This window comes from Delftia sp. DLF01, from assembly GCF_014852125.1.
Lineage (GTDB): Bacteria > Pseudomonadota > Gammaproteobacteria > Burkholderiales > Burkholderiaceae_C > Comamonas > Comamonas acidovorans.
Genome location: NZ_JACVAZ010000002.1, coordinates 1359940 through 1414634 on the forward strand (window position 1 = coordinate 1359940; position 54695 = coordinate 1414634).

Genomic DNA, 54695 nt, shown 5'->3' on the forward strand with positions numbered 1-54695 from the left:
CTCCAGATGTTCTGCGCGCCACCGCAGGCCGCCAGCAGGCGCCGCGCCGTGGTGCGGCCCACGCCGGGCGTCAGCAGCAGCCGAAGCCAGGCGGACAGCTCCTCGGGAGCGAGCCGGTCGGTGGACTGCAAGGCGGCCGCCATGGCGTTGCCGGCAGGCCGCTGGGGCTCAGGGAGCCGGCGAGGTCAGGCTGTCGCCCACCTCGACGCCGCGCCGTGCCTCCAGGATCAGCGCGTAGGAGACGCGGTCGAAGGTGCGGAACACCATGGCGTGGCCATTGCGTTCATCGGGCAGCTGCACCTGCTCCTTCTTGTCGCCCGTCTTGTCCACAATGCGCGCGCCACGGCGGATCAACTCCAGCACCGTGCCCACGTCCATGCCGTCCTGCGTGCCCTTGTTGATGGCAATGACCTGGTTGTTGGCCGCCCAGCGCACGGCCTGGTCGCCGTACAGCGACACCACATGGGCCTTCACGGCAGCCTGCGGCGCATGCGGCGCATAGTTCATGTAGGTTCGTTCCGGTGCGGGCAGCAGGCGGTCGCCAGCACGCATCTCTGTCTTGGCGCGCGACAGGTCCACCGTGGCGGGAGAGGCCTGCTCGTGCTTTTCGCCCTTGCTGTCCACGATCTCCAGCGAGGTCTCGCCCTCGATGAGATCGGCCAGGCCCAGGTACTTGGCCTCGTAGCCCAGCACCTCGCCGGAGATGGGGTCCTTGAGCGCCACCGCATCGCGGAAGACACGGTACTGGCGCGGCAGGCCGTCGCCCTTGCGCAGCGGCGCCTCGGCCGTGCCGCGTGCATAGGCACGGTCACCGCTGGCCATGAGCACGCGCTCGTCCGTGGTGGCGATGAGGCGGGGTGCGCGCAGCAGCGTTTCGGCATCCACCACCAGCGGCTCGGCCAGGAAGGGCTCGATCAGATGGGGCTGCAGCGTGGGCAGGGCCGCCTGCGCCAGCGACTCGCTGCGTGTGCTCGGAGACACGCGCACCACACCGGGCTCGCCGCCGTCGCCCATGGGACGCGCCGTGCTCAGGCGGGCATAGCCATCACGCTTGTCCAGGTACAGCACCTGGCCCGGATAGATGAGGTGGGGATTGGCGATGGCCTGCATGTTCATGCCCCACAGCTCGGGCCAGCGCCAGGGACGGCGCAGGTACATGCCGGAGATGCCCCACAGCGTGTCGCCGCGCTTGACGGTGTAGCTGTCGGGCGCATCGGGCGCCAGCTCGCCCACGGGAACGCCCTGCTGGGCCACCTGCTGGGCGGCCGAGCGCTGCGATGCCGTCACCGGAAGCTGCTGCGCGTGGGCCGCTGCGAACGCAGCGATCAGGGCCGTTGCGACAGTCCAGGTACGAGCTGTGGCGAATGCAGTCATGGAATTCCTCTTCTTGTGGCTGACGCAGCGTCCCTCCTAGGCACTGCGGCACGGCCGATCTTGTCATGAACGGCCATACAGGTCTTACAAATCAGCAAAGATTCTGCGTGCAAGGCCATGAGAGGGCAACGCTTATTGCGTCGTCCCGCTGCGCCCAGGCAGAAAAGTGGCGAAAATAACGACATTCACCGACCACGCCATGTCCATTCTGCCCATTCTTTGCTATCCCGACCCCCGTCTGCACACCGTCGCCAAGCCGGTTGCCAAGGTCGATGACCGCATTCGCCAGCTGGTCCAGGATATGTACGCCACCATGTATGACGCCCAGGGCGTGGGCCTGGCAGCCACCCAGGTGAACGTGCACGAGCGCGTGGTCGTGGTCGATGTCTCCGAAGGCCGTGACGAGCCCTTTGCGCTGATCAACCCGGAGCTGCTCTGGGCCAGCGAGGAAACGCAGCTGGGCGAAGAAGGCTGCCTGTCGGTGCCCGGCATCTATGACGGCGTCGAGCGCTCCACCGCCATCAAGGTCAAGGCCCTGGACGAGAACGGCAACGAACGCATCATCGAGGCCGAAGGCTTCAAGGCCATCTGCATCCAGCATGAGATGGACCACCTGATGGGCAAGGTCTTCGTCGAATACCTGTCGCCGCTCAAGCGCAACCGCATCAAGACCAAGCTGCTCAAGCAGCAGAAACAGGCAGAACGCGCATGACCCACCTGCCAGCGCTTCGCTTCATGCCGCGCTGGAAGATGGACGGCGCGGGCCTCGTTGCCTGGGCGCTGCTTGCCCTGGCCTTGTCCCTGCTGCTTGCCGGCTGCGCCGTGCCCGAGTGGCAAAAGCCCGGCACGCCGCGCTCCGAGATCGAGCGCTCCATGGGCCGCCCGACCCTGAGCCTGCCGCTGGACTGTGGCGGCACGCGCCTGGTCTACAGCCGGCAGCCTGCGGGCCAGCAGGTCTACCACATGGATTTCGACGCCAACCAGCGCCTGGTGCGCGTGGAGCAGGCGCTCACCATCGAACGCTTCCACGCCCTGCGCAATGGCGAGGACACCCGGGAAAGCGTGCGTCAGCTGTTCGGCCCGCCTGCGCTGATCGAGAGGGTCTACAGTTTCAACGGCGACATCTGGACCTACCGTATTCTGGAAAATGGCATTCGCCGCCAGGCCCATGTGCATATCGACCCCGCCGGCGTGGTGCGCCGCGTGATGTTCACCGACGAAGTGTTCAACGACGACGACCGTCGTTGAGCCGGCACACCGTCCCACTGTCCCTACTGGATTGCATGAGAGTCATTTTTGCCGGCACGCCCGAGTTCGCGCGCGTTGCCCTTGAACGCCTGCTCGCCGCGGGCTTTACCGTCCCCCTGGTGCTGACCCAGCCCGACCGTCCCGCCGGGCGCGGCATGAAGCTGCAGGCCTCTCCCGTCAAGCAGTGCGCTCTGGAGCATGGCATTGCCGTGGCCCAGCCGCGCAGCCTGCGCCTGGACGGCAAATACCCCGAAGAGGCCGCCGCCGCCCGCGCCGCCATCGAAGCGGCCCAGGCCGATGTCATGGTCGTGGCCGCCTACGGGCTGATCCTGCCGCAGTGGGTGCTCGATACGCCCCCGCGCGGCTGCCTGAACATCCACGCCAGCCTGCTGCCGCGCTGGCGCGGCGCCGCCCCCATCCACCGCGCCATCGAGGCCGGCGATGCCGAGACCGGCGTCACCATCATGCAAATGGATGCAGGCCTGGACACGGGCGACATGTGCCTCATCGAGCGCCTGCCCATCACCGCCGACGACACCACGGCCAGCCTGCACGACAAGCTGGCCGACCTGGGCGGGCGCCTCATCGTCGAGGCGCTGGAGATGAGCGCCTGCGGCGGCCTGCCGCGCACGCCCCAGCCCGCCGAGGGCGTGAACTACGCGCACAAGATCGAAAAGGCCGAAAGCCAGATCGACTGGCACCAGGATGCCGAGGCCATTGCCCGGCGCCTGCGCGCCTTCAACCCCTTCCCGGGCGGCGCCACGCAGTACGGCGATGAAGCCATCAAGGTCTGGGAGGCTCACGCAGACCCCGCCGACCCCGCCGTCGCCGTGGCGGCGGCAGCGCCCGGCACCGTGCTGTCCGCAGGCGCCGACGGCGTGCGCGTGGCCTGCGGCCATGGCGTGCTGTGCATGACGCTGCTGCAGCGCGCGGGCGGCAAGCGGCTGGCGGCGGGCGATTTCCTGCGCGGCTTCGATCTGCCTGAAGGAGCCGTTCTGGACGGTGCTGCCAGCGGCGGCACGCCATGAACCTGCAGCCCCTGGTGGAGCGCGCACGCGGCATTGCGCGCGATCCCGCCTTCATGACCGGCGTGCGCGACATGTCGGGCACAGCGCTGGGCATAGGTGCCTGGGGCCTGGTCACGGGCGTGGCCATGATCAAGAGCGGCATGTCCCTGCCCCTGGCGCTGTTCATGGGCCTGCTGGTCTATGCCGGCAGTGCCCAGCTGGCCGTGCTGCCGCTGATGGCCGTGGGCGCGCCCATGTGGGTGGTCTGGTTCACGGCCATCTGCGTGAACCTGCGCTTCGTCATCCTCAGCAGCATGTGGCGCAGCTACTTTGCCCACCTGCGCCTGCGCCACCGCCTGGCCATCGCCTATTTCAGCGGCGACGTGATCTTCGTGGGCTTCATGAAGCGCTACCCCGATGCCCGGCCCCAGCCCGAGCAGTTGCCCTATTTCTGGGGTGCCGCCTCGACCAACTGGCTGGCCTGGCAGATCCCGTCCACGCTGGGCATCCTGCTGGCCGACCAGGTGCCCCTGTCCTGGGGCCTGGGCTTTGCGGGCGTGCTGGCCCTGATGGGCGTGCTGCTGTCCATGCTCAACGACCGTGCCACCTGGGTGGCAGGCGTGGTTGCGGCCAGCGCGGCCGTGGCGGCCTTTGCGCTGCCGCTCAAGCTCAATATCCTCGTGGCCATCGCGGCAGCCGTGGCCGCAGGCCTGCTGGCGGAAACGCTGCAGCAGCGTCTGCGCGCACTGCAGGCGCCTGAAAAAGGGGAGTCGAGCCCGGTGATTCTCCCGCCCGATACAGCCCATGGCGAGCGCCATGCCCGGCTGCCGCTGGACGAAGACGTCCGACCCGTGCAAACCAAGGAAAAGGAAACGCTCTGATGGATCTGTCCTGGCTGTGGCCCTGGCTGGCCTGCGTGGGCCTGGCGGCCATCACGCTGTTCACACGCGCCTTCTTCCTGATCCCAGAGCGCGAGGTGCCCCTGCCGCAATGGCTCAAGCGCGGCCTCAAGTACGCGCCGCTGGCGGCCCTGGCGGCCGTGATTGCGCCCGAGATCGTGATGACCAACGGCCGGCTGATCTCCACCGTGGTCGATGCGCGCCTGCCGGCCCTGGCTTGCGCGGTCATGTATTTTTTTTACAAGCGCAGCATCATGGGAACGATCGCGCTTGGCATGGCGGTCTATCTGCCACTGCATATCGGCCTGGGCTGGTAGGCGCAGCGCGGCCGAGAGCGCCCGGCTCCCCGGCTGAAACCGGATTACAGGCGCTCCCGATGCCCCGGATCGCCGGTGCGCACGCCCGCTGCCAGGCCGGGCACGCCGCCTACAATGGCCGCGCTTTACCTCTTTTTCGTTTCAATTCCATGGCGATCGCCACCGATCGCAACGCCGCCGTCATGAACATTCTCCGTTTCTCCGATCTGTGCGCCCAGGGCAAGGCCCAGGGCCAGCGCGTCTTCATCCGCGCCGACCTCAACGTGCCCCTGAACGATGCCGGCGAGATCACCGAGGACACGCGCGTGCGCGCCTCCGTGCCCGCCATCGAGATGGCACTGAAGGCCGGCGCCGCCGTGATGGTGACCAGCCACCTGGGCCGCCCCACCGAAGGCGAGTTCAAGCCCGCCGATTCGCTGGCGCCCGTCGCCCGCCGCCTGGGCGAGCTGCTGGGCCGCGAAGTGCCGCTGGTCGCCGACTGGGTGGACGGCGTGCAGGTGGCGCCCGGCCAGGTCGTGCTGCTGGAGAACTGCCGCGTGAACGTGGGCGAGAAGAAGAACAAGGAAGAACTGGCCCGCAAGCTGGCCGCGCTGTGCGACATCTTCGTGCACGACGCCTTCGGCACCGCCCACCGTGCCGAGGGAACCACCTACGGCATCGCCCAGTTCGCGCCCATTGCCTGCGCGGGCCCCCTGCTGTCGGCCGAGATCGACGCCATCACCAAGGCCCTGGCCAACCCGCGCCGCCCGCTGGCCGCCATCGTGGCCGGCTCCAAGGTGTCGACCAAGCTGACCATCCTGCAGTCGCTGGCCAAGAACGTGGACCAGCTCATCGTGGGCGGCGGCATTGCCAACACCTTCATGCTGGCGGCGGGCCTGAACATCGGCAAGAGCCTGGCCGAGGCCGATCTGGTCGGCGAGGCCCGCGCCGTGATCGACGCCATGGCCGCACGCGGCGCCGAGGTGCCGATTCCCACCGACGTGGTGGTCTCCAAGACCTTTGCGGCCGACGCGCCCGCCACCGTCAAGAAGGCCACCGAAGTGGCTGACGACGACATGATCCTGGACATCGGCCCCGAGACCGCCGCCCGCCTGGCCGAGCAACTGCGCAAGGCCGGCACCATCGTCTGGAACGGCCCCATGGGCGTGTTCGAGTTCGACCAGTTCGCCAACGGCACCAAGGTCGTGGCCCAGGCGATTGCCGAGTCCGACGCCTTCAGCATCGCCGGTGGCGGCGACACCCTGGCCGCCATCGCCAAGTACGGCATCGAGGACAAGGTCGGCTACATCTCCACGGGCGGCGGCGCCTTCCTGGAGGTGCTGGAAGGCAAGACCCTGCCCGCCTTCGAAATCCTGCAAAAGCGCGCCAACGGCTGAGCACGGCAACATCCGGATACGGGGCACTTTCTTGTCAGTGCCTCGCGGCGAAGCCACAATCGACACTTTGCGCAGCTGCAGCAATCCGCCGCAGCGCGCCCCCGCACCGAGGAGAAATCCATGCGATCGTTCAAATCCGCTGGCGGCCTGGCCCTGGCGGGCCTCTGCCTGGCCCTGGCGGGCTGCGTCAATGCACCGATGACCAGCTACTTCGAAGCCACGGCCCAGCCCAAGATCGGCGCTGCCGGCCACTGGGACTCCGTGGCCAACGATGTCGTCGCCAAGACGCTGGAGACACTGCAAAAGACCGGCATCGAGCGCACCACGCCGGTCCACGTGGCCCTGCCGGCCGAGCCCAGCCAGTTCGACAAGGGCTTTCGTGAGCTGATCATCACCAAGCTCGTGCAAAGCGGCGTGACCGTCATGCAGCAGCCGGCCCAGGCCCAGCTGCAGGTGAGCTATGGCGCCCAGGTCGTGCGCCACGGCAAGCGCCTGCCCAACCCCGAACTCGTGCTGACGACGACGGTGGTGCGCAACAACCAGTACCTGGCGCGCAAGACCGACGTCTACTACCTCGAAAAGAGCGACGCCGTGCTGTTCACGGCCGAGGACGAGCGCCCCGAATTCCCCGCCAAGAACCTGAAGGTGGTGGGCCAATGACACTGCGCACGCCCCTCCTGCCTGCCGCACTGGCTGCGGCGGCCCTGCTGTCCGCCTGCGCCGTGCCCGCTCCCGCGACCACGCCCGAATCGTCGGCCGCGCGCCGCGGCGAGCCCACCTACCAGTCGGCCGCAGCCAACCCCTTCATCGCCAGCAGCCGCGCTGCCGTGGACGAGCTGGTCAAGGGCCTGAACACCGAGGAACTGGGCGAGGCGCCCGTGCTCGTGGCCACCGTGGTCAACGTCAACGACCTGACGCGCTCGGCCCCCCTGGGCCGCACGCTCAGCGAGCTGTACGCTTCCCAGCTGTCCGCCAAGGGCTACAACGTCAAGGAGCTGAAGCTGCGCGGCGATGTGTACGTCAAGGAAGGCACGGGCGAGCTGCTGCTGTCGCGCGAGATCAAGGACATCGCCCGCAACCACAATGCGGCCCTGGTCCTGGTGGGCACGTACTCGGCGGCTGCCAAGTACACCTATGTGAGCCTGAAGCTGGTTCGCACCGACGACAGCCGCATCGTGCGCAGCCACGACTACGCGCTGCCCAACAACATCGACATCCAGCGCCTGCTGGGCGCCCCGGCCACGGCGCAACGCTGAGGCCCTGCGGCCTGACTGCGCCCGTGTGCGCAGTCAGGCTGCGTCTTCTTCTCCCGACCTTCCCCTGCTTGCCCTCAGCGGCCGCGCGCCGGCCACAGCACCGAGGCGATGGCCACCACCATCAGCGCCACGGCCGTCCAGTCCTGCCAGTGCAGCACCTCGCCCAGCCACCAGGCGCCGCTGAACACGCCCAGCACGGGGATCATCATCACGCTCAGCGTGGACGCCACGGGCGGCAGGCTGCGCGCCAGGAAGAACCAGACCGTCTGGCCAAAGCCCAGCACCAGCACGCCGTTGAAGACGATGGCACCCGTGGCCTGGGCGTCGGGCCAGTGCCACAGGTGGCGCTCGAAGACGAAGGCCAGCACCGTGAGCGTCAGCGCGGTCAGCGCCACCATCCACAGCGTCATCGTCAGCAGGGGCACGGGCACCTCGGCGCGGCGCAGCTTCTGCGTGCCGAAGGCCCAGCTCAGCGCGGCGGCCAGCATCAGGCCCACGCCGATGGGGCGGCTGCCCAGGGCGCCGACCTCGTGCCACAGCAGCAGGAGCACGCCCGCCAAGGCCGCCGCCACACCCGCCCAGGCACGCGGCGCCAGCCGGTCATGGAAGAACAGGCTGCCCAGCACGGCCGAGAAGATGGGCATGGTGTAGCCCAGGATGGCCGCCCGCCCGCTGGACAGCATGGGGATGGCAATGATGATCAGGCTGTTCCACAGCACCATGTTGAACAGCGTCAGCTGCGCCAGCCGGGGCCAATAGGCACGCGGCACGGCCAGCGGCAGGCGGCGCCAGACCACGAAGGCCGCCAGGATGGGCAGTCCCACCCACATCGAGGCCATGCGGAAACTCAGCGGCGGGAAATGCTGCACGCCCAGCTTCATCACCGGCCAGTTGATGCCCCAGATCAGGGTCAGCGCGATCAGCAAAAGGATTTGTCGGGCGGTGAAGGCAGGCATAGGCCGCCGATTGTGCCCGCGGGCCGCCAGGCCCGCTGGATGCCCGGCGACAGGCCCCGGGAAGGGCCGATCGCTAAAATCGCGCCCCATGACCTTTCTCGACATGCTGCGCAATGCCACCGCCCAGAACCAATCCATGCTGTGCGTGGGCCTGGACCCCGAACCCAGCCGCTTTCCTGCGGCCATGCGCGGCGATGCAAGCAAAATCTACGACTTCTGCGCCGCCATCGTCGACGCCACGGCCGACCTGGTGAACTCCTTCAAGCCCCAGATCGCCTACTTCGCGGCCCACCGCGCCGAAGACCAGCTGGAAAAGCTCATGGCCCACATGCGCGCCGTCGCCCCCCATGTGCCCATCATCCTGGACGCCAAGCGCGGCGACATCGGCTCCACGGCCGAGCAATACGCCAAGGAAGCCTTCGAGCGCTACGGCGCCGATGCCGTGACCCTGTCGCCCTTCATGGGCTTCGACTCCATCACGCCCTACCTGCAGTACGAGGGCAAGGGCGCCTTCCTGCTGTGCCGCACCTCCAACCCCGGCGGCGACGACCTGCAGGCGCAGCGCCTGGCCGACCTGCCGGGCCAGCCCCACCTGTTCGAGCATGTGGCGCGCCTGGCCCAGGGGCCCTGGAACACCAACGGCCAGCTCGGCCTGGTGGTGGGCGCCACGCGCCCGCAGGAAATCGAGCGCGTGCGTGAATTCGCGCCCTCGCTGCCGCTGCTGATTCCCGGCGTGGGCGCCCAGGGGGGCGATGCCGTGGCCACGGTCAAGGCGGCGCGCATCGGCGGCGGCCCCATCATCATCAATTCCTCGCGTGCGGTGCTCTATGCATCGCAAGGCGACGACTTCGCTGCCGCCGCGCGCACCGCCGCCCAGGCCACGCGCCAGACGCTGCAAGACGCAGCCGCTGCCTGAGACGGCAGGGAAGCCCGGCCATGCAAGGCAAATGGCTGGAAGACTTCCTGCTGCTGGCCCAGGAGCGCAGCTTCACGCGCGCGGCCGAGCTGCGCCATGTCACCCATCCGGCCTTCGGGCGGCGCATCCGCGCGCTGGAGGCCTGGGCCGGCACGCCCCTGGTCGAGCCCGGTGGCGGCCCCGTGCGGCTGACGCCGGCCGGCGAAGCCTTCCGCGATACGGCCGAGCAACTGGTGCGCACGCTGGCCCAGTCGCACGATGAACTGCAGGCCGTGGCCGGGCGCCAGGCCCGCGTGATCACCCTGGCCACGGGGCGCACGCTGGCGCGCACCATCGTGGCCGACTGGCTGACGCGCCACGGCAGCGTGCTGCAGACGGCCGAGCTGCGCGTGGTCACACGCACGCTGGACGAGACCGTGGCCATGCTGCAGCGCGGCGAAGTCAGCTTCACGCTGGTCTACCACCACGCCGCCATTGGCGTGCGCCTGGACGGTCGCCAGTTCAGCTACCTGACGGTGATGCAGGACAGGCTGGTGCCCGTGGCCCGCGCCGATGCCCAGGGCCGTCCGCTGTACGAGCTGTCGGCCAGCCACCAGCCCGTCGCTCCCGTGCCCTACCTGGCCTTCTCGCACAGCATGGCCCTGGGCCGCCTGGTGGAAGACCACCTGGCCCGGCATCCGCTGGCGCCGCGCCTGCGCCGCTGCGTGGACTGCGACTCGGCCGACGCCCACTACGAATACGTGCTGCGCGGCCTGGGCCTGGCTTGGATGCCGTGGTCCATGGTGCGCGGCGACTGCCAGGCCGGCCGCCTGGCCGTGGCCGGCGACCCGGGCCTGGAAGTGCACTTCGACGTGCGCCTGTACCGTCCCAAGCGCCACCTGGGCCCCGCGGCCGAGCAGTTCTGGAGCGACATCACGGGCGCCTGATGGGTGCATGCGTGCGCCCTCCTGGTGCAAACCCGCACCGCGCTGTGGAACAAGCGGGTTTTGGTGCTGCAATGGCTCCGCCTCGTGCCGAATCAGCACCAAATGCCTGGGTAGTCCTTCGCACAATCAATCTCATACATTTCAGGAATAACCCCATGCCCAGCAACTCCCTCCTGCGCCGCACCGCCCTGGCCTGCGGCCTGCTGATCGCCGCCACCGGCAGCGCCTTCGCCGACGACGCCGCCAGCTACCCCAACCGCGCCATCACCATGATCGTGGGCTACCCCGCCGGCGGCAGCACCGACCTGGTGGGCCGCTTCGTGGCCGATGGCCTGGCCTTGCGCCTGGGCCAGCCCGTGGTGGTGGAGAACCTGGGAGGCGCCGGCGGCGCCATCGGCGCGCAAAAGGCCGTCAAGGCCACGCCCGACGGCTACACGCTGTTCGTGGGCGCCAACAACGAGCTGGCCATCGCACGGCTGATCAACAAGAGCATCAAGTACTCCATCGGCGACTTCACGCCCATCGGCATGATCGGCTCCCAGCCCATGGTGCTGGTGGCCTCGCAGAAGGCCGGCGTCAAGACAGCCGCCGAGTTCAGCGCCCTGGTGGCCAAGAACCCGGGCAAGTTCAGCTACGGCAGCTCGGGCGTGGGCACGGCACTGCACCTGGCCGGTGAAATGATCAAGGAGCAGGGCAAGCTGCACATGACCCACATCCCCTACCGCGGCGTGGCGCCCCTGACCACGGACCTGGTGGGCAACAACATCGAGTTCGGCATGTTCGTGCTGTCCTCGGGCCTGCCCCAGATCCGCGCGGGCAAGGTCATCGCCCTGGGCACGACGGAGGCCAAGCGCTCGGCCATCACGCCCGACATCCCGGCCCTGTCCGAGCTGCCCCAGTACAAGAACGTGGACATCAACGTCTGGTTCGCGCTGATGGCGCCCAAGGGCCTGCCCGCACCCGTGGCCGCCAAGGTCAAGAAGGCGCTGGACGAGACCATGGCCTCGCCCGAGTTCCGCAAGAAGATGGAAGAGGCAGGCTCGGTGGTGGCCGATCCCAAGACGGATGCCGGCAAGTACATCAACGCCGAGATCGCCAAGTACACAAAAATCGTCCAGTTTGCCCACATCGAGAACTGAGCCAGCCATGGACGCTTTGCAATTTGACCTCCCCCTGCCCGACCTGAGCGCCTGGCGCGCGGGCAATACCGGTACCGAGGGCGTGTGGCAATTCGACTCGGGACGCCCGGGCCGCCACGTGATGATTTCCGCGCTGGTGCACGGCAACGAGATCTGCGGCGCCTGGGCCGTGTCCGGGCTGCTTCAGGCCCTGAACAACGGCCTGGCGCTGGACAACGGCCGCCTGACCCTGGTGCTGGCCAACCTCGATGCCTTCGACCGCTTCGACGCGGCCAGCCACGATGCCTCGCGCTTCGTGGACGAGGACATGAACCGCCAGTGGATAGACGCACGCATCGACGAGGGCAGCACCCGCGAGCGCCGCCGCGCCGCCGCGCTGCGCCCCTTCGTGCAGCAGGCCGACTGGCTGCTGGACCTGCATTCCATGCACGAGCCCTCGGCCCCGCTGCTGCTGACCGGCATGCAGCCGCGCAACCGCGATCTGGCACGCCAGATGGGCGCGCCGGCGAACATCGTCGTGGATGCCGGCCACAAGGACGGCACGCGGCTGCGCGACTACGGGCGCTTCGGCCTGCCCGACGCCGAGGCCGGCGACTCGCGCTCGCTGCTGATCGAATGCGGCTTCCACGGCGATCTGGCCAGCCGCGACGTGGCGCACGACCAGTGCCTGCGTTTCCTCGAAGTGGCCGCCATCTTCGACAACAGCGCGCTGCAAGCCGCCCTGCCCGGCTGGAAGCAGGCCGACGCACCGGCCCAGTGGGCGCTGGAAGTCACGGCGCCCGTGGTGGCCAAGAGCAGCGGCTTTCGCTTCACGGCGCCGTTCACGGGGCTGGAGCGCTTCGAGAAGGCCGGCACGGTGATCGGCGACAACGATGGCGAGCCGGTGATCACGCCCTATGGCGACTGCGTGCTGGTCATGCCCTCGGTGCGCCAGGCGCGCGCGGGCGTGACCGTGGTGCGCTTTGCGCGGCGCTCGCCGCTCTGAGCCTCAGGGGCGCTGACAGCGCGCGGGCGACAGCCGTTCAGGCTGCACGCCCTGCGCGGCCAGGCGCACATCCAGCGGCTCGCCGCACAGCAGGTTGCGCGCCAGCAGGCTGTAGCCGAAGGCGCTCTGTATGCCGTAGCCGCCCTGGGCGGCCACCCAGAAAAAGCCCGGCAGCGGCGCAGGCGAGGCATCCCAGCCCACGGCCATCTCGCCGTCGGCCACAAAGCTGCGCAGCCCGGCCCAGGTGTGGGAGGGGCGGCGGATCTGCAGCGTGGTCACTTCCTCGATGCGCCAGATGCCCGTGGCCACGTCCAGCTCCTCGGGCGCCACGTCCTGCGGCGCCACGGGGTCGGCGTTGGCGGGCGAGCCCAGCAGCTGGCCTGCATCGGGCTTGAAGTAAAAGCCCTCGTCGGCGCTGATCACGGCGGGCCAGTGCGCGGCGTCCATGCCTTCGGGCACGGCAAAGGTGAAGGCACTGCGCCGCTTGGGCACCAGGCCGATGGGCGCTGCGCCCGCCAGCGCGCCCAGCGCATCGGCCCAGGCGCCGGCCGCGTTGACCACGCAGCGCGCACGCACCCGGCTGCCGTCGGCCAGGTCCACGGTCCAGACACCTGCGTCATGCGCCAGCGCACGGACCTCGGCGCTGCAGCGCAGCTCGCCGCCGCACTGGCGCAGGCCGCGCAGGAAGCCCTGGTGCAGGCCATGCACGTCGATGTCGCGCGCGCCGTCGTCCGCAAAGCCATCGACCAGCAGCGTGGTGTTCAGGCAGGGCACCAGGGCCTTGAGTTCATCGGGGCCCAGGCGCCGCGCCTGGGGCGAGTGCAGGAGCGCCTCGGCATGGGCGGCATCGAGCAGGTCCTTCTGCGCGGCCGTGCCCACATAGAGCACGCCGCGCGGCGCCAGGATGGGCGCTTGCACAAAGCCCTGCGGCGGCTGCTCGTAGAAGGCGCGGCTGGCCCGCGTCAGCGCCTGGACCTGCAGCGGGCCATAGTGCTCCTCATACAGCGCGGCCGAGCGGCCCGTGCTGTGGTAGCCAGGCTGGGATTCGCGCTCCAGCACCAGCACCGAGGCGCCGCCATCGCGCGCCAGCTGCCAGGCGACCGAGGCACCGGCCATGCCCGCGCCCACCACCACGAAATCACGGATGCTGCTGTCCATGGCCGGCCTCACTTTGCGTTCTTGCGGCCTGGCTTGGCCTGCGCGGGAGCCGACGCTGCCTCCAGGTAGGGCCGCAGATAGCGCCCCGTGTGGCTGGCCAGGTTGGCCGCCACGTCCTCGGGCGTGCCCGTGGCCACCACCTGGCCGCCGCCCGAGCCGCCTTCGGGGCCCATGTCGATGATCCAGTCGGCCGTCTTGATCACGTCCAGGTTGTGCTCGATGACCACGATGGTGTTGCCCGCATCGCGCAGCTGCTGCAGCACCTTGAGCAGCAGGGCGATGTCGGCGAAGTGCAGGCCCGTCGTGGGTTCGTCCAGGATGTAGAGCGTGCGCCCCGTGTCGCGCTTGGACAGTTCCTGGGCCAGCTTGACGCGCTGCGCCTCGCCGCCCGACAGCGTGGTCGCGCTCTGGCCCAGCCGGATATAGGACAGGCCCACGTCCAGCAGGGTCTGCAGCTTGCGGGCGATGGTGGGCACGTCCTTGAAGAAGGCATGGGCGTCCTCCACCGTCATCTCCAGGATCTGGGAGATGTTGCGGCCCTTCCACTGCACCTCCAGCGTCTCGCGGTTGTAGCGCTGGCCGTTGCAGATGTCGCAGGGCACATAGACATCGGGCAGGAAGTGCATCTCCACCTTGACCACGCCGTCGCCCTGGCAGGCCTCGCAGCGGCCGCCGGCCACGTTGAACGAGAAGCGCCCGGGGCCGTAGCCGCGCTCCTTGGCGGTGTTGGTCTCGGCCATCAGGTCGCGGATGGGCGTGAACAGGCCCGTGTAGGTGGCCGGGTTGCTGCGCGGCGTGCGGCCTATGGGCGACTGGTCCACATTGATGACCTTGTCGAAATGGCCCATGCCGATGATGTCGTCGTGCGGCGCAGCCTCGCCGCCGGCACGGTGGATCTGGCGCGCGGCCTCGGTATAGAGCGTGTCGTTGACCAGCGTGCTCTTGCCCGAGCCCGAGACGCCGGTCACGCAGGTCAGCAGGCCCACGGGAAAGTCCGCCGTCACGCCCTTGAGATTGTGGCCGCGTGCGCCCACCACGCGCAGGGCCTGCAGTTGCGGCGCGCCGGGGGCGGTTGCGTTGTCGGGATTGGCGGGGGGCTGCTGGGTGCGGGCAGGGAAGCCCTTGGCCGCTGGCCGGGCCTCGCCCTCGGCCGTTGCCTCCAGCACGGGTTGCCAGGGCGTGCGCCGCGCAGGCACTTCGATGCGCTGGGTGCCCGCCAGGTAGCGGCCCGTGGGTGAATCGGGGTTGGCGCGCACCTCTTCGTAGCTGCCCTGGGCCATGACGCGGCCGCCATGCACGCCCGCGCCGGGCCCCAGGTCGATGATCTGGTCGGCCGCGCGCATCATGTCCTCGTCGTGCTCGACCACGATGACGCTGTTGCCGATGTCGCGCAGGTGCTGCAGCGTGCCGATGAGCTTGTCGTTGTCGCGCTGGTGCAATCCGATGCTGGGCTCGTCCAGCACATACATCACGCCCGTCAGGCCGCTGCCGATCTGGCTGGCCAGGCGGATGCGCTGGGCCTCGCCGCCGGACAGGGTGTCCGCGCCGCGCTCCAGGCTCAGGTAGCTCAGGCCCACGTCGTTGAGGAACAGCAGGCGCGAGGCGATCTCGCGCACCACCTTGCCCGCGATCTCAGCCTTGGCGCCCGACAGCTGCAGGGACGCGCACCAGGCATGGGCCTCGGCCAGCGTGGCGTGGCCCACCTCGTAGATGGCGCGTGCCTGCTCGCCCTCGCCAATGCGCACGAAGCGCGCCTCGCGGCGCAGCCGCGTGCCGCCGCAGTCGGGGCAGACGGCGACGCTGCGCAGCCGCGCCAGATCGTCGCGCACCACGCTGGATTCGGTCTCGCGCCAGCGCCGCGTGATGTTGGGAATGATGCCCTCGAAGGGATGGCTCTTGACCATGGACTCGCCCTTGCGCGCGCCGCTGTCGAAGACGTAGCTGAAGGGCATTTCCTCCTCGCCCGAGCCCCAGAGCACCACATGGCGCACCTTCTCGGGCAGCTCCTCGAAGGGCAGCTCCACATCGGTGCCATAGTGGCGCGCCACGCTCTCCAGCATGGAGAAGTAGTAGCCGTTGCGCCGGTCCCAGCCCTTGACGGCGCCGCTGGCCAGGCTCAGCGTGGGGAAGGCGACCACGCGCTCGGGGTCGAAGGACTCCGTGCAGCCCAGGCCGTCGCAGCCCGGGCAGGCGCCCATGGGCGAGTTGAACGAGAACAGGCGCGGCTCCAGCTCGGGCAGCGAATAGCTGCACAGCGGGCAGGCGAACTTGGCGCTGAAGAGGTGCTCTTTGCCGCTGTCCATCTCCAGGGCGATCACGCGGCCGCCGGCGTCGGCGCCGCCCGCGCGCAGGGCGGCCTCGAAACTCTCGGCCAGGCGCTGCTGGGCGTCGGCGCGCACCTTGAGGCGGTCGATCACCACGTCGATGTCGTGGCGCTCGTTCTTCTCCAGCGCGGGCAGGGAATGGGACTCGTGGATCTTGCCGTCGATGCGAAAGCGCACATAGCCCTGGGCCTGCATCTGCGCGAACAGCTCGGCGAACTCGCCCTTTTTGTTGCGCGCCAGCGGCCCCAGCACCATGAGGCGCGTGTCCTCGGGCAGGGCCAGGGCCGCATCCACCATCTGGCTGATGGTCTGGGACTGCAGCGGCAGGTTGTGGTCGGGGCAGTAGGGCGTGCCGGCGCGTGCGAACAGCAGGCGCAGGTAGTCGTTGATCTCGGTCACCGTGCCCACGGTGGAGCGCGGGTTGTGGCTGGTGGCCTTCTGCTCGATGCTGATGGCGGGCGACAGGCCCTCGATCAGGTCCACATCGGGCTTGTCCAGCCGCCCCAGGAACTGGCGCGCATAGGCCGACAGACTCTCCACATAGCGGCGCTGGCCCTCGGCATACAGCGTGTCGAAAGCCAGGCTGGACTTGCCCGAGCCCGACAGCCCGGTGATCACCACCAGCCGGTTGCGCGGAATGTCCAGGTCGATGTTCTTGAGGTTGTGCGTGCGCGCACCGCGGATGGCGATGCGTGACTGCGCCAGCGCCAGGCCAAGGTAGCGGCCGTCGGGCTGGGAGCGGGAGTCGGCGGCCCGGTCCAGGCCGCCGTCTTCGGAAATCGTGTGGGAACCAGGCATCGGGAAAACCCCTGCGAAGGCGAACCCGCCATGATAGGTCAGAACCCGTGCCACCGCATGGCGGCTCGGTCTGCGGGGCGGCAGGGCCTTCTGCGGCGCCCCTTCACAAAACTGTCTTGCACTGCCTTGCATAACCCAGCCACCCCGCAGCGCCGGCCTATGGGCGAGAATGGCGGATTGCTTGCCCCCACAACAGTGCACCCCGTGCTCGATTCCCCCACACCCGTCCACGGCGCCCAGGCGCCAGCCCCCTCCTCGGCCGCATCGGGCCGCATGACCCCGCAGGAACGCCGATCCAGCGCCAGCCTGGCGCTGATCTTTGCGCTGCGCATGCTGGGCCTGTTCCTGGTGCTGCCGGTGTTCGCGCTGGAGGCCCGCAAGTACCCGGGCGGTGACGATCCGGCCATGATCGGCCTGGCCATGGGCCTGTACGGGCTCACCCAGGCCGTGTTCCAGCTGCCCCTGGGCCTGGCTTCGGACCGGTTCGGGCGCAAGCGCGTCATCGTCGCCGGGCTGCTGGTCTTTGCCGCGGGCAGCCTGCTGGCGGCCACGGCCGACTCGCTGCTGGGCCTGATGTGGGGCCGGGGCCTGCAGGGCGCGGGCGCCGTCTCGGCTGCCGTGACCGCGCTGCTGGCCGACCTCACGCGCGACAGCGTGCGCACCAAGGCCATGGCCATGGTGGGCGGCAGCATCGGACTCATGTTCGCGCTGGCCCTGGTGCTCAGCCCCCTGCTGGCTGCCTGGGGCGGGCTGCCTGGCATCTTCGGCCTGACCTGCGCCCTGGCGCTGGCGGGCATTGCAGTCGTGCTCTGGGTCGTCCCGCCCGAGCCCGCGCGCCACGCCGACCAGCCGCGCGGCCGCATGGCCGAGCTGTGGCGCCACGGCGATCTGGTGCGCCTGAACCTGGGTGTCTTCGTGCTGCACACCGTGCAGATGTCCATGTGGGTGGCCGTGCCCGCCATGCTGGTGCAGGCGGGCCTGGACAAGCAGGCGCACTGGCATGTCTACCTGCCGGCCGTGGTGCTGTCCTTCGCCGCCATGGGCGGCCTGTTCGCCATGGAGCGGCGCGGGCGCCTGCGCGCGGCCCTGCTGGGCGCCATCGCCCTGATCACCCTCGTGCAGATCGGCCTGGGCCTGCTGGCGGCCGGCGGCGCGCAGCCGCCACTGTGGGCCATGGCCGTGCTGATGTTCGTGTTCTTCTGCGGCTTCAACGCGCTGGAGGCCACCCAGCCCAGCCTGGTCTCGCGCATGGCGCCGGCCCCGCTGCGCGGCGCGGCGCTGGGCGCCTACAACACGCTGCAATCGCTGGGCCTGTTCGCAGGCGGCGCGCTGGGCGGCGCCGTCGCCAAATGGGCCGGCATGCCGGGCCTGTTCACCCTGACGAGCGTCCTGGCCGTGCTGTGGCTGGTCGTCACCTGGCCGCTGCGCCCCGTGGGCCGCCACGGCTGAACGGCGGATTTTCAGACGGTTACAAGCCGCCACCACAGGCGGTTGCCACGGGATATCCGCCCCCTGCCATCGGCGGACGGCTTGCGGCACAATGGCGCGTCTGGCCCGGGATCCATCCCTCTATGCCCGGGCCACTTCCCTATGTAAAGGTATTTCACTCATGGCATCCGTCAACAAAGTCATCATCGTCGGCAACCTCGGACGCGACCCCGAAATGCGCACCTTCCCGAGTGGCGATCAGGTGGCCAACGTGACCATCGCCACCACCGACCGCTGGCGCGACAAGAACACCGGCGAGAACAAGGAAGCCACCGAGTGGCACCGCGTGGTCTTCAACGGCCGTTTGGCCGAAATCGTGGGCCAGTACCTGCGCAAGGGCAGCCAGGTCTATGTCGAAGGCAGCCTGCGCACCCGCAAGTGGACCGACCAGGCCAGCGGCCAGGAACGCTACGCCACCGAAATCCGTGCCGACAGCATGCAGATGCTGGGCAGCCGCCAGGGCGGCGGCGGTGGCCAGCAAGGCGGCGGCTACGGCGATGAAGGCTACGGCGACAGTGGCTACGACGCCCCTCCCCAGCAGCAGCAACAGCGCCGCCCGGCCCCTGCCCCCATGGCAGCGCCCGCACCGCGCCAGGCTCCTCCCCAGCGCCCCGCTCCTGCGCCCATGGCACCCCCGCCCCAGCGCGCAGCCTCGGGCTTTGACGATATGGATGACGACATTCCGTTCTGATTCGGACCATCAAGGTTCTTGAGCATCCAGACCCGCTTTCCCCGGAAAGCGGGTTTTGTTTTTCCAGGCGCCCGACGACAAATCCCATGCCCCTGCCGCGTGCCAGAACCCTGTTGTGGAGTCTTGTCCTGTGCCTGCCGCTGGCCGTGTTCGGCTGGCTGGCTGCAGCCCTGTGCCTGATCTCGCAGGAGGACTACACGCCCGAGCCCGGCAGCTTCACCTACTACATCGGCATCTCGTCTCTGGTGCGCCATGCGCCCCTGGTGGGCGCGCTGGGCAAGGCGGAGTACTTCGGCACCGTGGGCGACGGCAACAAGCCGCCACACGGCCTGGTGTCCTATGACGTGGAGTTCGCAAGCATTGGCCCCGCCACGCACGCCTTCGATGCCTACCTGCTCGGCAAAGGCTATTCCCGGAGTGCGGACGACGAAACGCCCGGCCCCTCCTACGGCATGGGGCGGCGCGTTCGCCATGCCAGGTACACGGCGGCTTCGGGCCAAGTCGTCTACGTGGAAGTGGTGCAGGCCTCATCGGCCGAGCAAGGCCCTGTGCGCTACCGCGCCACCATGGCGCACTACGACTGATTGCGGCCAGGGGTCCATCCCACGACAGGCAGCACCCCCTCGTACAATCGCGCCCGTGATTTCAGTCCACCGGCACCGTCAACCCGAGGCTCGCCAAGCGCGCAGCCGGGATGCCGCACGCCTTCACAGCTTTACGCTGGCCCGCATCGCGCGCGGCTCGCAGAGCCGGCGCTCGGGCTGCACCCGCCTGGCGCCGCCGTAGCACGGTCGAACCGTACAAGCCGCCAGGTTTCGGGCATCGCCCGACACCCGGCATGTTCATTCCCGTCTACAAAATCCTGCCCCGCCCTGTCACACCCAGCGCGGCGGGGCCGGCCATTTCCATGTCGAAACACCCCCATCCCTTTCGCGCCGAATGGGCGCCCAGCATTCCGCGCGAGCTCATGGCCGGCGCCGTGGCCACCTTTGCGCTGATCCCCGAGGTCATCGCCTTCTCCTTCGTGGCCGGGGTCGATCCCGCCGTCGGGCTGTTCGCCTCCTTCATCATCAGCATCGTCATCGCCTTCACGGGCGCGCGCCCGGCCATGGTGTCGGCGGCAGCGGGCTCGGTCGCCCTGGTGGCCGCTCCGCTGGTGCATGCGCATGGCGTGCAATACCTTTTTGCGGCCGGCATTCTTGCGGGGGCCGTGCAGATCCTGTTCGGCGTGCTGCGCCTGGGCGTGCTGATGCGCTATGTGTCGGGCTCGGTGCGCACGGGCTTCGTCAATGCGCTGGCCATCCTGATCTTCTCGGCCCAGATGCCGCACCTGATCGGCGCCAATGCCGCCACCTGGGCCATGGTGGGTGCCGGCCTGCTGATCATCTACGGCCTGCCCCGGCTGACCACGGCCGTGCCCTCGCCCCTGGTCTGCATCGTGGTGCTGACGGTGGCGGCGCATTGGCTGGACCTGCCCTTGAAGACGGTCGCCGACCTGGGCCTGCTGCCGGACGGCCTGCCCAGCTTCGGGCTGCTGCAGGTGCCGTGGTCGCTGGAGACGCTGCGCCTGATCGCCCTGCCCGCGCTGGCGATCGCCATGGTGGGATTGCTGGAGTCCATGATGACGGCCAGCGTGGTCGATGAACTCACGGACACGCCCAGCTCCAAGAACCGCGAGTGCAGCGGCATCGGCGTGGCCAACATCGCGGCCAGCCTGTTCGGCGGCATTGCCGGCTGCGCCATGATCGGCCAGACCGTGGGCAATGTGCGCTACGGCGGCCGCGGCCGGCTGTCCACGCTGTTCGCGGGCGCCTTCCTGCTGATCCTGATGGTGCTGCTCAAGCCCTGGGTGTCCCAGGTGCCGGTGGCGGCGCTGGTGGCCATCATGGTGATGGTGTCGGCCTCCACGCTGGACTGGGGATCGGCGCGCGCCCTGCTCAGGCATCCCAAGCTGTCCAGCGCCGTGATGCTGGCCACCGTGGTGGTCACCGTGGCCACGGACAACCTAGCCGCCGGCGTGGGCGTCGGCGTGCTGCTCAGCGGGGTGTTCTTCACCTTCAAGGTCTCAAGGCTGCTGTCCGTCGAGAAGACGCAGGACGATGCAGGCCTGACCTACCGCGTCTCGGGCCAGGTCTTCTTCGCCTCGGCCGACCAGCTGGTCGATGCCTTCGACGTGCGGGACATCGAAGGCCGGCCCGTGCGCATCGATCTGACCAACGCCCATTTCTGGGACATCACGGCCGTCAATGCGCTGGACAAGGTCTGCCAGCGCCTGCGCAAGCACGGCAGCACGGTCGAAGTAACAGGCCTGAACGAACACGGCCGGGCACTGGTGTCGCGGCTGGATATCGGCATCGAGTAGGAAACCTGCCCCGGGCATGGTTTCCCTGCGCCGGCAGACCGCTTGCTTTCCTGGGGCAGACGCGGTCTGCTCTTTCGCAAAGAGAAATCCGTCAAATATCGAATGGGTCATTCAGAAAATTCTCTATTTCAAAGAGTTACTCTTTTGAAATAAAGATTTCAGCCCGCTCATTTAGGATCTGGACCGCTGTCACCCCGAACCCGTTCCATCTCTTCCATGCGACTCAGATCCGTTATCTTGGGCCTTGTCCTCCTGGTCTTTGCCGCATCCGCATCCTGGTTGGCCGTGTATGGGTTTCTCATCTCCCAGGAGGACTACTCGCCTGAGCGGGGATCGCTCAGATATTACGTAGGCATCTCTTCCCTGATACGCAATGCGCCAGCGACAGGGACGATGGCGCAGCCCGCCTACTTCGGCTCCGTCGGTGATGGCAACAAGCCCCCGCAGTCCGAGATGACCTTCGAGACCAGCGCCAAGGACATCACCGAGGCCACTGCGGCCATCACCAGCTACCTGCGCCAGAAGGATTTCCACCAGAGATCCATCGATGCCGAAAATGCCGCCGCATCGTTTGTCCCCGAGGGAGAGCGCCTTGTCCAATACGCGCAATACGCGTCATCGGCCGGCGAAGTTGCCGTACTGGCGGTCACCCAGGCAATCGCAACAGGGCTGTGCAAAGTCACGCTCACCCATTACGACTGAACATGTCCAGCAGATCCCACATACCCCGAAGACTCATCTATACCTGCAACTGCGGATGGATTGACCTGGGCCACCTCCAATCGGTCGAGAGCCATCGCAATCGCTACGCCAGTGCGGCCTATCTCTGGAAAGACATACTGCATGAGCGCGGCATCGGGATTCCCGGTCACTCCGACAGCCATCTGATTCAATACAAGCAATCCATGGGGCGCTTTGGCCTGACCCAGGAATTTGCCAAGTTCTATCTCGTCAAGAAAGGCCTGTCTCTTTCAGCGAAGCGCTCCGTGGCCCTGGCCATATTCATGGAGGTTTCCATGGGCTTCGAGAGCCTGCAGGCATCCATGTCGCTCCTCACAGACAGTGGATTCAGCCAGGAAGACCTCGTTTCCAACCTGATTGGCTTCTACATGGTCGTGCACGGGGCACTGGACTGGAAGAACCTGTGCAAGCCGGTTTCCACCGAGGCATCGCTTGCCGTCTGGGATGCCAACGGTCCCGTGGGAAGCCATAAAAACAAAGTCTTCCAGCCGCAGTTCCACGCCTGCGAGGAATGCAAGAGCAAGCACCATGTGCAGTTGCCGCGCTTTCCTTCCGCGTTTCAGTCCATACAGCCCGCATCCAAGGGTCTGCACTTCATCGAAGCATCTGATGGGCTGCCAGTGCCAAAGCACATGCTTTCGACACTGTTTCCCTGAGTCTTCCTGCCCTGCGCCAGAACGCAGGCGCCCTCAACGCTCATCGAACGACAGCACCACGCGCTCGGTCAGCGGATGCGCCTGGCAGGTCAGCACGAAGCCGCAGGCGACTTCGTTCTTGTCGAGGGCGAAGTTGCGCTCCATGCGCACTTCGCCCTCGACCACCTTGGCGCGGCAGGTGCCGCAGACGCCCGAGGTGCAGGAATAGGGCACTTCCAGCCCGGCCGAGGAGGCCGCGTCCAGGATGCTGGCCTGGCCGCGCGTGAAGGGGATCTCGCGCGAGAGGCCGTCGCGCACCAGGGTGATGCGGGCGGTGGCGGCGTCGCCGGGCTGGGCCTCGTGCACCACGGCGCCCACCGTGCCCTGGCCTGCGGCCGGCAGGGCCACGCCGAAGCGCTCGATGTGGATGCGCTCCTCGGCCACGCCGGCGGCCAGCAGGGCGGCCTCGGCCTCGTCGTTCATCTGGAAGGGTCCGCAGATGTAGACATGGTCGATGTGTGCGGCCGGCACCACGCCCTGCAGGAATTCGGCGATCTTGCTGCGGTCCATCACGCCCATGTTCAACGGCAGGTCGGTGTGCTCGTCCGAGAACACATGCTGCAGCGACAGCCGCGACATGTAGCGGTTCTTGAGGTCCTCGATCTCTTCCTTGAACATGGTGGACTGCAGCTGGCGGTTGCCGTAGATCAGCGTGAAGCGGCTGGCGGGCTCGCGCGCCAGCACGGTCTTCATGATGGACAGGATGGGCGTGATGCCGCTGCCGCCGGCGATGCCCACATGGTGGCGCGCGGCCCCGGGCTCGATGGGCACGAAGAAGCGGCCCTGGGGCGCCATGACCTGCAGCGTGTCGCCGGGGCGCAGATGCTCGTTGATCCAGTTGGAGAACTGGCCGCCGCGCACCTTGCGCACGCCCACGCGCAGCTCGCCGTCATCCACGCCCGCGCAGATGGAGTAGCTGCGGCGCAGGTCCTGGCCGTCGATCTGGTGGCGCAGCGTCAGGTACTGGCCCTGGGTGAAGCCGAAGACCTCGCGCAGCGCGGGCGGCACGTCGAAGGAGACGACCACGGCCTCGGCCGTGTCGGGCGCAATGCTGCGCACGCGCAGCGGGTGGAACATCGTGGTCGTGGTCATATCGGCTTGAAGTGTTCGAAGGGTTCGCGGCAGTCCAGGCAGCGGTGCAGGGCCTTGCAGGCCGTGGCGCCGAAGGCCGACAGCCGCTCGGTGTGCGCGCTGCCGCAGTGCGGGCAGGCAACGGGTTCGGGCACGGCGATGCCCTGGCGGCGGCGCACCAGGCGGATGGGCGAGGTGCCTTCCGGCAGGCCGGAGTCGCCACAGCGCCCGGGGGGCGCGATGCCGTACTCGCGCAGCTTGCGCCGGCCGTCGTCGCTGATCCAGTCCGTGGTCCAGGCCGGGGCGCGGCGCAGCACGGCGCGCGCGGGGCCCAGGCCCGCGGCCTCGATGGCCTCGAGCACGCTGCGCTCGATGACCTCGGTGGCCGGGCAGCCCGAGTAGGTGGGCGTGAGCACGATCTCCATGCCCTGGCCTTCGGGCAGGGCATGGACCTCGCGCACGATGCCCAGCTCGCAGACCGAGATCACGGGCACCTCGGGGTCGGGCACGTCCTGCAGCGCGGCCCAGGCCAGGCGCTCGCGCTCGGCCAAGCCGGATGTGACGGCCACAAGCCGTGCGGCAGCCATCACCACACCCCGCCCGGATAGGCGCGCTGCAGGTGCTGCATCTCGGCCAGGATGAAGCCCATGTGCTCGCTGTGCACGCCGTTGCGGCCCGTGCTGCGGAAGGCGGATTCGGCCGGCATGTCCAGCGTGGCCTCCTGCAGCAGGGCAGCCATCTCGGCCTGCCAGGGCTCGCGCAGCTCGGACCAGGCCGGACCCAGGCCGCTGGCGCGCGCGGCGGCGTCCGTGGCGTCGTCGGTGAACAGCTCGGCCGCGTAGCGCCACAGCTGGGCCAGGGCCGCCTCCATGCGCTGGCGCGATTCCTCGGTGCCGTCGCCCAGGCGCACCACCCAGTCGCCCGCGTGCTGCTCGTGGTAGCGCGCTTCCTTGAGCGCCTTGGCGGCGATGGCGGCCAGCTCGGCGTCGCTGGAGTGCACCAGGCGCTCCCACATCAGGCGCAGCCAGGTGGCGGCCATGGCGTTGCGCAGCACGGTGAAGGCGAAGTCGCCGCGCGGCAGCTCGGCCAGCGTGGCGTTGAAGTAGTCGCGCTCGTCGCGCAGAAAGGCCAACTGGTCCTCGTCGTGCGCGCGGCCTTCGAGCTGGCCGGCGCGCGTGAGCAGCGCACGCGCCTGGCCGACGAGGTCCAGCGCCATGTTGGTCATGGCGATGTCCTCTTCGAGGATGGGCGCGTGGCCGCACCACTGGCCCAGGCGCTGGGCCAGGATCAGGCAGGTATCGCCCAGGCGCAGCAGGTACTGCACCTCGGGACGGGCGTCGATGGCGATGGAGGAGGCGTTCATGGCAGCTCCCCGCTCACATGTGGTCCACCGAGGGCGGCAGCTGGTAGAAGGTCGGATGGCGGTAGACCTTGTCCTGCGCCGGGTCGAAGAACATGTCCTTGTCGCCGGGGTCGCTGGCCACGATCTGGTCCGAGCGCACCACCCAGACGCTCACGCCCTCCTGGCGCCGCGTGTAGACATCGCGCGCCATCTGCAGCGCCATCTGCGGGTCGGCCGCATGCAGGCTGCCGCAGTGCTTGTGGTCCAGGCCGGCCTTGCTGCGGACGAAGACTTCCCACAGCGGCCATTCGTTGGTGATGTTCTGTTCGACGGCGGTCATGCGGCCTCCTTGCGGGTCTGGTTTCTCTGTGTCTGCTTGCGGGCATGGGCCAGGGCGGCCTCGCGCACCCAGGCGCCTTCGTCCCAGGCCTTGACGCGGGCGCCCAGGCGCTCGCGGTTGCAGGGACCGTCTCCGGCGATCACGCGCCAGAACTCGTCCCAGTCGATGGGGCCATGGTCATGGGCCTGGCGGGCCTCGTTCCATTTCAGGTCGGGGTCGGGCAGGGTCACGCCCAGCACCTTGGCCTGGTCCACCGTGGCGTCGATGAACTTCTGGCGCAGCGCGTCGTTGGAGATGCGCTTGATGCCCCAGCGCATGGACTGCGCGCTGTTGGGCGACTGGTCGTCGGGCGGGCCGAACATCATGATGGACGGCCACCACCAGCGGTTGACGGCGTCCTGCACCATGGCCTTCTGCGCCTCGGTGCCCTGCTGCATCATGGTCAGCAGCGCCTCGTAGCCCTGGCGCTGGTGAAAGCTCTCCTCGCGGCAGATACGCACCATGGCGCGCGCGTAGGGCGCATAGGAGCAGCGGCAGATGGGCACCTGGTTCATGATGGCCGCGCCGTCCACCAGCCAGCCGATGGTGCCCATGTCGGCCCAGGTCAGCGTGGGGTAGTTGAAGATGGAGCTGTACTTGGCCTTGCCCGTGTGCAGCGCGTGCAGCATCTGGTCGCGGCTGCTGCCCAGCGTCTCGGCGGCGGCGTAGAGGTACAGGCCATGGCCGCCCTCGTCCTGCACCTTGGCCAGCAGGATGGCCTTGCGCTTGAGCGTGGGCGCGCGGCTGATCCAGTTGCCCTCGGGCAGCATGCCGACGATCTCGCTGTGCGCGTGCTGGCTGATCTGGCGCAGCAGCGTCTTGCGGTAGTTGTCGGGCATCCAGTCCTTGGCCTCGATGAATTCGCCGGCATCGATGCGCTCGTCAAAGCGCTGCTGCAGGCGCATTTCGTCGGCCGAGCGCACGGCCTTGCCGCCATCGCCCGCTTCCTTGCCCATGGTGTCCATGGCCTGGGTATACATGTGCGATCTCCTTCAATGAAATGGTTGACGACGGCCGGCGGTGCCTCAGCGCGGCCGCTTGTCGTACACGCGCCGGGCCTTGCCGGTCTGCGTGCGCTCGATGGTGTCGGGATCGAAGACGCGCACCGCCGTGGAAATGCCCACCAGGGTCTTGATGCGCTGCTGCACCCACTGCGCGATCTCGCCGCGCTCGGCATCGCCCAGGCCGCGCCGCTGCGGCTGCAGCTCGCAGTGCACCTCGACGGTGTCCAGCAGGCCTTCACGGCTGATGTGCATCTGGTACAGGCCCGTGAGGCTGGCATTGGCCAGCACGATTTCCTCGATCTGGGTCGGAAAGACGTTGACGCCGCGGATGATCATCATGTCGTCGCTGCGCCCAACGATCTTGCCCATGCGCCGGAAGCTGCGCGAAGTCGGCGCCAGCAGCCGCGTCAGGTCCCGCGTGCGGTAGCGCACGATGGGCATGGCCTCCTTGGACAGCGACGTGAAGACCAGCTCGCCCTCGCTGCCGTCAGGCAGCACCTCGCCCGTGTCCGGGTCGATGATCTCGGGATAGAAATGGTCTTCCCAGATCACCGGCCCGTCCTTGCTCTCCACGCATTCGCTGGCCACGCCCGGGCCCATGACTTCGGACAGGCCGTAGATGTCCACGGCATCCAGCCCCGCCTTGCCCTCGATCTCGCGGCGCATGGCCTCGGTCCAGGGCTCGGCGCCGAAGATGCCGATCTTGAGCGAGCTCTCGCGCGGGTCCATCCCCTGGCGCTGCATCTCCTCCACGATCACCTGCATGTAGCTGGGCGTGACCATGATGACGTCGGGCCGGAAGTCCTGGATCAGCTGCACCTGCTTTTCGGTCTGCCCGCCCGACATGGGCACCACGGTGCAGCCCGCGCGCTCCGCGCCGTAGTGCGCGCCCAGCCCGCCCGTGAACAGGCCGTAGCCGTAAGCCACATGCACCATGTCGCCGGGCCGCCCGCCCGCCGCGCGGATGGAGCGCGCCACCAGGTTCGCCCAGTTGTCGATGTCATTCAACGTGTAGCCCACGACCGTGGGCTTGCCCGTGGTGCCCGAGGAGGCATGCACGCGTGCCACCTTCTGGCGCGGCACGGCGAACATGCCGAACGGGTAGTTCTCGCGCAGGTCCTTCTTGGTGGTGAAGGGAAAGCGGGCCAGGTCGGACAGCGTGCGCAGGTCGGACGGATGCACGCCCTTCTCGTCGAAGGCGCGGCGGTAGTGCGGCACGTTGTCGTAGGCATGCTGCAGCGACCAGCGCAGGCGCTGCAGCTGCAACGAGGCGATCTCGTCGCGGCTGGCGGTTTCGATGGGGTCGAGGTCGCCGGGGGCGGGGCGCAGGTCTTTGTTCATCGGGGTTCTGGCGTCGTGAGGCAAGGGGTTCAGAATAATTGACCGACCGGACGGTAGGATTATAAGATGCAGCTTTCTTGAGCAACAAGGCTTGTTGTCCGGTACTAACCCTGATAGCGACGCCACATTCCAACCCAGGAGACATCCCATGCCCGCCCACGCCCTCTACGAACGCCACCGCCCCCTGCTCGACGACGCGCTGCAGGCCCTGTCCCGCCGGGGCCACTGGTCGCCCTTCCCCGAGGCGCCCTCGCCCAAGGTGTATGGCGAGACCGCCCAGGCCCAGGGCCATGCCGCCGTGCAGGCGCTGTTCGGCAAGGACTATCCGCTGCAGCAGCCCGGTGAACGCGCCCGCGTGGCCACCGAGCAATCACCCTATGGCGTGGCCCTGGACATCCGCTACCCCGAGTGCGATGCCCAGGCGCTGGTGGATGCCGCCCACGCGGCCGAGCCTGCGTGGCAGGCGCTGGGACCACAGGGCCGCACCGGCGTGCTGCTGGAGGCGCTGACGCGCATCCACCAGCGCAGCTTCGAGATCGCGCATGCGGTGATGCTGACCACGGGCCAGGGCGCGATGATGGCCTTCCAGGCCGGCGGCCCCCATGCCCAGGACCGCGCCCTGGAAGCCATTGCCGTGGCCTGGAAGGCCATGGCCGACGTGCCCGCCGAGGCCGTCTGGGAAAAGCCCCAGGGCAAGCATGCGCCCGCCGTGCTGCACAAGCGCTTCGAGATCGTGGGGCGTGGCGTGGCCCTGGTCATCGGCTGCGCCACCTTCCCGACCTGGAACACCTACCCGGGCCTGTTCGCCGCGCTGGCCACGGGCAACCCCGTGATCGTCAAGCCCCACCCCAACGCCGTGCTGCCGGCCGCGCTCACCGTGAGCGTGCTGCGTGATGTGCTGACCGAACAGGGCCTGGACCCCAACCTCGTCACCCTGGCCGTGAGCGACAAGCCCGAATTGACCCAGGCCCTGGCCACGCATGCGGCCGTGGCCTCCATCGACTTCACGGGCGGCAATGCCTTCGGCCAGTGGCTGCAGTCCAACGCGCCGCAGGCACGCCTGTATGCCGAGATGGCCGGCGTGAACCTGGTGGTGATCGAGTCCACCGATGCCTACGCAGGCATGCTGCGCAATCTGGCCCTGTCACTGTCGCTGTACAGCGGCCAGATGTGCACCACCACGCAGAACCTCCTGATTCCGGCCGGCGGCATAGAGACTGACCAGGGCCACAAGAGCTTCGAGCAGGTCGGCGCCGATCTGGCCGCCGCCATCGACCAGTTGCTGGCCGATCCCAAGGTGGCCTTCACCGTGCTGGGCGCCATAGGCTCTGCGCAGACCGTGGAGCGCGTGGAACAGGCGGCCACCGTGGGCCGCGCCGTGCGCGCCTCGCAAAAGCTCACCCATCCCGAGTACCCGCAGGCCGAGGTGCGCACGCCCGCGCTGCGCGCGCTGGACGTGGCGGACGCTGCCATCTACGAGCGCGAATGCTTCGGCCCCGTCTCCTACCTGGTGGCCGTGCCCTCGGCCCAGGCCGCGCGCGAGCTGGCCGAGCGCAGCGTGCGCGCGCATGGCGCGATGACGCTGGGCCTGTACTCCACGGATGCGGCCTTCGTCGATGCGGTGGCGGCCTCGGCGCTGCGCTCGCGCGTGGCCCTGTCCATCAACCTCACGCAGGGCGTGATGGTCAACCAGTCGGCAGGCTTCTCGGACTTCCACGCCACGGGCGGCAATCCCGCGGCCAATGCCAGCTACACCACGCTGGCCTTCGTGGCCGACCGCTTCGTGGTCGTGCAGCGCAGGTGGTAAGGGACCGGGCCGAGCCTAGGCCTGGCGGGCCTTGCGCGGCTTCTTGCCGTCCGGCACGCTGACCGCGCGCACGCCGCCGAAGAACAGCTGGGACACCATGGTGCCTATGGCGTCATGGTCCAGCGTGCCGCCCGGCTTGAGCCAGGTGAAGGTCCAGTTGATCATGCCGAACAGCAGCATGGCCAGGGGCTTGCCCAGGGCGCTGTCGGCAGGTTCTCCGCGCACCTGGGCAATGGTCTGCGCAAAGGCCGCGACCACGCGGCGCTCCACGTCCAGGATGCGCTGCTGGTCTTCCTCGCGCAGGAAACGCACGTCCTCGGTCAGCACGCGGTGGGCATTCTGGGCCTGGGCGTACTCCTGGCCGAAGCCGCGGATCAGCGCATGCAGGCGCTGCTCGGGATCGGCATGGGCCTGCAGGGTGTCGTTGACCAGGGCTTCGAGGCGCAGCACATGCTCTTCGGCAATGCGCACGGCCAGGTCGTGCTTGTCGATCACATAGTGGTAGAGCGTGGCCTTGGAGACGCCGCAGGCCGCAGCCACCTCGTTCATGGAGGTGCCCGCATAGCCGCGCTGCGCGAACAGCTGGGCGGCGTGGGAGAGGATCATTTCACGCTGGCCATCGTAGCCAGCAGGGTCACGTACGCGTGCCATGCGGCGGCGTCCTTTCGGTAGGTGTCGTTGCCAGGGTCCGCCCGTGCGGCCCGGGCCGGAATTATGGACGGCGCAGCGGCGCGCGCCCCCGCGATTACCAGTTTTCAGGGATATGCAAAGATGCGGGCTTCGCCCACAGTCGGGCGGCCATCCTGCCCCTTTTTACGCCCGCCGCTGCGCACGCCTTTTCCATGCCCGCCCACCTGCTTGTCCCAGAGTCCACGCTTCCGGCCCCGGTGCTGGTGGTGGAGGACGAGCCGCTGATCCGCCAGCGGCTGCAGTCCGTGCTGGGCCAGCTGGGCTACACGCCCGATGCCCTGCTGTTCGCCGGCTCCCTGGCGCAGGCGCGCGCCTGCCTGGCCGAGCCCGTGGCGCTGGCCCTGGTGGACCTGGGCCTGCCCGACGGCAGCGGCATCGACCTGATCGCCGAGATGCGCAGCGCAGACCCGGCCGTGGGCATCCTGGTGATCTCGGCCTGGAGCACGGAGGACGCCATCCTCGCGGCGCTGCGCGCAGGCGCCACCGGCTATGTGCTCAAGGAACGCGACGACCTGGAAGTGTCGCTGTCCATCCGCAGCGTGCTGCGCGGCGGCGCCCCCATCGACCCCTTCATTGCGCGCCGCGTGATCGCCGAGCTGCAGGGCGCGGCACCCGCCACGCCGGAGAGCACCGGCACCGAGTCCACGCTGAGCGCGCGCGAAAGCCAGATCCTGCGCCTGGTGGCCGACGGCCTGACCAACCGCGAGATCGCCGAGCAGCTGCACCTGTCGCGCTACACGGTGGAATGCCACATCAAGCACATCTACCGCAAGCTGGCCGTGTCCTCGCGCACGCGCGCCGTCAACACGGCACGCGTGCGCGGATTGCTGGGCTGACGGCCATGGGCTGGGGGCGCCGGTGGTGCGGCCTGGTGCGGCACTTCGCCCTGGGCCTGGCGGTCCTCCTGTGCAGTACCTGCGCCTTGGCCCAGGCCTGCCTGCCGCAGATCCTGTCCATCCAGTCCGCCAAGACCGCAGGCCAGGGACCGCCGCCCATCGCCAGCGCGGTACGCGACTGGCACAACGTGACCCTGCCCGACCACTGGCTGGACCGCTGGCCCGGCTACAGCGGCGCCGCCTGGTACCGCATCGACTGGCAGCGCGGCTGCGCTCACCCCGCTGCCGCCGCTGCCACCGCTCCCGCCGCCGCCGATCCCGTGGCGCTGGCCCTGCACTCCATGGTCATGGCCGGCGAGGTCTTCGTGAACGGCGACCTGCTGTGGCGCGACCGGCACCTGGTCGAGCCCCTGTCGCGCAGCTGGAACATGCCGCGCTTTTGGCTGCTGCCCGAATCCGCCCTGCATGCGGGCACCAACAGCGTGTGGATACGCGTGCACGGCCTGGCCGAGCAGACGCCCGGCCTGGGCGAGGTGCGCCTGGGCGAGCCCGAGGCGCTGCGCCAGTGGCACGAGCAGACCTGGTGGAACCAGCGCACGCTGTTTGCCATGAACATCGTGGTCTCGCTGGTGCTGGGCGTGCTGTTCGCCTTTGCCTGGCTGCAGCGGCGCGCCAGCAAGGCCTTTGGCTGGTACGCGCTCAATGCCTTCTGCTGGGCGCTGTTCCTGGCCAATATCCTGGCCACCGAGGCCTGGCCCTTCCCCGACACCCTGGCCGTGGCACGCGGCAATTTGCTGGTCTTCTTGCTGTTCGGCCAGAGCTTTTGCCTGTTCACCTGGCGCTTCGGCAGGCTGCACCTGCCCCGGCTGGAAAAGCTGCTGTGGGCGCTGACGCTGGCCGGCATGGCCGCCGCCATCTTCGTGCCCTGGTGGCTGGTGGACGGTGTGCTGCACATCGGACTGGCGTACTTCGGCATCTGCGTGGCCGTGTCGCTGCACTTTCCGCTGCACGCCTGGCGCACGCGCGAGCCGGGCCACCTGGTCTACGCGGCCTGCCTGCTGGTCTTCCTGTGCGCGGGCCTGCACGACATGCTGGCGCTCAAGAAGGTGATTGGCCCCGCCACGCCCTGGATGCCCTATACCGCGCCGCTGACCATGCTGGCCCTGTCCATGGTGCTGGGCCGGCAGTTCGTTCTCAGCATGCGCCGCATCGAACAGTTCAACCAGGAGCTGACCGAAAGCGTGGCGCGTGCCTGCGACGAGCTCGGCGGCACGCTGGCGCGCGAGCATGCGCTGGCGCTCAGCCACTCGCGGCTGCAGGAACGGATGCAGCTGGCGCACGACCTGCACGACAGCCTGGGCGGCTCCCTGGTGCGCTCCATCGCCATGGTGGAGCAGGCGGGCGGCCCCATGCACAACCGCCAGTTCCTGTCCGTGCTCAAGCTGCTGCGCGACGACCTGCGCCAGATGATCGACAGCGGCACCAGCGTCTCCGTCACCGTGCCGGACACGCCCCAGGCCTGGATCGCGCCGCTGCGCCACCGCTTTGCCAGCCTGTTCGACGCGCTGGACATGCAGTCCGACTGGCATGTGCCGGCCGCCTGGCCGCAGCCGCCCGGTGCGCTGCAGTGTCTGGCGCTGACGCGCGTGCTGGAGGAAGCGCTGGCCAATGTGATCAAGCACAGCCGCGCCCAGTGCGTGCAGGTGCAGCTGCAGTGGCCCGAGCCGCATTGGCTGATGCTGCGCATCACCGACGACGGCGCAGGCTTTGACGTGGCCGCCGTGCAGCAGGCCGGCATGGGCGTGGGCCTGCGCAGCATGCAGGCGCGCCTGCAGCGCCTGGGCGGCCATCTGGACATGGATTCAGAACCCGGCGCCACCCTGCTGGCCGCCTGGCTGCCCGTGCCCGGCGATCACCTCCCCGACAGCATGGGCAGCACGGCGCACGGCGTCCTCAGCGGGAAAAGCGCCCTATCCCCGCACTGACGCCGGCCGGGGTCAGCACATCGTCGAAATACTCCAGCGTGAGCTGGTTGCCGTCGAACGTGGCCTTGGACAGGCTGCCCGGCGAATCGCCCTCGGGCACGAAGCTGAAGACCTCGCCATCCCAGTGGCTGAGCAGCATGCGCTGCGAACCCAGGCTGACCTGCAGCCCCCCGCCGCCCGTCTGCAGGCTGACCTGGGCCGGCCCGTAGAAGCGGTTGGCGTAGCTGCCCACATAGGCGCCCAGCGGCCGGGGCGGGCGCGGGAAAGGGGGCCGGGTCTTGCCCACCAATTCGCCATGCGGCTGCATGATGGGTGCCAGCCGCTTGGTCCAGATGCTCTCCCAGTCCTGGCGCTGGCGGCCCCATTCGACCTGGTCCAGGAACTGCGAGACCACGATCTCGGGCACGCCGATGGGCATGCCGTTGGTCAGCACCACGATGCCCAGCTTGAGCTCGGGCATGACGGTGAAGCTGGTCGCGCTGCCCGTGCCGAAGGCGCCCGAGTGGCTGTAGGTGGTGCGCCCCGCCTCGGACACGCCCACGTTGAAGCCGAAGCCGTAGTAGCGCGCAGGCTCGCCGTTGCCGGCCGGCGACTGCAGCATCTGCGGCGACAGCGCCGTGCGCAGCGCCTGCGCATCGACCACCTGGCGGCCCTCGAAGCGGCCCTCGTCCAGCAGCATGGTCATCCAACGCGCCATGTCGCGCACCGTGGAGCTGACGCCGCCGGCAGCCGACTGCGCATCGGGCCGGCGCACCGGCCCCGTCTGCCACACGCCGTTGACGCGCAGGTGGCCGGCCGCGCGGTTGGCGCGCGCCTCGAAATCGGCAAACAGCGAACTGGTCTGCGTCATGCCCAGCGGGCCGTAGACGGCCTGCTGCGACAGCGCCGCCCAGGACTGGCCCGCGATGGCAGCCACGGCCTCGGCGCCCGTGGTCAGGCCGAAGTTGCTGTAGGCGTACTGGGTGCCCACGGGCCGCAGCGGCAGGTAGCGCAGGCGCTCCAGAATCTGGCGCTGGCTGTAGCCCAGCTCCTCCAGCGCATCGCCGGCCTGGCCGGGCAGGCCCGAGCGGTGGGCATACATGTCGCCCACGGTGATGCGCTGGGCCGCGTCGGCGTCCTCCAGCGTCCACCAGGGCAGGCCCTGCTGTACGCGCGTGTCCCAGGACACGCGGCGCTGGCCCACCTGCTGCGCCACCACGGTGGCGCCCACGGACTTGGAGACGGAGGCGAGCTGGAACACCGTGTCCGCATCCACGGCCAGCGACGAGCCCAGACGGCGCACGCCCATGCCCTGGGCATAGACCAGGCGCCCTTCATGCACCACGGCCACGGCCACGCCGGGCACGCCCGTGCGCCGCATCTGCGCGCGCACCTGGCCGTCGAGTTGATCGAGCGCACGCTTGACGCGGTCCGTCACGGGCGGATCGATGGGATCGCCCCAGGACACCTCGCCGTTGCATCCGGCCGTGGCCACGGCGCCCAGGGCCGCTCCCAGAAAATGCCGGCGCGCAAGAATCGATGAAGCCATGGGGTCTCCTGTGGTGCTGTCGTGAAGAACAAAAGGAAAAAGAAAAAGGGGCGGTTGTGCCGCCCCCCGTGACGATAGCAAAACGCGCCGGGCCGCATCCTGCCCGGCATCAATGCCGCATCAGTGCCGCATCAATGCGGATCCACCGCCGCGATGATGCCGCCGCCCAGGCACACGTCGCCGTCGTAGAGCACGGCCGACTGGCCGGGCGTGACGGCCCATTGCGGCTCGGGAAAATCCAGCCGGAAGCCCTCGGGCGTGGCGCCCGAGATCAGGGCCGGCGAGTCGGGCTGGCGGTAGCGCGTCTTGGAGCCGTAGGCCTTGCCCTCGGCGGGCGCGTGGCCGGCCACCCAGCTGACCTGGTCGGCCAGCAGCGACTGCGACAGCAGCCAGGGATGGTCATGGCCCTGCACCACGCGCAGCGTGTTGGTGTCCAGCTCCTTGCGCGCCACGAACCAGGGATCATGGTCGCCGCCGCCGCGCGGCGCGCCCTTTTCCTTGACGCCGCCGATGCCCAGGCCCGAGCGCTGGCCCAGCGTGTAGAACGACAGGCCCACATGCTTGCCCAGCTTGCGGTTGCGGTCGTCGAGGATGTTGCCGGGCTCCTTGCTGATGTAGCGGTTCAGGAAGTCGCGGAACGGCCGCTCTCCGATGAAGCAGATGCCCGTGGAGTCCTTCTTCTTCGCGTTGGGCAGGCCGATCTCCTCGGCAATGCGGCGCACCTCGGTCTTCTTCAGCTCGCCCACGGGGAACATGGACTTGGACAGCTGTGCCTGGTTGAGGCGGTGCAGGAAGTAGCTCTGGTCCTTGGCCGGGTCCAGCCCCTTGAGCAGCTCGAACAGATGCGTGTCGGGGTTCTGGCGCACGCGGGCGTAGTGGCCCGTGGCGATCTTCTCGGCGCCCAGGCGCATGGCGTGGTCCAGGAAGGCCTTGAACTTGATCTCGGCATTGCACAGCACGTCGGGGTTGGGCGTGCGGCCGGCCTGGTACTCGCGCAGGAACTCGGCGAAGACGCGGTCCTTGTACTCGGAGGCGAAGTTCACATGCTCGATCTCGATGCCGACCACGTCGGCCACGGCGGCGGCATCGACGAAATCGACATTGGACGAGCAGTATTCGCTGTCGTCGTCATCTTCCCAGTTCTTCATGAAGATGCCGACCACTTCATGGCCCTGTTGCTTGAGGAGATGGGCCGTGACAGCGGAGTCCACACCGCCCGACAGGCCCACCACGACGCGGTGTTTAGTCATGGGCAGCGATTATCCCCGCGCCCTTCAAAGGCTGCGCGCCACGGGCTTTGCGAGCGCTTTCTACACCGGCGCGGCCGCCCTGCACCCCGCCAGGATGTCCAGTGCGGCACGGCGCCCACATTGAAACAATCATTTACACAAGCAACAGCCGGTTCGCAGATGATCGGGCGCAGCCAAGCCCTGCCCCTTCGCAGGCGCCCAGCCAGGCACATATCAATTCACAACAGCAAAGAGGGGGTTCCATGCCCGGTTTCGTCCGCAAGATCCTTATTTTCATCACCGGCTACGCGTGGCTGGTTCTCTTGGCAGGCCCTGGTCTGGCCGCACTGTCGCTGTACAGCGGCTGGAAGGCCGAAGGTGACCATGCCTACGTGGCCCGCGAGCAGCTGGCCACGGTCACGGGCAAGGTGGTCGAAGCCGCCGAGGTCACCGTCAAGAAAAAGCGCCGCTCCACCAAGCACTACTACCAGATCAGCGTGCAGCCTGATGGCGGCGGCGAGGTGCGCAAGCTGCGCATCGACTACAGCACACCCCAGCAGCTGGTGGCGTCCCTGATCGACGAGCAGGTCACCGCGCTGGCCGACCCGGATGACAGCGACCTGACCTATGAGGTCAGCGTGGCCGGCAAGGCCCTGATCAGCTACGAGGAAACACGCCAGCGCCTGCTGGCCGAAGCCAGCGCCTCGGCCCAGTCCTTCAGCGGAGCAGGGCTGTGGATTGCCGTCCTGATCCTGACGCTGATCGGCGCCGGCGGCGTCTGGCTCAACCGCCGGCTGCGCGCCGCACAGGCCAGCGCCGAAAGCCAGGCCGTGGCCGCCTGAGCCGCGCGGCTCGCTGCACAGCGCGGCACGCATACATCCCATCACGAGAGAGAGAGGGGGCCGGGCGCCTGCGCGCCCCGTCCCTGTGGTCCTGCAACCTTTGGAGAAGTGATCCATGAATCCCAACGTCCTGACCCCCGAGTCGCCCGACGGCGCACCATTCGAGCGCCGTGATTTCATCGTCGCCACCTACAAGCACCTGGGCGCGGCCATCCTGGCCTTCGTCGTGCTGTCCGCGCTGCTGATGGTCAGCGGCTTTTCCGGCGCCACCGCCAAGATGCTGGTGGCCAGCGGCAGCAAGTTCCTGTGGCTGGGCGTGATGGGCGCCTTCATGCTGGTGGGATGGCTGGCCTCGCACCTGGCCGACAACGCCGAAAGCCCGCAGACCCAGTTGATGGGCCTGGGCCTGTACGTGCTGGCCGAGGGCCTGATCTTCGCGCCCATGTTCGGCATTGCCCAGCTGGTGGCACCGGGCGCCATTGGTGCGGCGGCCTTCATCACGCTGCTGCTGGTGGGCGCGCTGACCTGGACGGCGTTCACCAGCAAGACCGATTTTTCCTTCCTGGGCGGCACCCTCAAGGTGGTGGGCCTGGTGGCCCTGGGCACCATCATCGCGGGGGCCATCTTCGGCTTCAAGCTGGGCATCTGGTTCTCGGGAATCATGGTGGCCTTCGCGGGTGCCTGCGTGCTCTACGACACCTCGCGCATCATCCGCGACTACCCGGCCGACCGGCCTGCAGGCGCGGCCCTGCACCTGTTCGCCTCCATCGCACTCATGCTCTGGTATGTGCTGCGCATCCTGATCAGCCTGGCCAGCAGCGACGACTGATCACCACACACGGCAATGCAGACGACACGGGCGGCATGCGCAGGCATGCCGCCCGTGTCGTCTTTTCTTTGGCCGCCCTGAAATAATGACCGCTTCCCGACCCCTGCACCGCCAGCCCGCATGCGCTACGACCTGACCGATCTCAAGCTGTTCATGGCCATCGCCCAGGCCGGCAATCTCTCGCGTGCCAGCCAGGCGCGGCACCTGACGCCCTCGGCCGCCAGCCAGCGCCTGCGCAATCTGGAGCAGGCCCTGGGCTGCCAGCTGTTCACGCGCGAGCACAAGGGCATGCGGCTGACCGAGGAAGGCCACGCCATGCTCGAGCATGCGCGCGGCGTGTTCGCCGCCATCGACGGCATGGAGGCCGAGGCCGCCCTGCTGGGCAGCAGCCTGCAGGGCAAGGCAACGCTGGCGGCCAACAGCTCCTCGCTGCACGGCTTCATCGGCCCGCACATCGGCGAGTTTCTGACCGCCTTTCCCGAGGTGAACCTGACCCTGGTCGAGCAGACCAGCGAGACGATTGCCGCCAGCGTGGCCGAGGGCGAGGCCGACCTGGGCGTCTATGCGGGCGAGCCCATGGCGGGCGCCGTGGCCTGCGAGACCTTTGCGCTGGACCGCCTGGTGGTGATCGCCCCGCCCGGCCATCCGCTGGTGCCCCAGCCGGGCGAGAGGCAAGACGACGGCGAAGGCCCTTCCTGCCGGTTCTTCGACACCCTGTCCCATGCCTTCGTGGGCATGGCGCTGACCAGCAGCAACTACGCCTTTCTGCGCGAGCTGGCCAAGCGCCATGGCCGGCCGCTGCGCTGCCGCATCCACGTGGACGATTTCACCTCCATCGTGCGGCTGGTCTCGCAGGGCGTGGGCCTGGCCATCATTCCGCAAAGCATCTACCGCAGGCTCGGCACCGCGCATGCGGTGGCCTGCCTGCCGCTGGAGGAAACCTGGGCACGGCGCCCGCTGCAGCTGGTGCGCTCCAGCGAACGGCCGCTGACGCCCACCGCGCAGCGGCTGCGCAGCTTTCTGAAAGGGCTGGCCGACAAGGCCTAGGCCCGGATTCAGGGCTGGGGCTGGGCCTTGGCCTGCTTGCGTTCCAGGAAGGCATTCATGTGGTGCTGCGGCTCGCCCGTGTTGAAGGCCGCGCCGAACTCGGCCACGCTGTCGGTGATGGCCGAGTCCACGCCCATGCCCTCCCAGCGGCGCAGCAGGCGCTTTTGCTGGCGCAGCGCCTCGATGCCGATCCCGCCCAGCCCCTCGGCAATTTGCGCGATGCGCGCATCCAGCTGGTCGCCGGGCACGCATTCGTTGAGCAAGCCCCAGCGCTCGGCCTGCAGGGCACCGATGTTCTCGCCCGTGAGCAGCAGCCAGCTGGCGCGCGTGCCGCCGACCTGCGCGGGCATCATGGCCGCGTGGATCACCGAAGGAATGCCAACCTTGACCTCGGGCATGCCCACCACGGCATCATCGGCCGCGATGCGCAGGTCGGCCGCCATGGCCAGCTCCAGCCCGCCGCCCAGCGTATGGCCCTGCAGCCTGGCGATCACGGGCACGGGGAAATGCCGCACCGCGTTGCACAGGTCGCGCAGCCCGCTGATGAAGGCGCGTGCCGAGGCGGCGTTGAGCGACGCCATCTCGCGGATGTCGGCCCCCGCCACGAAGGCGCGCGTGCCCGATCCGCGCAGCACCAGGCAGTGCAGATCGGGGCGCTCTGCCAGTTCGGCCAATTGCGCGGTCAGCGCGCGGATCACGGGTGTGCCCAGGATGTTCAGCGGCCCGCCGCCGGTGATGGTGAGCACGGCGGTCTGCGGGGTGGGAAAGGTCACTTGTGCATGCACGGCAGATCTCCTCAAAGTTTCTCGAATCCGATGTCGCGGATCAGCTGGGACCAGGCGCGGTTGGAGCGCTCCACCGTCTGCCTGAATTGCGCAGGCTCCTGGAAGTCCACGACGGCGCCCTGCTGCTCTATGGTCTTGATCAGCTCGGGCTTTTGCAAGGTCTTGCGCATGGCTTCGCTGAGCCTGGCAAGAATGGCGGGATCGAGCCTGGCAGGCGCGCCCAGGCCGTACCAGGACATGTCGTTCATGGGCTTGAGACCGGCCTCGGCATAGGTGGGCACGCCCGGCAGGGCCGGCAGGCGCACGGGGCTGGACACGGCCAGGGCACGCAGCTGGCCGCCCGCGATCAGCGCGCCCGAGGACGGCATGTTGTCGAACACCACATCGAGCTGCCCCGCCATCAGGTCGTTGAGCGCCGGCCCCAGGCCCTTGTAGGGCACATGGGTGAGGGTGGTGCCCGTGGTGCTGCCGAACAGCGCACCGCTCAGGTGGCTGAGCCCGCCATTGCCCGAGGAGCCGTAGTTGAGCTTGCCCGGCGCGGCGCGCGCCGCGTCGCTCACATCCTTGGCGCTCTTGTAGGCCGAGCCTGCGCTGACCACCATCACGCCCGGCACGTTGGCGATGTTGGTGATGGGCGTGAAGTCCTTCACCGGGTCATACGCGGGCTTGGCGTAGACGTTGGGATTCACCGCATGCGAGCTCTCCACCATCATCACCAGGGTGTAGCCGTCGGCCGGCTGCTTGGCCGCATAGGCCGAGCCCGTGCTGCCGCCCGCGCCGGGGCGGTTTTCCACCACCACGGGCTGGCCCAGCGTCTCGCCCAGGTAGCGGGCCGCCACGCGCGCGATCACATCGGTGGCGCCGCCCACCGCATAGGGCACGACCAGGCGTACGGGCCGCTCGGGATAGCTTCCGGCCCCCGCCGCCCCGGCCGCCCCTGCCGCCCCCGCTGCATATGCCAGCGGCAGCGCCGCCAGCGCGGCGGCTGCCACGGCGGCCTTCAGTGCTTTCATGCGTTTCGTCATCCTTGTCTCCTTCTTGGCTTGTCGATGTCTATGGATTCAGAGGTCCTGCGGCGCCGCACCGAGCACGGGCGGCGGCGGCACCTGGGCGCCGCTGCCGGCCGGCACCATGGGGTTGCGCACCAGCTTCAGCGTGCCCAGCTGCGGGTGCTCCACCGTCTGCAGCATCTGGCGGTGCCGTACCTGCGGATGGGCGAAGACCTGTTCCATGGTGTTGATGCAGCCCCAGGGCACCTGGGCGGTGTCCAGCGCGTCGGTCAGGGCCTGCAGCGGCCAGCGGCCCAGCGCCGCGCGCAGCAGCGGGCGCAGCTGCGCCATGCCGGTCAGGCGCGCGGCATTGGTGGCAAAGCGCGCGTCCAGGTGCCAGTCCGTGCCCAGCACGGAGCACAGGGCGGCGAACTGCCCGTCATTGCCGATGGCCAGGATGAAATGCCCGTCTGCGCAGGCAAACACCTCGTAGGGCGCGCAATTGGGATGGGCGTTGCCCGTGCGGCGCGGGTTCTCGCCGCTGACCAGGTAGTTGGCCGCCTGGTTGGCATTCATGGCCACGGCCACGTCCAGCAGCGCCAGGTCGATGTGCTGGCCGCGCCCCGTGCGCTGGCGCTGCACCACGGCCGCCAGCACGGCGCTGGTGGCATACATGCCCGTCATCAGGTCCACCACGGCCACGCCCGTGCGCAGTGGGCCCGCGCCCTCCTCGCCATCGGCCACGCCCGTGTAGCCCATGAGGCCGCCCAGCCCCTGGAACACGTAGTCGTAGCCGGGCTTGTGCGCAAACGGGCCGCTCTGGCCGAAGCCCGTGATCGACAGGTAGATCAGCCCCGGGTTGATGGCGGCCAGCGCCGCGTAGTCCAGCCCGTGGCGCGCCAGCGCGCCGGCCTTGTAGTTTTCCACCAGCACGTCGGCATCGCGGATCTGGCGCAGCAGCCAGGCATGCGAGGCCGGCTCGGTGAAGTCCAGCGCCACCGACTGCTTGCCGCGGTTGCAGGACAGGAAATAGGCCGACACGGCCTCGCCACCGGGCGCCTGCACGAAGGGCGGGCCCCAGGCGCGCGTGTCGTCGCCCGTGCCGGGACGCTCGATCTTGAGTACCGATGCGCCCAGGTCGGCAAGGTTCTGGGTGCACCAGGGTCCCGCCAGGATGCGGGACAGGTCCACCACGCGCAGGCCGTCGAGGGCGCCGGACAATCCATGGGTTTGTTGCATGGACTCCATGCTCGCGGCATGGCGCGCGGTGGTCCATCGGTCATTGCTTCATGCAGCGTTCGCGGAAACTGCATGCCCCGCGAAGGGGATGGCTTCCTCCACCGTTTCCCAGATGAACCGGCCCGACGGGCTTTGCTGCTCCTCCACCACATGCGCCACCAGCCCGGCCGCCCGCGAGATGACGGCAAAGCCGCGCATCACGGCCGTGGGCACGCCGATCTCGCCCAGCAGGGCGGCCACGGCCCCCGTGGCATTGATGGTGATGGGCCGGCCCGCTGCGGCGTCCACGGCGGCAGAGAGGATTTCGAGCGCGCGGATTCTGCTGCCCGCCAGTTCGGGTTCGGCGAGGCCCATGTCCAGCAGCTTGTAGGCGCGCGGGTCCACGGGCTTGTGCAGGTGGTGGCCAAAGCCGGGGACGGGGCTTTTCAACGCCTTGTGGTGCTGGGTGATGGCGCGGGCCTCGGCCTCGGGGTCGGCGGCGGCGGCAATGCGGTCGAGCAGCGCGGCGCAGTTCTCCATGGTGCCCACGAAGGAGCTGCCCACGGCCAGCAGGCCGGCCGAGACGGCGCCCTGCAGGTTCTCGGGCGCGCTCATGTAGATGAGGCGCGTGGCGATGGCGCTGGGCGTGAGGCCATGCTCCATGAGCACAATGAGCACCACATCGGCGATGCGCAGGTCCACGGGGCGCGGCGTGCGGCCCAGGATCTGCATCAGCATCACCTCGGTGAAGGTCTTCTTGCCCATCAGGTCCTCGACCAGGTCGGCATCGCGGTAATGCAGGCTGGTGAGGGTGTGGGTGCACAGGCGGGTGACGGGGGGTTGGTGCGTGGCCATGGCCAGGGTCTCCTTGTGATGGTGTGCGGGATCAGCGGGGTGCCAGCGCAAGCTCGCGCACGGCCGTCTTGAGCAGCTTGCCCACGGGCGAGCGCGGCAGGCTGGCGTGAAAGTGGATGCGCTTGGGTGTCTGCACGGGGCCCAGGCGCTGGCGCACGAAGGCGATCAGTTCGGCCTCGTCCGGCCGCTGGTCGGGGCGCAGGTCGGCGCGCAATTGCACTGCGGCCTGCACGGCCTCGCCCCAGTGGTCGTCGGGGATGCCGAAGACCACGCACTCGTGCACGGCCGGGTGCTGGCCCAGGGCGTTTTCCACATCCACGGGATAGACGTTGAAGCCGCCCGTGATGACCAGGTCCTTCAGGCGGTCCTTCAGGTGCAGGTAGCCCTGCGCATCGATCAGGCCCCGGTCCCCCGTGTGCAGCCAGCCGTTCACCAGGGTCTCGGCCGTCTTGCCGGGCAGGCGCCAGTAGCCGCTCATCAGCAGATCGCCGCGCGCCACGACCTCGCCCACCTCGCCCCGGGGCAGCAGGCGGCCGTCGGGCGCCATGATGGCCAGGTCGCTGAACCAGGTGGCCCGGCCCACGGAGGTCCACAGGCCTTCGTCCTCGAAGTCCTCGGGCCGCATGGCCGTGAGGATCTGCGGCGCCTCGGTCTGGCCATAGGTGGTGGCCAGCACGGGGCCGAAGAAGGCGCGCACCTGGCGGATTTTCTCGGGCGGCATGGCGGCGCCGCCGTAGATGAGGCGGCGCAGGCCGGGGAAGTCCGCACGGCTGGCGCCCGGCAGCGCCATCAGCATGTAGATCAGGGTGGGCGGCATGAAGCACACGGTGCCGCCGCGCAGGGCAAAGGCGCTGCGCACGGCCTCGGCACCCGCACCGTCGAGCAGCACATGGCAACCGCCCTGCGCCAGGATGGGCAGCAGATAGGTGGACGTGCCATGCGTGATGGGCGCGGCCATGACGTAGCGGTCATGCTCATCGAACCCCCAGGCCTGGATCTGGTTGGCAATGCCGGCCATCCAGGCGCGGCAGGGCTGCATCACGCCCTTGGGCAGGCCCGTGGTGCCGCCCGTGAACTTGATGGCCTGGATGGCATCGGCGGGCAGTTCGGGCCCCACGGGAACGGCGCCACTGTTCGCCTGCTCCAGCGCCGCCGTGCCCTCGCCCAGCACCAGGTGGATGCCCGGCGCCCCTTGCACCAGTGCAGCGCCACCCGCATCGCACAGCACGATGGAAGGCTCGGTGGCATCGATGATGCGGCGCACCTCGGACTGCGTGCTCTTGGGATTGAGCGGCACCCAGACCTTGCCGCTGGCCATCACCGCCAGCAGGGCGGCGATATGGTCTGCGCTGTTGCCCGCGCAGATGCCCACGCGGCTTTGCACGGCGGGCTCCAGCGCCTGCAGGCCGGCCGCCAGCGCGGCCACCTTGCAGGCCAGCGCGTCATAGCGGATACAGCCGCCCGGCGCGTCGATGGCGATGCGCTGCGGCCAGCGTTCGGCCGCGCGCCAGAAAAAATCAATGGGTTGCATGGGGGTCGTCTCCTTGTGGGGCGGTTGTGTTGAGCTTTTGCCGAACGTGTGCCGAACTACTGGGCGGTGGCGCCCGAGGCCTTGACCACCTCGCGCCAGCGCTTGATCTCCGACGCCGCAAAGCTGCGCATCTGCGCCGGGGTGCCGGGCTCGGGCGTGGCGGCCATCTCGCCCAGGCGCTGGCGCAGCTCGGGTGCGGCCAAGGCGGTGTTCAGGGCATGGTTCAGGCGCTCGATCACGGCGGGCGGCGTGCCCGCAGGGGCGGCCAGGCCGAACCACGACTGCACGTCGAATCCCGCATAGCCCGACTCCGCCAGCGTGGGCACATCGGGCAGCAGCGCCGAGCGCCGGGCGCTGGTGATGGCGATCGCGCGCAGCTTGCCTGCCTGCACATGGGGCAGGGCCGAGGGCGCGTTGTCGAACATGGAATCCACCTGCCCGCCCAGCAGGTCGGTGATGGCCGGTGCGCTGCCCCGGTAGGGCACGTGCAGCATGCGCAGGCCCGACAGCTGCCGGAACATCTCGCCCGACAGGTGGATCGACGAGCCGCTGCCCGACGAGGCGAAGCTGATGCCCTGCGCACTCTGCCGGGCATGGCGCACATAGTCGGCCACGCTCTGTATGGGCAGGCGCGGGTTGACCACGAGGATGTTGGGAATCTTGGCGATCAGGCCGATGGGCTCGAAGTCCTTGACCGGGTCATAGCCGAGCCGGGGGTAGAGCGAGGCATTGATGGTGTTGGCAATGGTGTAGACATACAGCGTGTAGCCGTCCGCAGGTGCCCGCGCCACGGCCTCGGCCCCCACATTGCTGTTGGCGCCCGTGCGGTTGTCCACCACCACGCTCTGGCCCAGCTGCTCGCCCATCCGGGCGGCCACCAGGCGTGCGATCACATCGGTGGCGCCGCCGGCCGCATAGCCCACCACGAGCCGCACGGGCCGGGCCGGCCAGGCCGCCGGCTGCGCCAGCACGGGCGCGGGCGCCAACGCCACGGCCGCGACGGTCGCAGCGGCCATGCCAGCCAGTGCGCAGGTGAAGGAACAGGCCAGCAGGCGCCGGCGCGCCCACGGATTGAAACGGGCAGGGGTTGTCATGTCTTGTCTCCAGGTGATCGTTCTGATGTCTGCTTATGTCTGCTTGTGTCCGCTTATGTCTGCCTGTGTGGGCTTTCGACGGCCTGCGGCACACTGCGCGCTGCACGCAGGCCCTTTTCTGCCCTGCCTGCAATCACCGGGAAATTCTTTTCCATGCCTTCGCGCAGCACCAATCCAAACGTCCGGCCAGCGGACATTCCAGTCTCCGCCGACGATGCCGGCAGCCGCACGCTGCGCCGTGGCCTGCAGGTGCTGGACGCCGTGCTGGCCGCTGGCCGCGAAGGCCTGCGCGTCGCTGACCTGTGCCGCGCCACGGGGCTGGAGCGCGCCACGGTGTACCGCCTGCTGTCCACCCTGGTGGACAGCGGCTATGTGGCGCACAGGGGGCGCTTCGGCTATGCGGCCGGCCACCGGCTGGCGGCCACGGCCGCCAGCGCAGGCCAGCCCAACATGGCCGTGCGGCTGCAGCCCGTGCTGGAGCACGTGAGCGCGGGCTGCGCGGACGCGGCCTTTGCCATCGTGCGCGAAGGCGCGGCATCGCACTGCATCGCCCGCCATGTGGGCACGCATCCGGTGCAGATCCTGGTGATCCAGGTGGGTACGCGCCAGCCGCTGGGCGTGGGAGCGGCGGGACTGGCCCTGCTGGCCGCCCTGCCCGATGCCGAGGTGCAGGCCGCGATGGCGGCCAACGCGCCCGTGCTGGAGCAGTACGGCGGCATGACGCCCGAGCGCATGGCCCTGCTGGTGAAGGCCACGCGCCAGCGCGGCTGGTCCGTCATCGGCAACCATGCCACGCGCGGCGTGCTGGCCGTGGGCATGGCGGTGCGCAATGCCGAAGGCGAGCCCGTGGCCGCCGTCAGCGTGGCCTCCACGCTGGAGCGCATGCCCGGCGAGCGCCAGAAGCTGATTGCGCGCTCGATAGGCGAGGCCCTGGCGGCCCTGCTGCCGCGCGGCATCTGAGGCCAAGCCCCGGTCTGCACCGACAATCGGCGCTGCACACCACGAGCGCCGCCCCCATGGAACTGAGACAACTCCGCTACTTCGTCCGCATCGTCGAACTGGGCTCCATGAGCCGCGCCGCCCTGGACCTGGACATGGTCCAGTCCGCGCTGAGCCAGCAGGTCAGCCGCCTGGAAAGCGAGCTGTCCACCCGGCTGCTGCAGCGCACGCCGCGCGGCGTGGTGCCCACCGAGGCGGGCGTGGCCTTCTTCCGCGAGGCCCAGCTCACGCTGCGCCATGCCGAGCAGGCCGTGCGCAGCGCACAGCAGGCGCGGCTGTCGGGCTCGGTCAGCGTGGGCCTGGCGCCCACCACCTCGGCCATGCTGGGCCTGCCCATGATGCAGGCCATGCGCGCGCGCTACCCCGATGTGCGCCTGCACATGGTGGAGGGCATGTCCGGCCACCTGACCGACATGCTCAATGCGCGCGCGCTGGACATGGCCGTGCTGTTCGACGCCCGCCTGCACGGCGGTCAGGCCCGCGCAGGCGGGCGGCGCTGGCAGGTGCACCCGCTGATCGAGGAAGAACTGTTCCTGATCCGCGCGCGCGGCCACCACCCCGAGCCGCTGCCGCCGCAGATGGCGCTGGCCGACCTGGCCGGCGAATCGCTGATCCTGCCCACGGGCCTGCACGGCCTGCGCAGCACGCTGGACACGGCCTTCTCGCAGGCGCGCTTCACGCCGCATCTGGTGCTGGAGGTGGATTCGCTGTCCATGGTCATGGCGGCCGTGGATGCGGGCCTGGGCAGCACGGTGCAGCCCTGGGCCTCCATGGGCCGCTATGCCGATGCCGCGCAGCGCTTCGAGTGGTCGCGTATCACGGACAAAGATGCCCTGCGCACCAACTTGCTGTGCAGCCTGTCCGAGGATGAGCTGTCGCCCGCCGCCCTGGCCGCGCGCGTGGTGCTGATCGACTGCGTGCGCCAGCTGCTGCGCGGCGGCGCCTGGGCCGGCACGGCCCTCATCCATCACGAAGACTGATACCCCCATGCCGGCGGGCCCCTGCCCGCCGCGCGGCGTTCTCCCTACATTCGCAATCCCCACGATGGCGAATGCAAGGAGAACTCCATGGACCCCGATGTCCTGGTCATAGGCGGCGGCAATGCCGCCCTGTGCGCGGCCCTGATGGCGCGCGAGGCAGGCCGCAGCGTGCTGCTGCTGGAGGCGGCGCCGCGCGACTGGCGCGGCGGCAATTCCGGCCACACGCGCAACCTGCGCTGCATGCACGACGCGCCCCAGGACGTGCTGGTCGAGGCCTACCCCGAAGAGGAGTTCTGGCAGGACCTGCTCAAGGTCACGGGCGGCATCACCAACGAGCACCTGGCGCGCATGGTGATCCGTGCCTCCTCCACCTGCCGCGACTGGATGCGCCGCCACGGCGTGCACTTCCAGCCGCCGCTGTCGGGCGCCCTGCATGTAGCGCGCACCAATGCCTTCTTCATGGGCGGCGGCAAGGCCCTGGTCAATGCCTACTACCGCAGCGCCGAAAGGCTGGGCGTGCAGGTGCGCTACGCGTCGCCCGTGGGCCGGCTGGAGATCGAGGACGGCGAGTTCAAGGCCGCCTGGGTGGGCGAGCAGCGCATCACCGCAAAGACCTGCGTGCTGGCGGCGGGCGGCTTCGAGTCCAACCGCGAGTGGCTGCGCGAGGCCTGGGGGCAGAACGCGCGCGGCGAATGGCCGTCCGACAACTTCCTGATCCGCGGCACGGCCTTCAACCGCGGCGTGCTGCTGCGCCACCTGCTCGAAGACCATGGCGCCGACCGCATCGGCGACCCCACCCAGGCCCACATGGTGGCCATCGACGCGCGCGCGCCGCTGTACGACGGCGGCATCTGCACGCGCATCGACTGCGTCTCGCTGGGCGTGGTGGTCAACCGCGAGGCCGAGCGCTTCTACGACGAGGGCGAGGACTTCTGGCCCAAGCGCTATGCCATCTGGGGCCGCCTGGTGGCCCAGCAGCCGGGCCAGACCGCCTGGTCCGTCATCGACGCCAAGGCCATTGGCCGCTTCATGCCGCCGGTCTTCCCGGGCGTGCGCGCCGACTCCCTGCCCGAGCTGGCACGCAAGCTGGGCCTGGACGAGGAACGCTTCATGCAGACCCTGGATGCCTACAACGGCGCCTGCCGGGTCGGCCACTTCGACCACACGGCGCTGGACGACTGCCACACCGAGGGCCTGGCGCCCGCCAAGACCCACTGGGCCCGCCCCATCGACACGGCGCCCTTCTACGGCTACCAGCTGCGCCCCGGCGTGACCTTCACCTACCTGGGCCTGAAGACCGACGACACGGCGGCCGTGCGCTTTGCCGGCCGGCCCAGCACCAGCCTGTTCGTGGCCGGCGAAATGATGGCCGGCAACGTGCTGGGCAAGGGCTATACGGCCGGCGTGGGCATGTCCATCGGCACGGCCTTCGGCCGTATCGCGGGCCGCAACGCGGCCCTGGCCGCCACGGGCCACCCCGCCGTGCGCGGCGCAGTGACAGAGAAGGCTTGACCGAGATGCAGACCCTGAACGCCCTGGCCCAAGAAGCCCAGGACCTGGCCGCCGGCCGGGTCATCCCCATCCTGCCGGTCTCCACCGAAACCGCCGCTGAAGGCGAGGTGGCGCGCGCCCTGCAGATCTGCAACGCCTGCCGCTACTGCGAAGGCTTTTGCGCGGTCTTCCCGGCCATGACGCGGCGCCTGGAGTTCGGCAAGGCCGATGTGCACTACCTGGCCAACCTGTGCCACAACTGCGGCGCCTGCCTGCATGCCTGCCAGTACGCGCCGCCGCATGAATTCGCCATCAACATCCCCAAGGCCATGGCCGAGGTGCGCGGCCAGACCTATGCCGACTACGCCTGGCCGCCCGCCCTGGGGCGCCTGTACCAGAGGAACGGGCTCACGCTGTCGCTGGCCCTGGCCGCAGGCCTGTCGCTGTTCCTGGTGCTGGCCGTGGCCCTGCAGGGCGGCCTGGGCCGGCTGTGGGGCGCCGACCTGGGTGCCAACTTCTACAACCTGTTCCCGCACAACCTGCTGGTGGGCATCTTCGCGCCCGTGTTCCTGTTCGTGGTGCTGGCGCTGGCCATGGGCGTGCGCCGCTTCTGGAAGGACGTCAAGCCCGCCACCGGCGGCGTGGACGTGGGCACGCCGGCGGCGGCCGAGGCCGCGCACGACGTGCTGCGCCTCAAATACCTGGACGGCGGCCACGGCGAGGGCTGCCACAACGAGGACGATGCCTACACCCTGAGCCGCAGGCGCTTTCACCACCTGACCTTCTACGGATTCATGCTGTGCTTTGCGGCCACGGCGCTGGCCACGGTCTACCACTACGTGTTCGGCTGGGCCGCGCCCTACGAATTCCCCAGCCTGCCCAAGCTGCTGGGCGCCGTGGGCGGCACCAGCCTCATGCTGGGCACCGCAGGCCTGTGGCGCCTGAACCGCAGGCGCCACCCGCTGCATGGCGACGCGCGCCAGAAACCCATGGACCTGGGCTTCATCGCCCTGCTGTTCCTGGTCGCTGCCAGCGGCATGGCGCTGTGGCTGGGCCGCGGCACGCCGGCCCTGGCCCTGCTGCTGTGCCTGCACCTGGGCGCGGTGATCGCCCTGTTCGCCACCTTGCCCTACGGCAAGTTCGCGCACGGCGTGTTCCGCACGGCATCCCTGCTGCGCCACAACACCGAAAAGCGCCAGCCCAGCCCCATCGGGCTGGGCGCCGACTAGCCGCATCCGCCCCGATTCCCAGCCAATGACGGAGACAACCCCATGATGAACAAGCGCAACTTCCTGCACGCCACCGCCCTGGCCGCCTCCCTGCTCGCACTGGCCGCCAGTGCGCAGGCCCAGGACTTTCCTCCCAAGAAGCCCGTGTCCCTGGTCGTGGGCTTCGCCGCCGGCGGCGCCGCCGATGCGGCCGCGCGCCTGATCGCCAAGAAGCTGGGCGAGAACATCGGCCAGAGCGTGGTGGTGGAGAACAAGGGCGGCGCGGGCGGCAACATCGCCCACCAGCAGGTGGCCAACGCGGCGGCCGACGGCTCGGTGCTGCTGTTCGGCTCGGTGGGGCCGCTGACCATTGCGCCGCACCTGATGAAGCTGCCCTACGACCCCTTCAAGGACCTGGCGCCCATCTCGGGCGGCGTGAACTTTCCCAACGTGCTGGTGGTGCACAAGGGCGCGGGCGTGAAGACCCTGGCCGAGTTCGTGGCCAAGGCCAAGAAGAACCCGGGCACGGTGGACTACGCCTCGACGGGCGCGGGCTCGGCCTCCCACCTGGCAGGCGAGCTGTTCAACCAGCGCGCGGGCATCGACATGGTGCATGTGCCCTACAAGGGCGGCGCGCCCGCGCTGCAGGACCTGCTGGGCGAGCGCGTGACCAGCTACTTCGCCGCGCCGCCCACGGCCCTGCCCCACATCGAGGCCGGCAAGCTGATCCCGCTGGCCACCACGGGCCTCACGCGCCCGGCGTACATGCCCGACATCCCTACGGTGGCCGAAGCCGGCTATCCCGGCTTCGAGGCGCTGAACTGGTATGCCTTCGTGGCACCGGGCAAGACGCCCAAGCCGATGCTGGACCGCTGGAACACCGAGATCGTCAAGGTACTCAATGACCCGGGCGTCAAGGAGGCGCTGAACAAGCACGGCCTCACCCCCCAGCCCACCACGCGCGCCGAGTTCGCGGCCTTCATGAAGAAGGAATACGAGCAGTGGGGCAGGCTGGTGAAGGAGCGAAAGCTCTCGGCGGAGTGAGCGGCTTGCAGGCGTTCAGAGCTTGATCGGCTTGCGTGCCACGGGCGCTGCAAATCCCGCGCACAGGCGGTTCCAGACATTGATGCTGCCGATGGCATAGGTCAGCTCCACCATCTCGCGCTCGCTGAAATGCGGGCGCAGTGCCTCGAAGTCCTGCTGCTCGGGATGGGCCTGGCTCAGGCGCGTGCAGCGCTCGGCCCAGTTCAGGGCGGCGCGCTCGCGCCCGTCGTAGAAATCCACCTCGGGCCAGGTGACGATGCTGTTGATGCGCTGCAGGTCCTCGCCCCGGGACAGCAGTTCGCGCGTGTGCATGTCCACGCAGAAGGCGCAGCCGTTGATCTGCGAGACGCGCAGGAACACCAGCTCCAGCAGCTGGATGCCCAGGCTGGACTGGTTGAGCAGCGCGTTGATGCCGGCCTGGGCCTTGTACAGCTCGGGGGCCACGGCCTGGAAGTTCAGGCGCGGCGTGGGGGCGGCAAGAGGACGGGCGCCGGTGGCAGCGGAAGACGAAGCGGTCATGGAAAACACTCCTTGAGGGATGTAGCAGCCGGCCGGAATGGCTGGCCCATACCTTCAAGACGCGCGGGGCGTGCGCGTTGTGACAGCGTTGGCGAAAATTCTTTCGCAGCCCCGGCCTCCATCCCCCATTCCCGCCCTGGCTGGCGCTCAATCCGCCACGATGCGCCGCTCCGTGGCGATCTTGCGGTACAGGGCGTTCTCGGCCGCGATCTCGCGCGCGAACTCCTCGGGGCGGTTGCCGATCACGCGCGAGCCCGTGTCCTCGATCTGGCGGCGCACCTCGGGGCTGGCCAGTGCGCGCTGGGCGGCCGCATGCAGGCGCGCCACGATCTCGGGCGACAGCCCCTTGGGGCCGTAGATGCCATAGAAGGCGCTGCGGTTGACCGGCTCCAGCCCCAGCTCCTTGAAGGTGGGCACCTGGGGCAGCTGGGCCAGGCGCTCGGGCGCGGCCACCGCCAGCGCAGTGAGCCGGCCCGCCTTGATGAAGGGCAGGGCCGAGGGCAGGTTGTCGAAGACGATGGGCACCTGGCCCGCCACCGCATCGTTGAGCGCAGGGCCCGATCCCCGGTAGGGCACATGCGTGAGCGACAGCCCCGAGCGGCTGGACATCAGCTCCATCAGCATGTGGCCTATGGAGCCCGTGCCCGCCGTGCCGTAGGCATGCTTGCCGGGGTTCTTCTTCACCTCCTCCACGAAGGCCGCAAAGCTCTGCGCCTTGAAGCCCGGATGCACGGCCAGCACATTGGGCGTGGCCGCAATGTTGGTGATGGGCGTGAAATCGGTGAGCGGGTTGTAGGGCAGGCGCGGGTTGATGGCCGGATTGGTGGCCGTGGTGGACACGGTGGCCACGCCCAGCGTGTAGCCGTCGGGCTGGGCGCGTGCGGCCTCGTGCGCGCCGATGGCGCCTCCGCCGCCGCCCTTGTTGTCCACCACCAGCGGCTGGCCCAGGGCCTCTGCCATGCGCGGCGCAATCGCGCGCGCCACGATGTCGGTGGTGCCGCCGGCCGCAAACGGCACGATCAGGCGCACCAGGCGCGTGGGATAGGCGCCGGCATCGGCCGCCATGGCGCCCGGTGCGGCACCAGCGGCCAGCAGCAGGGCGCACAGGCTGCGGCGTGAAGTGAAGTGGTTCATGGGATGTCTCCTGGGAATGGCTGTGTTTTGAACGGACGGTGGAGGTTTCTGTCAGGCCGATGCGCGGCGCACGATGTGCGAGCGGTCCAGCGCGCCGCAGGAGGAGGCGCCCAGCATGGCCAGGTTGCGGTCCACCTCGTCGCGCAGCAGGCCGATGGCGTGCAGCACGCCGGCCTCGCCGCCCACGGCGGCGGCATAGTTGAAGGGCCGGCCCACCAGCACCATGCGCGCGCCCAGCGCCACGGCCTTGAGCACATCGGAGCCGCGCCGAAAGCCCCCGTCGATGAGCACGGGATAGTCCGGTCCCAGGGCTGCCACCACGTCCTCAAGAATGCGCATGGCCGACACCGCGCCGTCGAGCTGGCGCCCGCCATGGTTGGACAGCACGATGCCGTCGGCCCCCACGCGCCGGGCCTGCAGCGCGTCCTCCACGCTGAGCACGCCCTTGATGACCAGCGGCCCCTTCCAGCGGCGGCGGATGGCCTCGATGTGGCGCCAGCTCAGGTGGTCGCGTGCCGAAAAGTCGCGCATCACGCTGGACGACATGATGGGCGCGCCGCGCGTGGCAAAGGAGTTCTCGAAATGCGGCATGCCGTGGCGCAGCAGCGTGCGCAGGAAGGTGCCCGCCACCCAGCCCGGGCGCACCATGCCGTCCCAGGCCAGGCGCAGGCTGGGCTTGAGCGGCGTGGAAAAGCCGGTGCGGATGTTGTTCTCGCGGTTGGCGGAGATCGGTATGTCCACCGTCACCACCAGGGTGCGAAAGCCTGCGCGCTCCACGCGGTCGATCAGCGCGTCGATGCGGGCCTGGTCCCCGGGGATATAGGCCTGGAACCAGGTGGCCGGGCTCTCGCGCGCCACCTCCTCCATGGGGATCAGCGAAGTGCCGCTCATCACCGACACAATGCCAGCGCGCTGGGCCGCGCGCGCCAGCACCAGGTCACCCCGGTAGGTGGACAGCGCATTGATGCCCATGGGCGCAATGCCGAAGGGGCTGGCATAGCGCTCGCCGAACAGCTCCACGGCCTGCGAGCGCTGCGACACATCGGCCAGCACGCGGGTGGTCAGGCCCCATTCGCCGAACACCTCGCGGTTGTCGCGCAGCGAGGCGTTGTCCTCTGCCGCCCCGGCGATGTAGCCGAAGATGGGCCGGGGCAGCCTGCGGCGCGCGGCCTCCTCGAAATCATGCAGCGACAGCATGCGGCGCAGCACGGCCGGGGCGCGCGGCGCCGGCAGGGCGGTTGCCGAAGGCGTGGAGGCAGAGGCAGAGGAGGGAGCGATGGCGGCCATGGTGCGGACCTCGGAATGTTCAGGAACCGGCGCCACTGTAGGCCGCGCATCCATTGAATGAAAGTGGATTATTTAGAATGCACTTGTTCGCTTTTTGCCAATGACAAACCCATGTCCACACCCTCGGTCAAGCAGCTCGAAGCCTTCTGGTGGGCCGCCACCTGCAGCAACTTCGCCACGGCAGCGCAGCGCGTGCACCTGTCCGTGTCCTCGCTGTCCAAGCGCATCACGGAACTGGAATCCGCGCTGGGCCAGCCGCTGTTCGACCGCAGCGGCCACCGCGCCGTGCTCACCGATGCCGGCCAGCGCCTGCTGCCCGCCGCGCTGGAGGTGCTCAACGCCATGGCCGCGCTGGGCCAGGCCCTGGACACGCGCGAGGCGCTGGCCGGGCATTGCCGCTTCGGCGTGGGCGACCTGTCGGCGCTGACCTGGCTGCCGGCCTTCGTGGCCGCCGCACGCCAGGCCCATCCGCAGCTGGTGCTGGAGCCCCATGTGGACGTGGGCGGCGTGCTGGAGCAGCGCCTGGACGACGGCGAGCTGGACTTTGCCGTCATCGCGGGCCGCTCCTCGCGCAGCAGCCTGCTGTCCCGCCCCGTGGGCGCCGCGCGCTTTGCCTGGGCCGTGGCCCCCGGCCTGGCAGGCGCAGGCCGCCTGGGCGCCACGGCCCTGCTGCAGCGCCATGCGCTGGTCACCCTGCCCCCGCAGGCCGGCACCACGCGCCTGCTGGACGACTGGCTGCTGGCCCAGGGCGCCAGCGTGCGCGAGCGCATCCTGTGCAACAGCTGGGGCGCCGTGGCCGGCATGCTGCGCGCCGGCCTGGGCGTGGGCTTCCTGCCCACCGGCTGGATCGCCGCCCTGGGCCTGCGCGCCGTCGGGGGCCCCCATCCCAAGGCCGCTCTCGCCCCCCTGCACTACGCCTTCCAATGGCGGCGCGGCGACGCCCGCGCCCTGATCCCGGCCATGCAGCAACTGGCG

The 54695-nt window shown here is 69.2% G+C and carries 53 protein-coding genes (2 of these 53 only partly in view); 30 read left to right on the plus strand and 23 right to left on the minus strand.

The features are described from left to right. Both dprA and IB269_RS14605 read right to left on the minus strand, forming a co-directional pair. Window positions 1–143, minus strand: partial view of a DNA-processing protein DprA gene (dprA, locus tag IB269_RS14600; protein ID WP_192367461.1) — the start only. It extends 1063 nt beyond the left edge of the window; 143 of the gene's 1206 nt are visible here — the first part of the coding sequence; the start codon lies at window positions 141–143; its stop codon lies off the left edge, out of view. Between the two features lie 25 nt (window positions 144–168). Beyond that, window positions 169–1374, minus strand: a complete 1206-nt coding sequence (locus IB269_RS14605) for a LysM peptidoglycan-binding domain-containing protein (RefSeq protein ID WP_192367462.1) — start codon at window positions 1372–1374, stop codon at window positions 169–171. A 199-nt stretch (window positions 1375–1573) separates the two neighbouring features. On the opposite strand from IB269_RS14605, the gene def reads away from it, so the two are divergent. The 8 genes from def (at window position 1574) to IB269_RS14645 (ending at window position 7477) form a co-directional block, all read left to right on the plus strand. Beyond that, entirely contained in the window at window positions 1574–2086 is a 513-nt protein-coding gene (gene def / locus IB269_RS14610; RefSeq protein ID WP_012202765.1) for a peptide deformylase, read from the plus strand. After that, window positions 2083–2622: a hypothetical protein gene (locus IB269_RS14615; protein WP_192367463.1), complete on the plus strand. Its 540-nt coding sequence runs from the start codon at window positions 2083–2085 to the stop codon at window positions 2620–2622. Before def ends, IB269_RS14615 begins: the two co-directional genes overlap by 4 nt. Window positions 2623–2657: 35 nt before the next feature. Further along, on the plus strand, window positions 2658–3650 hold the full coding sequence (gene fmt, locus IB269_RS14620; RefSeq protein WP_192367464.1) for a methionyl-tRNA formyltransferase: 993 nt from the start codon (window positions 2658–2660) through the stop codon (window positions 3648–3650). After that, the gene (locus tag IB269_RS14625) at window positions 3647–4510 is read left to right on the plus strand and encodes an AzlC family ABC transporter permease (RefSeq protein ID WP_192367465.1); all 864 of its coding nucleotides are present in this window, start codon (window positions 3647–3649) and stop codon (window positions 4508–4510) included. Before fmt ends, IB269_RS14625 begins: the two co-directional genes overlap by 4 nt. Beyond that, on the plus strand, window positions 4510–4845 hold the full coding sequence (locus IB269_RS14630) for an AzlD domain-containing protein (RefSeq protein ID WP_012202761.1): 336 nt from the start codon (window positions 4510–4512) through the stop codon (window positions 4843–4845). Before IB269_RS14625 ends, IB269_RS14630 begins: the two co-directional genes overlap by 1 nt. Before the next feature lie 182 nt (window positions 4846–5027). After that, on the plus strand, window positions 5028–6221 hold the full coding sequence (locus IB269_RS14635) for a phosphoglycerate kinase (protein WP_043783159.1): 1194 nt from the start codon (window positions 5028–5030) through the stop codon (window positions 6219–6221). 120 nt (window positions 6222–6341) lie between these two features. Next, window positions 6342–6881, plus strand: a complete 540-nt coding sequence (locus IB269_RS14640) for a hypothetical protein (RefSeq protein WP_012202759.1) — start codon at window positions 6342–6344, stop codon at window positions 6879–6881. Next, on the plus strand, window positions 6878–7477 hold the full coding sequence (locus IB269_RS14645; RefSeq protein ID WP_012202758.1) for a FlgO family outer membrane protein: 600 nt from the start codon (window positions 6878–6880) through the stop codon (window positions 7475–7477). The genes IB269_RS14640 and IB269_RS14645 overlap by 4 nt, the downstream gene beginning before the upstream one ends. Window positions 7478–7551: 74 nt before the next feature. On the opposite strand, the gene IB269_RS14650 is transcribed toward IB269_RS14645, so the two are convergent. Then, window positions 7552–8433 carry a DMT family transporter gene (locus IB269_RS14650; protein WP_034389732.1) on the minus strand — a complete coding sequence of 294 codons (882 nt, stop codon included), beginning with the start codon at window positions 8431–8433 and terminating at the stop codon, window positions 7552–7554. Between the two features lie 88 nt (window positions 8434–8521). Here IB269_RS14650 and pyrF point away from each other — a divergent pair, with 88 nt between their 5' ends. The 4 genes from pyrF to IB269_RS14670 all read left to right on the plus strand — a co-directional run bounded on the left by pyrF (window position 8522) and on the right by IB269_RS14670 (window position 12399). Then, on the plus strand, window positions 8522–9349 hold the full coding sequence (pyrF, locus tag IB269_RS14655; protein WP_012202756.1) for an orotidine-5'-phosphate decarboxylase: 828 nt from the start codon (window positions 8522–8524) through the stop codon (window positions 9347–9349). 20 nt (window positions 9350–9369) lie between these two features. Next, a complete protein-coding gene (locus tag IB269_RS14660) occupies window positions 9370–10275 on the plus strand; it encodes a LysR family transcriptional regulator (RefSeq protein ID WP_012202755.1) in 906 nt (301 codons plus the stop codon). A 155-nt stretch (window positions 10276–10430) separates the two neighbouring features. Next, window positions 10431–11414 carry a Bug family tripartite tricarboxylate transporter substrate binding protein gene (locus IB269_RS14665; protein WP_192367466.1) on the plus strand — a complete coding sequence of 328 codons (984 nt, stop codon included), beginning with the start codon at window positions 10431–10433 and terminating at the stop codon, window positions 11412–11414. A gap of 7 nt (window positions 11415–11421) precedes the next feature. Next, window positions 11422–12399 (plus strand): succinylglutamate desuccinylase/aspartoacylase family protein, encoded by a 978-nt coding sequence (locus IB269_RS14670; protein WP_192367467.1) that lies wholly within the window; start codon window positions 11422–11424, stop codon window positions 12397–12399. A 3-nt stretch (window positions 12400–12402) separates the two neighbouring features. Here IB269_RS14670 and IB269_RS14675 read toward each other — a convergent pair whose 3' ends face one another. Both IB269_RS14675 and uvrA read right to left on the minus strand, forming a co-directional pair. Further along, complete coding sequence (locus IB269_RS14675) at window positions 12403–13557, minus strand: NAD(P)/FAD-dependent oxidoreductase (protein ID WP_192367468.1); 1155 nt, start codon at window positions 13555–13557, stop codon at window positions 12403–12405. Window positions 13558–13565: 8 nt separating this feature from the next. Further along, window positions 13566–16679: an excinuclease ABC subunit UvrA gene (gene uvrA / locus IB269_RS14680; protein WP_099752183.1), complete on the minus strand. Its 3114-nt coding sequence runs from the start codon at window positions 16677–16679 to the stop codon at window positions 13566–13568. 273 nt (window positions 16680–16952) lie between these two features. Here uvrA and IB269_RS14685 point away from each other — a divergent pair, with 273 nt between their 5' ends. From IB269_RS14685 to IB269_RS14710, 6 genes are all read left to right on the plus strand, one after another. After that, on the plus strand, window positions 16953–18128 hold the full coding sequence (locus IB269_RS14685) for an MFS transporter (protein ID WP_043796511.1): 1176 nt from the start codon (window positions 16953–16955) through the stop codon (window positions 18126–18128). Between the two features lie 160 nt (window positions 18129–18288). Further along, window positions 18289–18858: a single-stranded DNA-binding protein gene (ssb, locus tag IB269_RS14690; protein WP_013804622.1), complete on the plus strand. Its 570-nt coding sequence runs from the start codon at window positions 18289–18291 to the stop codon at window positions 18856–18858. Between the two features lie 86 nt (window positions 18859–18944). After that, window positions 18945–19442 (plus strand): hypothetical protein, encoded by a 498-nt coding sequence (locus tag IB269_RS14695; RefSeq protein ID WP_043790915.1) that lies wholly within the window; start codon window positions 18945–18947, stop codon window positions 19440–19442. Between the two features lie 323 nt (window positions 19443–19765). After that, window positions 19766–21220 (plus strand): SulP family inorganic anion transporter, encoded by a 1455-nt coding sequence (locus IB269_RS14700; RefSeq protein ID WP_225614103.1) that lies wholly within the window; start codon window positions 19766–19768, stop codon window positions 21218–21220. 393 nt (window positions 21221–21613) lie between these two features. After that, window positions 21614–21922, plus strand: coding sequence for a hypothetical protein (locus IB269_RS29055; RefSeq protein WP_225614104.1), 309 nt, complete (start codon window positions 21614–21616; stop codon window positions 21920–21922). Window positions 21923–21924: 2 nt separating this feature from the next. Further along, window positions 21925–22617: a hypothetical protein gene (locus IB269_RS14710; RefSeq protein ID WP_016449342.1), complete on the plus strand. Its 693-nt coding sequence runs from the start codon at window positions 21925–21927 to the stop codon at window positions 22615–22617. 33 nt (window positions 22618–22650) lie between these two features. On the opposite strand, the gene paaE is transcribed toward IB269_RS14710, so the two are convergent. Genes paaE through paaK form a run of 6 tightly spaced genes read right to left on the minus strand, consistent with a single transcriptional unit; the run spans window position 22651 to window position 27793 of the window. Beyond that, window positions 22651–23748 (minus strand): 1,2-phenylacetyl-CoA epoxidase subunit PaaE, encoded by a 1098-nt coding sequence (gene paaE / locus IB269_RS14715; protein ID WP_013804628.1) that lies wholly within the window; start codon window positions 23746–23748, stop codon window positions 22651–22653. Continuing rightward, complete coding sequence (gene paaD / locus IB269_RS14720; RefSeq protein WP_192367471.1) at window positions 23745–24314, minus strand: 1,2-phenylacetyl-CoA epoxidase subunit PaaD; 570 nt, start codon at window positions 24312–24314, stop codon at window positions 23745–23747. Before paaD ends, paaE begins: the two co-directional genes overlap by 4 nt. Further along, on the minus strand, window positions 24314–25090 hold the full coding sequence (gene paaC, locus IB269_RS14725) for a 1,2-phenylacetyl-CoA epoxidase subunit PaaC (RefSeq protein ID WP_192367472.1): 777 nt from the start codon (window positions 25088–25090) through the stop codon (window positions 24314–24316). Before paaC ends, paaD begins: the two co-directional genes overlap by 1 nt. Window positions 25091–25103: 13 nt before the next feature. Next, window positions 25104–25409: a 1,2-phenylacetyl-CoA epoxidase subunit PaaB gene (gene paaB, locus IB269_RS14730; RefSeq protein ID WP_012202743.1), complete on the minus strand. Its 306-nt coding sequence runs from the start codon at window positions 25407–25409 to the stop codon at window positions 25104–25106. Beyond that, window positions 25406–26428 (minus strand): 1,2-phenylacetyl-CoA epoxidase subunit PaaA, encoded by a 1023-nt coding sequence (gene paaA, locus IB269_RS14735; RefSeq protein ID WP_012202742.1) that lies wholly within the window; start codon window positions 26426–26428, stop codon window positions 25406–25408. Before paaA ends, paaB begins: the two co-directional genes overlap by 4 nt. A 45-nt stretch (window positions 26429–26473) precedes the next feature. Next, window positions 26474–27793 (minus strand): phenylacetate--CoA ligase PaaK, encoded by a 1320-nt coding sequence (gene paaK, locus IB269_RS14740; protein WP_192367473.1) that lies wholly within the window; start codon window positions 27791–27793, stop codon window positions 26474–26476. 148 nt (window positions 27794–27941) lie between these two features. Between paaK and paaN the strand changes: the two genes are divergently transcribed. After that, window positions 27942–29600, plus strand: a complete 1659-nt coding sequence (gene paaN, locus IB269_RS14745) for a phenylacetic acid degradation protein PaaN (RefSeq protein ID WP_192367474.1) — start codon at window positions 27942–27944, stop codon at window positions 29598–29600. A 15-nt stretch (window positions 29601–29615) separates the two neighbouring features. Here paaN and IB269_RS14750 read toward each other — a convergent pair whose 3' ends face one another. Beyond that, complete coding sequence (locus tag IB269_RS14750) at window positions 29616–30251, minus strand: TetR/AcrR family transcriptional regulator (protein ID WP_034389704.1); 636 nt, start codon at window positions 30249–30251, stop codon at window positions 29616–29618. Window positions 30252–30442: 191 nt separating this feature from the next. On the opposite strand from IB269_RS14750, the gene IB269_RS14755 reads away from it, so the two are divergent. Next, complete coding sequence (locus IB269_RS14755; RefSeq protein WP_016449578.1) at window positions 30443–31126, plus strand: LuxR C-terminal-related transcriptional regulator; 684 nt, start codon at window positions 30443–30445, stop codon at window positions 31124–31126. A gap of 5 nt (window positions 31127–31131) precedes the next feature. Continuing rightward, a complete protein-coding gene (locus tag IB269_RS14760) occupies window positions 31132–33111 on the plus strand; it encodes an ATP-binding protein (RefSeq protein WP_192367475.1) in 1980 nt (659 codons plus the stop codon). Here IB269_RS14760 and IB269_RS14765 read toward each other — a convergent pair. Both IB269_RS14765 and mnmA read right to left on the minus strand, forming a co-directional pair. After that, the gene (locus IB269_RS14765) at window positions 33080–34639 is read right to left on the minus strand and encodes a serine hydrolase (RefSeq protein WP_065347089.1); all 1560 of its coding nucleotides are present in this window, start codon (window positions 34637–34639) and stop codon (window positions 33080–33082) included. The two genes, IB269_RS14760 and IB269_RS14765, sit on opposite strands and share 32 nt — an antisense overlap. Before the next feature lie 131 nt (window positions 34640–34770). After that, window positions 34771–35889, minus strand: coding sequence for a tRNA 2-thiouridine(34) synthase MnmA (gene mnmA, locus IB269_RS14770; RefSeq protein ID WP_192367476.1), 1119 nt, complete (start codon window positions 35887–35889; stop codon window positions 34771–34773). Window positions 35890–36131: 242 nt separating this feature from the next. Between mnmA and IB269_RS14775 the strand changes: the two genes are divergently transcribed. The 3 genes from IB269_RS14775 to IB269_RS14785 all read left to right on the plus strand — a co-directional run bounded on the left by IB269_RS14775 (window position 36132) and on the right by IB269_RS14785 (window position 38586). Then, the gene (locus IB269_RS14775) at window positions 36132–36710 is read left to right on the plus strand and encodes a hypothetical protein (RefSeq protein ID WP_192367477.1); all 579 of its coding nucleotides are present in this window, start codon (window positions 36132–36134) and stop codon (window positions 36708–36710) included. 115 nt (window positions 36711–36825) lie between these two features. Next, window positions 36826–37539 (plus strand): Bax inhibitor-1 family protein, encoded by a 714-nt coding sequence (locus IB269_RS14780; protein ID WP_192367478.1) that lies wholly within the window; start codon window positions 36826–36828, stop codon window positions 37537–37539. 120 nt (window positions 37540–37659) lie between these two features. Continuing rightward, a complete protein-coding gene (locus IB269_RS14785) occupies window positions 37660–38586 on the plus strand; it encodes a LysR substrate-binding domain-containing protein (RefSeq protein WP_099734920.1) in 927 nt (308 codons plus the stop codon). An 8-nt stretch (window positions 38587–38594) separates the two neighbouring features. On the opposite strand, the gene IB269_RS14790 is transcribed toward IB269_RS14785, so the two are convergent. The 6 genes from IB269_RS14790 to IB269_RS14815 are packed head-to-tail and all read right to left on the minus strand — an operon-like array spanning window position 38595 to window position 45058. Further along, the gene (locus tag IB269_RS14790; protein WP_099734921.1) at window positions 38595–39371 is read right to left on the minus strand and encodes an enoyl-CoA hydratase; all 777 of its coding nucleotides are present in this window, start codon (window positions 39369–39371) and stop codon (window positions 38595–38597) included. 11 nt (window positions 39372–39382) lie between these two features. After that, a complete protein-coding gene (locus IB269_RS14795) occupies window positions 39383–40396 on the minus strand; it encodes a Bug family tripartite tricarboxylate transporter substrate binding protein (RefSeq protein WP_192367479.1) in 1014 nt (337 codons plus the stop codon). A gap of 36 nt (window positions 40397–40432) precedes the next feature. Next, window positions 40433–41599 (minus strand): CaiB/BaiF CoA transferase family protein, encoded by a 1167-nt coding sequence (locus IB269_RS14800; RefSeq protein ID WP_192367480.1) that lies wholly within the window; start codon window positions 41597–41599, stop codon window positions 40433–40435. A 48-nt stretch (window positions 41600–41647) separates the two neighbouring features. Then, window positions 41648–42433 carry a citryl-CoA lyase gene (locus IB269_RS14805; protein WP_192367481.1) on the minus strand — a complete coding sequence of 262 codons (786 nt, stop codon included), beginning with the start codon at window positions 42431–42433 and terminating at the stop codon, window positions 41648–41650. A gap of 31 nt (window positions 42434–42464) precedes the next feature. Next, window positions 42465–43964 (minus strand): class I adenylate-forming enzyme family protein, encoded by a 1500-nt coding sequence (locus IB269_RS14810; RefSeq protein WP_192367482.1) that lies wholly within the window; start codon window positions 43962–43964, stop codon window positions 42465–42467. A 56-nt stretch (window positions 43965–44020) separates the two neighbouring features. Continuing rightward, on the minus strand, window positions 44021–45058 hold the full coding sequence (locus tag IB269_RS14815) for a tripartite tricarboxylate transporter substrate binding protein (protein ID WP_192367483.1): 1038 nt from the start codon (window positions 45056–45058) through the stop codon (window positions 44021–44023). Between the two features lie 153 nt (window positions 45059–45211). On the opposite strand from IB269_RS14815, the gene IB269_RS14820 reads away from it, so the two are divergent. The 5 genes from IB269_RS14820 (at window position 45212) to IB269_RS14840 (ending at window position 50780) form a co-directional block, all read left to right on the plus strand. Beyond that, complete coding sequence (locus IB269_RS14820) at window positions 45212–46018, plus strand: IclR family transcriptional regulator (RefSeq protein ID WP_192367484.1); 807 nt, start codon at window positions 45212–45214, stop codon at window positions 46016–46018. A 56-nt stretch (window positions 46019–46074) separates the two neighbouring features. Then, a complete protein-coding gene (locus tag IB269_RS14825) occupies window positions 46075–47037 on the plus strand; it encodes a LysR substrate-binding domain-containing protein (protein ID WP_012202727.1) in 963 nt (320 codons plus the stop codon). Window positions 47038–47124: 87 nt separating this feature from the next. Then, complete coding sequence (gene tcuA / locus IB269_RS14830; RefSeq protein WP_192367485.1) at window positions 47125–48549, plus strand: FAD-dependent tricarballylate dehydrogenase TcuA; 1425 nt, start codon at window positions 47125–47127, stop codon at window positions 48547–48549. 5 nt (window positions 48550–48554) lie between these two features. Further along, the gene (gene tcuB / locus IB269_RS14835; RefSeq protein WP_047328023.1) at window positions 48555–49757 is read left to right on the plus strand and encodes a tricarballylate utilization 4Fe-4S protein TcuB; all 1203 of its coding nucleotides are present in this window, start codon (window positions 48555–48557) and stop codon (window positions 49755–49757) included. Window positions 49758–49799: 42 nt separating this feature from the next. After that, the gene (locus tag IB269_RS14840) at window positions 49800–50780 is read left to right on the plus strand and encodes a Bug family tripartite tricarboxylate transporter substrate binding protein (RefSeq protein ID WP_012202724.1); all 981 of its coding nucleotides are present in this window, start codon (window positions 49800–49802) and stop codon (window positions 50778–50780) included. A 15-nt stretch (window positions 50781–50795) separates the two neighbouring features. Here the strand turns inward: IB269_RS14840 and IB269_RS14845 are convergent, their stop codons facing one another. The 3 genes from IB269_RS14845 to IB269_RS14855 all read right to left on the minus strand — a co-directional run bounded on the left by IB269_RS14845 (window position 50796) and on the right by IB269_RS14855 (window position 53720). Next, window positions 50796–51299, minus strand: coding sequence for a carboxymuconolactone decarboxylase family protein (locus IB269_RS14845; protein ID WP_012202723.1), 504 nt, complete (start codon window positions 51297–51299; stop codon window positions 50796–50798). Between the two features lie 147 nt (window positions 51300–51446). Next, window positions 51447–52433, minus strand: a complete 987-nt coding sequence (locus IB269_RS14850) for a tripartite tricarboxylate transporter substrate binding protein BugE (protein WP_192367486.1) — start codon at window positions 52431–52433, stop codon at window positions 51447–51449. A 51-nt stretch (window positions 52434–52484) separates the two neighbouring features. Then, window positions 52485–53720, minus strand: a complete 1236-nt coding sequence (locus IB269_RS14855) for an alpha-hydroxy acid oxidase (protein WP_192367487.1) — start codon at window positions 53718–53720, stop codon at window positions 52485–52487. A gap of 111 nt (window positions 53721–53831) precedes the next feature. Here IB269_RS14855 and IB269_RS14860 point away from each other — a divergent pair, with 111 nt between their 5' ends. Continuing rightward, on the plus strand, window positions 53832–54695 hold the 5' portion of the coding sequence (locus tag IB269_RS14860; protein WP_192367488.1) for a LysR family transcriptional regulator. It continues 174 nt past the right edge of the window; the window shows 864 of its 1038 coding nt (coding positions 1–864); the start codon lies at window positions 53832–53834; its stop codon lies off the right edge, out of view.

Coding starts and splice junctions, on each gene's coding strand:
- tcuB (WP_047328023.1), top strand. CDS start 48,555: ATGCAGACCCTGAACGCCCTGGCCCAAGAAGCCCAGGACCTGGCCGCC.
- IB269_RS14710 (WP_016449342.1), top strand. CDS start 21,925: ATGTCCAGCAGATCCCACATACCCCGAAGACTCATCTATACCTGCAAC.
- IB269_RS14665 (WP_192367466.1), top strand. CDS start 10,431: ATGCCCAGCAACTCCCTCCTGCGCCGCACCGCCCTGGCCTGCGGCCTG.
- paaN (WP_192367474.1), top strand. CDS start 27,942: ATGCCCGCCCACGCCCTCTACGAACGCCACCGCCCCCTGCTCGACGAC.
- IB269_RS14795 (WP_192367479.1), bottom strand. CDS start 40,396: ATGACGAAACGCATGAAAGCACTGAAGGCCGCCGTGGCAGCCGCCGCG.
- IB269_RS14685 (WP_043796511.1), top strand. CDS start 16,953: ATGACCCCGCAGGAACGCCGATCCAGCGCCAGCCTGGCGCTGATCTTT.
- IB269_RS14625 (WP_192367465.1), top strand. CDS start 3,647: ATGAACCTGCAGCCCCTGGTGGAGCGCGCACGCGGCATTGCGCGCGAT.
- IB269_RS14845 (WP_012202723.1), bottom strand. CDS start 51,299: ATGACCGCTTCGTCTTCCGCTGCCACCGGCGCCCGTCCTCTTGCCGCC.
- IB269_RS14605 (WP_192367462.1), bottom strand. CDS start 1,374: ATGACTGCATTCGCCACAGCTCGTACCTGGACTGTCGCAACGGCCCTG.
- IB269_RS14695 (WP_043790915.1), top strand. CDS start 18,945: ATGCCCCTGCCGCGTGCCAGAACCCTGTTGTGGAGTCTTGTCCTGTGC.
- IB269_RS14630 (WP_012202761.1), top strand. CDS start 4,510: ATGGATCTGTCCTGGCTGTGGCCCTGGCTGGCCTGCGTGGGCCTGGCG.
- paaB (WP_012202743.1), bottom strand. CDS start 25,409: ATGACCGCCGTCGAACAGAACATCACCAACGAATGGCCGCTGTGGGAA.
- IB269_RS14785 (WP_099734920.1), top strand. CDS start 37,660: ATGCGCTACGACCTGACCGATCTCAAGCTGTTCATGGCCATCGCCCAG.
- IB269_RS14825 (WP_012202727.1), top strand. CDS start 46,075: ATGGAACTGAGACAACTCCGCTACTTCGTCCGCATCGTCGAACTGGGC.
- IB269_RS14810 (WP_192367482.1), bottom strand. CDS start 43,964: ATGCAACCCATTGATTTTTTCTGGCGCGCGGCCGAACGCTGGCCGCAG.
- IB269_RS14700 (WP_225614103.1), top strand. CDS start 19,766: ATGTCGAAACACCCCCATCCCTTTCGCGCCGAATGGGCGCCCAGCATT.
- IB269_RS14840 (WP_012202724.1), top strand. CDS start 49,800: ATGATGAACAAGCGCAACTTCCTGCACGCCACCGCCCTGGCCGCCTCC.
- IB269_RS29055 (WP_225614104.1), top strand. CDS start 21,614: ATGGCGCAGCCCGCCTACTTCGGCTCCGTCGGTGATGGCAACAAGCCC.
- IB269_RS14805 (WP_192367481.1), bottom strand. CDS start 42,433: ATGGCCACGCACCAACCCCCCGTCACCCGCCTGTGCACCCACACCCTC.
- IB269_RS14800 (WP_192367480.1), bottom strand. CDS start 41,599: ATGCAACAAACCCATGGATTGTCCGGCGCCCTCGACGGCCTGCGCGTG.
- IB269_RS14750 (WP_034389704.1), bottom strand. CDS start 30,251: ATGGCACGCGTACGTGACCCTGCTGGCTACGATGGCCAGCGTGAAATG.
- IB269_RS14615 (WP_192367463.1), top strand. CDS start 2,083: ATGACCCACCTGCCAGCGCTTCGCTTCATGCCGCGCTGGAAGATGGAC.
- IB269_RS14670 (WP_192367467.1), top strand. CDS start 11,422: ATGGACGCTTTGCAATTTGACCTCCCCCTGCCCGACCTGAGCGCCTGG.
- IB269_RS14765 (WP_065347089.1), bottom strand. CDS start 34,639: ATGGCTTCATCGATTCTTGCGCGCCGGCATTTTCTGGGAGCGGCCCTG.
- IB269_RS14755 (WP_016449578.1), top strand. CDS start 30,443: ATGCCCGCCCACCTGCTTGTCCCAGAGTCCACGCTTCCGGCCCCGGTG.
- IB269_RS14640 (WP_012202759.1), top strand. CDS start 6,342: ATGCGATCGTTCAAATCCGCTGGCGGCCTGGCCCTGGCGGGCCTCTGC.
- mnmA (WP_192367476.1), bottom strand. CDS start 35,889: ATGACTAAACACCGCGTCGTGGTGGGCCTGTCGGGCGGTGTGGACTCC.
- IB269_RS14820 (WP_192367484.1), top strand. CDS start 45,212: ATGCCTTCGCGCAGCACCAATCCAAACGTCCGGCCAGCGGACATTCCA.
- tcuA (WP_192367485.1), top strand. CDS start 47,125: ATGGACCCCGATGTCCTGGTCATAGGCGGCGGCAATGCCGCCCTGTGC.
- paaE (WP_013804628.1), bottom strand. CDS start 23,748: ATGACCACGACCACGATGTTCCACCCGCTGCGCGTGCGCAGCATTGCG.
- IB269_RS14645 (WP_012202758.1), top strand. CDS start 6,878: ATGACACTGCGCACGCCCCTCCTGCCTGCCGCACTGGCTGCGGCGGCC.
- IB269_RS14815 (WP_192367483.1), bottom strand. CDS start 45,058: ATGACAACCCCTGCCCGTTTCAATCCGTGGGCGCGCCGGCGCCTGCTG.
- paaC (WP_192367472.1), bottom strand. CDS start 25,090: ATGAACGCCTCCTCCATCGCCATCGACGCCCGTCCCGAGGTGCAGTAC.
- IB269_RS14635 (WP_043783159.1), top strand. CDS start 5,028: ATGAACATTCTCCGTTTCTCCGATCTGTGCGCCCAGGGCAAGGCCCAG.
- IB269_RS14650 (WP_034389732.1), bottom strand. CDS start 8,433: ATGCCTGCCTTCACCGCCCGACAAATCCTTTTGCTGATCGCGCTGACC.
- IB269_RS14780 (WP_192367478.1), top strand. CDS start 36,826: ATGAATCCCAACGTCCTGACCCCCGAGTCGCCCGACGGCGCACCATTC.
- IB269_RS14855 (WP_192367487.1), bottom strand. CDS start 53,720: ATGGCCGCCATCGCTCCCTCCTCTGCCTCTGCCTCCACGCCTTCGGCA.
- paaD (WP_192367471.1), bottom strand. CDS start 24,314: ATGGCTGCCGCACGGCTTGTGGCCGTCACATCCGGCTTGGCCGAGCGC.
- IB269_RS14775 (WP_192367477.1), top strand. CDS start 36,132: ATGCCCGGTTTCGTCCGCAAGATCCTTATTTTCATCACCGGCTACGCG.
- ssb (WP_013804622.1), top strand. CDS start 18,289: ATGGCATCCGTCAACAAAGTCATCATCGTCGGCAACCTCGGACGCGAC.
- IB269_RS14660 (WP_012202755.1), top strand. CDS start 9,370: ATGCAAGGCAAATGGCTGGAAGACTTCCTGCTGCTGGCCCAGGAGCGC.
- IB269_RS14760 (WP_192367475.1), top strand. CDS start 31,132: ATGGGCTGGGGGCGCCGGTGGTGCGGCCTGGTGCGGCACTTCGCCCTG.
- fmt (WP_192367464.1), top strand. CDS start 2,658: ATGAGAGTCATTTTTGCCGGCACGCCCGAGTTCGCGCGCGTTGCCCTT.
- paaK (WP_192367473.1), bottom strand. CDS start 27,793: ATGAACAAAGACCTGCGCCCCGCCCCCGGCGACCTCGACCCCATCGAA.
- def (WP_012202765.1), top strand. CDS start 1,574: ATGTCCATTCTGCCCATTCTTTGCTATCCCGACCCCCGTCTGCACACC.
- IB269_RS14675 (WP_192367468.1), bottom strand. CDS start 13,557: ATGGACAGCAGCATCCGTGATTTCGTGGTGGTGGGCGCGGGCATGGCC.
- paaA (WP_012202742.1), bottom strand. CDS start 26,428: ATGTATACCCAGGCCATGGACACCATGGGCAAGGAAGCGGGCGATGGC.
- IB269_RS14850 (WP_192367486.1), bottom strand. CDS start 52,433: ATGAACCACTTCACTTCACGCCGCAGCCTGTGCGCCCTGCTGCTGGCC.
- uvrA (WP_099752183.1), bottom strand. CDS start 16,679: ATGCCTGGTTCCCACACGATTTCCGAAGACGGCGGCCTGGACCGGGCC.
- pyrF (WP_012202756.1), top strand. CDS start 8,522: ATGACCTTTCTCGACATGCTGCGCAATGCCACCGCCCAGAACCAATCC.